Below are 42,868 nucleotides of genomic sequence, written 5' to 3' on the forward strand. Positions count from 1 at the left end.
CCACAGCCGACCTGACGAGATCTGAAAACCCCGCATCCACAACCCGGGTCAGATCCTCGTGGCAACCCCGGGTCAGGTCTCAGTGGCAATCAACAGCTATCGCTCTGGCAGCGCTGCCGGCACCTCCTCCGCCTCGCTCGTGTCGGCATGCACCGCGCTGCGGATGATCCGCGTCGTGACGCCCTGCAGGTGGGCGACGAGCGCCCGATCCAACTCCACGAACTCCGGCCAAAGCACCGTGTCGTTGAACCCGCGCGGCACCCGCAGCATCACCGTCGTGCGCTTCTGCCGCGGATAGCGGTAGGGCTTGAGGCCATAGCGCCGGCACAGCGCCACGAAGAGCTGCCGCGACCAAGCATCCGGCATGGAGAACTGCAACTCGATCGGTGGATCGCGCCGTGCCTGCTCCGCCAGCCGCGCCTTGACCCGCTCCAGCGCCGCGCCCGCCGCCTCGCGCTCGCCAGCGGTGCCCGCGCCGGCCATCAACGCCTCGATCTTGCGCAGCCGCGCCAGCAGATCGTCCTCAACCGCCATCTCCACCCCGCCCTCTCAACGAGCAGAGGCTAACTCGCCGATTGGCACCCGAAAAACCGCCCGCAAGCCGTTTCAGCCCATGCCGGCCGTGGGGTCAGAACGACGGATACGACGATTTCGCCCATCAACACTCCAATTAATCACGGGGCCGAAGTGCGAGATCGAGCATCCCGATCCCAAGCACCACCGGCATGAGCTCGTCGTCGTCATGCCCGCACGGAGGCGAAATCGTCATCGATGACGAGGGAGGCGACGACGAGATCGACGCCAAAATCGACGACACGGAGTTCGATTTCGGCCGCTGTGGGCCGACCGATGCCGATAGCCGGCATCCTCTTCGCGTAGGTGCTGCTGTCCGCGGCGCGCAAGTGGCTGGACCGCAGGAACAGGTTGTCGGCCGCCATGGTCAGGCGGCCATGACCATGTACCTCGTACACGTGGCTATTGTGCTCTGGCTATCTGTCGCGTTCATCCGGGTGTCCTGGCCAGCCGAGTTGGAAATCGCCCTGATCATCGTGCTCTCAGCCGCTTCCTATGCCTTCGATTGCGTCGTCCAAAGCAGCTCCGTGCTGACCTTCCTGTTCAACGGCACATGGGAAGTCCGCGGAGGAATGACTGCTTCAATCGCACCAAGGAATATCTCAGCCAAAGTGCTGGAGGTGACTAGGAGGATGGGCGGGTAGGCATGCCGGTGGCGCCTTGGTTGCCCGGATCAGCGGACCGAGCCCGTCGCTATCTGGTTGGTGAGTCCCGATAGGGAGGCGGGTTCACCCGGTTGCGCCGTTCCGCTCCTGGCCGTCCAGCACGTCGTCCCTAGATCGGTATCCGTCGGCGACCGGGTTGCTGGGCCTCCTTGAAGCGAACCAACTCGTCGAGGAACTTGGGACAGGCGCGCTGCCCAGCTTCGAAGCCCGCGTTTACCGGCGGCGGGCGTGGCCCGCCGTCCTCGGCATGAAGCGTCCCCACAATTCCGAGCAAACGCGGTTTCAGCCAAGCATTGAAGGCTTGTGTCACCGCAGTCTCGTCGTTGCCACTCGCCGCGTGGAATTCTGCCAGGTGCTGACTGATTCTGGGTCTCACGCGCTTCCAGAACTCACGCATCGACATGTGGATGTGGTTGTGGTCCTCGAGCGCGGACACGAGGGCGCCAATGTAGAGGCATGCGTTGTCCGCGAACTCCTCGGGAACCTCTAGGCGTGCGGTCTCGACCTCCAGCCGGACCTCAACGCGTGTGATCCGCCAGCAGGCACTGTTGTTGCCTGCCACGGAACGCGCATCCACGACGGGCTGGAAACGGGGCTTGATGATCTCCGGCGTGCCGTAGACATTTTCGAGGCGGACCTCACCATTCACCTCGCGTGTCCGCAACAGCACGCGCACTACCGGCAGCGGCGGTTCCGGGGCTTCGACAATGACGACTTCCGGCAGTGTAGGAAAGGTTGTAGGGCATGCCGCGCTCGCAGCAGATGGTATGGCTGCCATGGCACCAACCAAGATGAGCAGGAGGGCAGGCAGATGTCTTCGGCACATCGCCAACGGAACAACCGTCATTGGTGTTGAATGCATTGTCTCTCACGCTCCCCGTGCCTGCCCGGAGCGACTGCCCCGTGTAGACATGGCTGACCGTAATTCCCTCATCCCACAGCCGGTAATTCTTTCGGCTGCCGCAACAAAATGATGCAATCGCTTCAGGGCCTGCATCACCGGCAGCAAGATACCGTCCGAGTTGATCGGTGAGCGTTAAGCTGGCGCGAAAGACCAGAAGCTGACTGTCAGCTTCCGGCGAGGCACCGTTCCAAGCGGACCTCCATCTCAGGAGGGTGCCCCATCCCACCGGGGCATGGAGCCCCGGTGGGATGGGGGCGATCTCACCCTATCAACGCGTTGGCTGGAGCACCGGCGCCGACGAGGCCGGAGGGTTGGCCTCCAACTCGGTAATCAACTGCTTCATCTCGCCGATCTCCCGCACCTGGGCCTCGATGATGCTGTCGGCCAGCTTCCGGACGCGCGGATCCCGGATCCGCGCCCTCTCGCTGGTCATGATGGCGATGGAGTGGTGCGGAATCATCGCCTTCATATAGGCCACGTCGCCCACCGTCTGCTGGCTCCTGACCAGCCACAGCGACCCTGCGAACACCAGGACGCTGGCCACGAGAATGGCCATGTTGGCGGTCCGGTTCCGGTACATGCTGAGCATGAACAGCAGCATGATAACGGCCATGGTCGCCCCCATGACGAGTGCCATCCAAGTCCGGGTCTGGCTGTAGAAGACGTGCTCCAGGGCATAGGTATTCAGGTACATCAGCCCGAACATGATCACGGTCGATATTAGGATCATCAAGCCGAAGCGCGTGTAGCTCATGACGAACGCCTTTCTGGCCGCAGGCCGGGATGGTCCGGCCTCAGCGACGGGTCTCGATTGGCACGAGCGCGGCCGATACCCGAAGACACCGGCCGCGTCGGAGGGGCAAGCCTGAATAGTCAGCCCCTGCCTGGGTTCATGCGATCAGGCCGCCGCTCTCTGGGAAGACGTACCAGGAGCCGAAGTCGCCGATGCCCTCCACGAAGCCTGGCGCCTCGGCGAACATGAAGTCGCTCTGACGCAGGTCGTCCTTGGCGATGCCCTCGAGGAGGATGGACCCCGCGAAGGTGCCATCCTCGCCCATGCCCCAGCCGACCAGGGCGCCCTCGGCCGTGTCCTGGACCACGACATCCGCGGGCTGGATGCCCTCCATGAAGGCAATGTGGTCGAAGGCGCCCTGTGCCTCGCCGGTCGCTTCGAAGTCGAGGACCACGTCGTGGCCGCTGTCCATCGACACCATGAAGGCGTCGGCGCCGGTGCCGCCGACCAGGGTGTCGTCGCCCATGCCGCCGTTCAGCATGCCGTGCGCGGCGCCTTCGTCGAGGTAGTCGTTCCCGTCACCACCCATGAGCTCGTCGGATTCCGCCCCACCGAAGAGCCTGTCGTCGCCAGCCTCACCCATCAGGCGGTCCATGCCGTCGCCGCCCGCCATGGTGTCACGGCCATCGTCACCCTGGAGATGGTCGTTGCCAGCCAGGCCCGAGATGGTGTCGTCCCCAGCCAGCCCGAAGACCGTGTCCGATTCCGACGACCCCGTCAGGGTATCGGCACCAGTGGTGCCGCGGAGGACGGCGTTCCCCTCGATGTCGAAGCCCAGGGTGCGGTTGCCGAAGACGTGGTCGGCCAGAAGATCGAAGATGGCACCGGCCTGCGGCTCACCGGATACCTCGGGGCCCGCAACGCTGGGCGTCGGCGCCTCGTCGGCTGGGCCGTCAGGCACCCGCAGGCCGGGAGGTAGGTCGGCTGCGTCGCCGAACATGAAGTCGTCCTGCGCCAGGTCCGCCTTGAAGACGCCTTCCAGCAGGACAGAACCCCCGCCCCAACTGACCTGGACCCCATCTGCGGTGTCGGCAAAGGCAAGGTCTGTCCATTGGAGGCCGTCCATGACCGCCAGGTGGTCGAAGATGCCGGGACCGGCGGTGAAGTCCTTGATGACGTCGTGGCCGCTCATCCGGCCGATCATGAAAGCGTCCGGGCCGCCTCCGCCAACCAGGGTGTCGTCGCCCATGCCGCCGTCCACGGTGCTGTGCCCTTCACCCTCGTCCAGGTAGTCGTTCCCGGGCCCGCCGCGCACCGTGTCGGCGCCTGGGCCGCCGTAGAGGGTGTCATTGCCCTCGCCACCTTCGACCTCGTCGTCGCCCATGTTGCCGGAGACCACGTCGGCGCCCGCACCGCCGTGGAGGACATCGTCCATGCCGCCCCCGCCAATGCGGTCGTCCCCTTCAAGGCCCCAGGTGAACCCGGCGCCGTCGGTGCCGCCCAAGGTGTCGGCGCTCTCACCGCCGAAGGTGACATTGTGGACGTGGCCACCGGCCTCGAAATCGAAGTGAAGCCCGCCCAGCGCGCCGTGCAGGGTGTCAGCCAGCCGGTCTGTGAGGTTCGTGAGCAGGCTGCTGAGATGCTGATTCTGGCTCATGCCGAAACTCCTTCAGAACGTTTTGATCTGCTCAGAAAGCGTTTGCTTCCGGTGGAGGTGACAAGGACCAGATCCGCTGTCTGGTCCTTGTCTCGGCGTCAGGCGCTCATCTCGCGGCAGGACGCGGCGCACTTGCGGCACTGCTCGACGCAGTCCTCCATGCCACCCACGGCCTCGCAGCTTTTGGCGCACTCCTCGCAGATCTCGGCGCACTCGGCGCAGGTGTGCTTGTGGTGGGGCGTGCCGATCAGCATCATGTCGGCAGAAGTCTGGCAGATGGTGGCGCAGGCCATCATCAGCCTGAAGTGTTGCGGCTCCACATGCTTGCCGCCCACCTCCAGACAGTGGTTCATGGCCATGCCTAAGCAGGTGGAGTGACAGCGCAGGCATTCCTCGATGCAGGCCTGCATGGCGGGGGTCATCTGATGCATCTTGCTTCTCCGTTGGGCTGTCCGTGAGGCGAGGTTCGCCAGCCCGTACGCCGGGCCAACGGCCGATCCAGGTGGAGCGCTGACGCGGCCCCGTGCCCTCTCAGCAGCGGTTCCGGGCAATGCTCCGCTACCCGCGGGCCATAGGCTCCGCGGGTAGCCTGGGACGCCTTATCGGGGCGGTGGAGAAGGAAGGTCCGGCGTGATGCCCACAACCGACGCCGTCGGCATGGCGAAGAAGCCGCTGTCGCTGACCACCGGCACGGCCTGGGGCCTCATTGTCGGCAACAGCGCGGCGCCGCTTCCGCAATGCCCGAGGGTGCAGCATCCGGGCCGCATGCCGCCGTCACTGCAATTCGGACAGCACTTCTTCCCGGCCCCCCTGGCCTTCATGGCAGGGCTGGATGGCCGCACGTCCAGGGAAGCAGGCGCCGGATGACCCGCATGGGCGTAGGTCCTTGCGGGGACGGGGACAGAGGATGCCGCATGGGCACCGCCGTGGGCCCGCGCGGGTACGGCGAGCAGGGACACGCACAGGCCAAGAGCCAGAACAAGTACAGCTTGGATTGCGCTCGCCTTCAGGCGCATCGGTCCGTCCGCTCCGCTGGTATCCAGTAAGGCGTCAATCCGGGCATGGTTGCGCCTCGCACGCGAACCAACGCGGACATCTCGAAGCCCCGCAATCAGGGCGTCAAAGTGTCGGTTGCAGACGCAACCAGCGTGCCGCCAAGCGCCGCGCGCCGCGCCGTGCATGACCGACGGCGATCGCCCCTCGGCGTCGGCTGCCCTAGCCCAGACGGTGGTGAGACCAGCGCCGGACAGCTAGATCCGCCCGCGCTCCGCCTCCGGCTTGGTCCGGTCGCGCGCCTCTCCGTGCCCGGCGTGCCCATGGTGCATGAACAGGTGCATCAGGGGGCAAGCCAGGAGGAGCAGGTACGGCAGCACGCCGAAGACATGCGCGTAGTGTTCGCGGAGGACGTAGAACGCGGCCACGAGCGCAAGGCCGATGACGGCGATGCCGGTCCGGCTGCGCCACCAAGAGCATTTCACATCGTCGTGCATCTTGGATCTCCTTCCCACATCTGGATCTTGGCTTGTCTCGCCGCACCTCGGCCTTGATCTGGGACAAAAGTCCGGAGCGCACCTTCCGTGTTGGACGTTCGGCCGGGAGCAGCGGACCTGTGGTTCCCTCACGAGACGCTTCGCCGACATGGCCAGCGCTCCCCACCGGGATGCAGCTGACTACACTCCCTCGGGACGAGGGCTGGTCAGGTGCCGCCGCGACGAGGCGCCGCATCTCGACGCCGTCCCGGGCGCCGGTGGCACGGAACCCGTTCCGGCGCAGCAGGGAGAGCAGGAGCCTGCGGAGGTCCTCATCGTCCTCGACGACCAGGACGTGCCGCCCCTCGCCGGACATCGGGGGCAGGTCCGCGGGCGACGTGCCCCGGACTCCGCCGTGGCCGGAGCAGTCCGTCAACCCAAGTCCCCCTCAACCTTGCCCAGGCGAGCCGGTACACGCGCGGATGCCCAGGTTGGAAGAAGAGCCGGGTCTCGGACATGAATTCCCATCGGCACCATCAGCTTTCGAACTGCCCCCGCTGATTCCGTCAGATGCGCGTGGTCCGCAGGCGCAGTGCGTTCCCGATCACCGAGACCGAGCTCAGCGCCATGGCCAGGGCCGCGACGATGGGACTGAGCAGGAGGCCCAGCAGCGGATAGAGCACCCCCGCCGCCAGCGGCACCCCGGCCGCGTTGTAGACGAAGGCGAAGAACAGGTTCTGCCGGATGTTGCGCATCACCGCGCGCGACAGGATCCGCGCCCGTGCGATGCCGGCGAGGTCGCCCTTCACCAGCGTCACACCCGCGCTCTGCATGGCGACGTCCGTGCCAGTGCCCATGGCGATGCCGACATCGGCCTCCGCCAGCGCCGGGGCGTCGTTCACCCCGTCGCCCGCCATGGCGACAACCTTCCCCTGGGTGCGGAGCTCCCGGACGATGCGGTGCTTGTCCTCGGGCAGCACGTCGCCCTGGAACTCGTCGATGCCGAGCCTGCGGGCCACCGCCTCCGCCGTGGTGCGGTTGTCGCCCGTCAGCATGACGATGTGGATGCCCGCGGCGCGCAGGCTCTCCAGCGCGGCCGGCGTGCTCTGCTTCACGGGGTCGGCGACCGCGATGACGCCGCCCGGCCCGCCGTCCACCGCCAGGAACAGCGCCGTGCCGCCCTCGCGCCGGAGTTCGTCGGCTTTGGCGGCGAGGCCCCCCAGATCCACCCCAAGTTCCTGCATCAACCGCGCATTGCCCAACGCCACCCGGCGCCCACCAACCGTGCCGGTTACGCCCTTGCCGGTGACGGAGGCGAAGTCGGCCGGTTCCACAAAAGACATGCCGCGTTCCTTGGCCGCGGCCACAACGGCGGTCGCCAGCGGGTGCTCGCTGGACCGCTCCAGGCTGGCGGCGAGCGGCAGCACCTCGGCCTCGGTCAGACCGGGCGCCGGGAGCACGGCCACGACCTTGGGCTTGCCCTCGGTCAGGGTGCCGGTCTTGTCCACGACCAGGGTGTCCACCTTCTCCATGCGTTCGAGTGCCTCCGCGCTCTTGATGAGCACGCCCACACCGGCACCCTTGCCGACGCCGACCATGATGCTCATCGGCGTGGCCAGGCCGAGCGCGCAGGGGCAGGCGATGATGAGCACCGAGACGGCGGCGATCAGCCCATAGGAGAGCGCGGGGGACGGACCCCAGATGGCCCAGGCGATGAAGGCCAGCACCGCAATAACGATGACCGCCGGAACGAAGTAGCCGGACACGGTGTCGGCCATGCGCTGGATTGGCGCCCGGCTGCGCTGCGCCTCGGCGACCATGGCGACGATGCGCGACAGCATGGTGTCGGAGCCAACCTTGTCCGCCCGCATGACCAGCGCGCCAGTGCCGTTCACCGTGCCGCCGATGACCTTGGTGCCGGGCGCCTTCTCCACGGGCAGGGATTCGCCGGTCACCATGGACTCGTCCACGGCGCCGCTCCCCTCCAGCACCTCGCCGTCGACCGGCACGCTCTCGCCCGGCCGCACGCGCAGCCGGTCGCTCACCTGCACCTCGGCCAGCGGGATCTCCTCGTCCTCGCCGCTCTCCCTGAGGCGCCGTGCCGTCTTGGGCGCCATGTTCAGCAGGGCACGGATGGCGCCGCCGGTCTGCTCGCGGGCCCGGAGCTCCAGCACCTGCCCGAGCAGGACGAGCACGGTGATGACAGCGGCCGCCTCGAAGTAGACGGCGACGGTGCCGTCCATGCCGCGGAAGCCCTCGGGGAAGACGCCGGGCGCGAAGGTCGCGACCAAGCTGTAGAGGTAGGCCGCGCCGGTGCCGAGCGCAATCAGGCTGAACATGTTCAGGCTGCGGTTCACCACCGACTGCCAGCCGCGCACGAAGAACGGCCAACCCGCCCAGAGCACCACCGGCGTCCCGAGGAGGAACTGGAGCCACACGGAGATCCTGGGCGGCACCAGGCGGTGGAGGTCGAGGCCGGGGATGTGTGCGCCCATCTCCAGGACGAGGATGGGAAGGGTCAGCACAAGACCGATCCAGAATCGCCGCGTCATGTCGGCGAGTTCCTCGTTGGGAGCGGCTTCAGCGGTGACTTCCAGCGGCTCCAGCGCCATGCCGCAGATCGGGCAACTGCCGGGGCCTTGCTGGCGGATCTCCGGGTGCATCGGGCAGGTGTAGATGGCTGCCTTCTGCGCGGCGGTCGGCGCGGCCGCCTGCGCCGGCTTCAGGTACTTGTCCGGTGCCGCCTCGAACTTCGATTGGCAGCCTGCCGAGCAGAAGTGGAACGTGGTGCCATGATGCTGGGCGTGGTGCGGCGTCTTGGCCGGGTCGACCGTCATTCCGCAGACAGGGTCATGGACGGCAGCCTGATCGCCGTGGGCTGGCGCATGCCCACCCGGGTGTGTGCCGTGCCCATGATGATGGTCGTGATGGTGGTGGTGCTCGTCCATCGGCCATTCCTCCGCGACTGCTGTGCTCGTCGTGCTTGGTTGCTCCCAGAGGATGGAGTTTCCCATTGTGGGAAGGTCAAGACATGCAACAGAGATATCTCCGCCACCTTGACCTTCCCATGGGGGCAAGCCCCACCTTCGAGGTGATCGACCGCAACGGAGATTACGATGTACCGCTTCGAAGTTCCCGGCATGAACTGCGGTGGCTGCGCCAAGAAGGTGGAGCGCGCTGTCAAGGCGAAGGACGCTTCAGCCGCGTTCAGCGCTGACCTCGAGAACAAGCGCGTGACCGTCACCTCGTCTATGTCCCAGGCTGACATTGCCGCGGCTATCCAGGACGCCGGTTACCCCAACCACGTAGCGGCCTGAACCTCAAGGGCGACATGCCGCCCACTGCGGCATAGTGCGGCCGGAGCTGGGTGCTCCGACCGCGCTCATGCCGCCCAGGACACAACATGGCCTCGAGGTTACATGTGGTGCCGCACGTGCGGGTCACTCATCACAGCAGCCGTCTGCTGGCCATAGTGGTGGTCAGGTGCGATATAGGCGACACCGCCCGCCTCGCCGCCTGTGGGAACTGGCACGCCAGGGACCGGGTGTGCGGTCTCGGGATCCAGGTAGCGGATCCGCACGTTCTCGCCACGGCCAACAACGTCGACACGTCCCCCACCAGCGACGTTCTCGTCATGACCAGATGGATACTTCACGGCGAAGTTCTCACCTTGTGCAATGACTTCGATGGGGCCATTGGCGTAAGCCACTGCCGCGGAACCGCCAACTGCAGCAATGAGAGAAAGCGCAAAGATTGCGAATTTACTGCGCGGCGTCATAGCGAACTCCTCAATCAGGCTTGCCGTTCTTTCCGGCACCTGAAGAGGATAAGGCGCATTTATGTCTGCGATCTTGCGCCATTCTTTCATTTGATGACAGTGCGCTCTTGTGCCCACTCCTAGTTCTTGCATGACGCGCCAGAGATCACGGCTGACGCTTCCAACCGCCATCTGCGCGCTGCAAGTTGGCGGAGCACGCTTAAGTGCTCCGCCGTGTCCTGTCAGTGGTTCATCATCTGGCAGTGCTGCATCATCTGCTGCATTTGCGGCGACAGCGTGCCCTGCCGGGCCTGCGCCCGCATCTGCTGGCAGTGCGCCATCATCTGCTGCATGTTCATGCCGCCCATGTTGTGACCCTGCATGCCGCCCGCGCTTTGGCCCTGCATGCCTGACATGTCGTGGCCGGGCATGGAGCCCATGCTGCCTTGGGCAGCGGAGGTTCCGGGTGGCGTTGTGGGTGTTGGCGGCAAGGACATCTGCGACGAGGTTGGGGTCGCCGCCGGAGCCCCTCCGGGCTGCGACGCGCAGGCAGCGAGGCCGAGCAGCAATGTTGCAGCCAGCGCGGCCTTGCCAATCGCTTTCTTGGCAGTGTGGACCATGTGCCCTCCTTGAGGTGATAGGGGTTCGGCAGGCACCCCGACCCGCCGCGGCAGGTCAGAGTGACGACATTGCACGACGAGGTTGCGGTCACAGGCCGTGACCGGCGCGCCCTGCAAGACGTGGAGTGGCAACACGCCTTGAGGCGGCATGTTGCAGGCGGGGACGGTGGAGGGCGCGTTCACACGACTTCCAAGCCGCGGAAGCGCATCCACGGCCGCCAGGCGCCGTTCCGGCCGAAGGCGACGACGTCATAGGTCGAGGGCGGAGATCCCGGCATCTCCATGCCCGGCACGCCAACCGGCATCTCGGGCACGGACAGCCCGGCGACACCCTCGGGCTTTTCCTTGAGCAGCCGCCGGATGGCGGCTGCGGGGACATGGCCTTCCAGGGCGTAGCGGCCGACTTTCCCGGCGTGGCAGGAGATCAGGTCAGATGGCGTCCCGAGTGCCTGCCGGTGCGGACCGACGGCGTCCACCACCTTATCGTCCACCTCGAAACCCTCGGCCCGCAGGTGTTCGACCCAGCCGCCGCAGCAGCCGCAGGTTCGGTCCCGCCAGGCTTCCACCTTGGGCGGGCCGCCGCAGGCCGTGGGCAGCACGGCCAGGCCGAGCAGGCCAGTGGTGAAGTTCCGGCGCGTGCTCCAGGCGGGCATCGTCATTCTCCTAGGTTGGTCTGGGCAGACGGATGCTGGCCCGCAGGCCCCCGCCCGCAAGATTCTCGAGGGTCACCGACCCACCATGGCGGCCGACCGCCTGGCGCGCGATGGCCAAGCCGAGGCCCGAGCCGCCGGTCCCACGGTTGCGGGACTGCTCCAAGCGGTAGAAGGGCTGGAAGACGCTCTCCAACTGCTCCTCGGGCACCCCGGGCCCCACGTCGTCGACATGGACCACGAGTTCCCGTCCCAGATCGGTCAGTGCCACCCGGACCGAGGTGCCGTATTTCACGGCGTTGTCGATGATGTTGGCGAAGGCGCGCTTGAGCGCGATAGCCCGGCAGGGCAAACGCGCTTGGGACGGCCCCTCGTAGCTCGCCGTCTTGCCCATGTCCTCGGCGTCGCCGCAGAGCGTCTGGAGCATCGCCGCGATGTCGGCGGACCGGACCTCCTCCTGCTCCTCGTCGCCCCGCAGGTAGGCCAGCGTGGAGCCAATCATGGCATCCATCTCGTCAAGGTCGGCGTCGATCTGCCGTTGCGCCTCGGCGTCGTCCAGGAAGCCCGCGCGCAGGCGCAGCCGTGCCAATGGGGTCCGGAGGTCATGGCTGACGGCCGCCAGCGCCTGGGTCCGGTCGGCGATGAGGCGGTCGATGCGCGCCTGCATGCGGTTGAAGGCCTGGGCCGCCTGCTGGACCTCGCGCGGCCCCTCCTCGGGCACGGTGACCGTCTGCCCCGGCCTGCCGATGCGGTCGGCCGCGCTGGAGAGCTCCCGCAGCGGCCGCGCGATCAGGCGCACCACCAGCAGGCCCAGCACCAGGATGCCCAATGCCATCGCGGTGGTGGAGAGCAGCGTCGCATGCTCCGGCTGCGCTTGCAGCGGGTCGGCGTGGTACCAGAGGTGGCTGCCGTCCGGCAGGTTGATCGCGCCTTCAGCCTCCAGGTGGCCCGTATGGGCAAGATCCTGGGCCGCAACCGCACCCGCTGCGCCGCCGGGTTGCCAGCGCACTTGGAAGCCCGGCGACGATAAGGCCTGTGCCACGGCCTCGCGGGCGTCTTGCGGCACCATGCCGATGGCGCGGGCGGCGGCGGCAATCCGTTCAGCGGTGACCTTCTGCTGCGTGCTGCCCAGGAGGATGTCGCTGCCAGTCTGGTGCAGCCACAGGCTTCCGACGTGGAAGGCCATCAGGCCGACCAGCAGCACCAGGATGATGCGTCCGGCCAGGGTGCTGGGCAGCAGCCGCCTCATTGGCGCGTAACGGCCGGGACGAACATGTAACCAGCGCTACGGATCGTCTTAATGATGGAAGGGCTATCGGCGAGCGGTTCCAGCTTGCGCCGGAGGCGGCTGACCATCACGTCCACCGAACGGTCGACGCTGTCCGAGATTCGGTTGCGGGCGAGGTCCAACACCTGGTCCCGCGACAGGACACGCTGCGGGTGCTCGCAGAAGGCCAGCAGCAGGTCGTACTCGCCACTCGACAGGTCGACGGCCGAGCCGTCGGGGGCTGTGAGTTCCCGCCTTCGGGTGTCGAGCACCCAGTTGGCGAAGGTCATCCGGTCTCCCATCGTCACGCCGGTACGCCCTGTTCCGGCCTGGGCGCGCCGCAACACAGCCCGGATGCGAGCCAGCAGTTCTGGGCGACTAAAGGGCTTAGGGATGTAGTCGTCGGCACCAAGTTCGAGTCCCGCGACCCGGTCCGCCTCCTCTCCCCGGGCGGTCACCATAATGATGGGAACCTCTGTCTTCGCGCGTAGCGCCCGGCAGAGATCGAGCCCGGACTGTCCCGGTAGCATCACGTCAAGCAGCACGAGATCCACGGAGGATAGCGCTAGAGTGTCCCACATCTCAGCGCCATTGCGGGCACCGGTGACCCGGTAGCCGTTCTGTCGGAGGAACTTGGCGATAAGGGTGCGCATTTCGCCATCGTCTTCGACAACGAGGATGTGCGCATCGGGAAGAAGCGGATTGCCCCGCCCCTCCCGCTCGCCTGCAGGGCTAACCGGCTGCACCTGCCAAAGCACTCAATTTGGCCTTGGCCTTAGGCGCAAGGCCGGAAGCCGATGACACGCGCGGTGCAAATGCAGCTAGGTCGGCATCTCCCACCACGATAAGCGCCACCATTCCCAATCCCGCGTGGGGAGTGCACTGCACGGGGTAAACGCCGGGCCGGTCAAAGGTCACCGTTCCTTCGGCGTTGAAGGGCACTGTGACCGGCGGGGCCCCCGCAGGCCACAGTGACTGGATCGGGGTAACGTTGTGACCTTTATCGGTCGGCTCGAACCGGACAAAGCCACCGACGGGGATTCTGATGATGGCGGGGTCATAGGCGAAGGCCTCGCCCTGCCCAGGGCCACGGTTCAACTCTCGTACGGTCGCAGCGGGTTCTGCCGCAACAGCGGAAAGGCTGGTAGTAGCGAGCATCGCAGTCAAGAGGAAACGGATCATCCCAAACGCCTTTGTCAGAAGAACAACCGGACGCCGGTTACGAAGTTCCACGCTCCCACCTGCTCACCTTCTTCGCGAGCATAGCGGGCAGTATCTCCGATCTTGCGTTCGTAGTTGATCCCAATATAGGGCGCCACTTCGCGAGTGACCTCGTAGCGGAGGCGGAAACCGGCTTCCACGTCATTTATGCCGCTACCGACACCCAGTTCCGGGACCTTTTGAAGTGCGAAATTGGCCTCCACGTTCGGCTGGAGCACAAGCCGCTGCGTGATGTAGACATCGTAGGAAACTTCGGCCCGTGCGGACAGATCCCCCTCCTGGCTGACGAAGCCCTGAAGGCCGACCTCAAACAGCCCGGGCGCTAACCCTTGCAGCCCGATGACGCCATAGGCGCGGTTCGGAAGCGGCCGAATATCATAGCGGATACCAGCCTGTATGTCCCAGTAGTAGCCGAGCAGACGCGAGTAGAGCAGCTGAATCTCCGCCTGCTCGACGCGCCCGCTGCGGGTGGTCTCGCCTTCCGTCCTCAGCCACACGCGATCCGTGTCGCCGCCGTACCAGGCTTGGCCATCCCAGCGGCCGACATTGGGCCCGTCGAGCCCAAAGCCGTACTCTAAGGTCTCGAACAGCACCGCGCCGGTGTAGACCTCATGGCTGAAGGGCGGCTCGGTGCTGTGCTGCATCGCCTGCGCGCGCGCCGTGCCAGCCCCGAAAGCCAACATGATGGCCGTCCCCACAGCCAATCCGATCCGCTGGAAGTTCATCCCTGGCATGCGCTTCATCCTGCGGAGGCAGTTCGAGGGGAGTTGACGACGGAGATCTTGCGCATCATGCCGGTTTCCATGTGGTAGAGCATGTGGCAATGGAAGGCCCAGCCACCCGGTGCATCGACCTCCATGTCGATGTCCAGGATTGACCCCGGCTTGATATTCACCGTGTGCAGCAGCGGGTTCTCGGCTCCGTTGCCCACCTGCGGGATCATCCACATGCCGTGAATGTGCATAGGATGAGCCATCATCGTCTCATTGACGAAGCGGAAACGAACCCGCTCACCGAGGTACAGTTGGATGGGCTGCGCCTGGCTGAAGCTGTTGCCGTTGATGGACCAGAAGTACCGTTCCATGTTGCCGGTCAGCCGGATCTCGATGATGCGAGTTGGCTCGCGGACCGGATAGAGCGGCTTGGCGGCGCGCAGGTCGCGGTAGGACAGCACGCGGGCGCCTGGTGGCGCACCGACATCGTTCACCAGCGGGTCCGGCATCGCCATGCCGCCATGGCCCATAGCGCCATGGTCCATTCCGGCCATGCCCGAGTGGTCCATCCCGGGCATGGAGGAGTGGTCCATGCCAGCCATGCTTCCATGATTCATGCCGCCCATGGAGCCGCCCTGCATGCCTGCGGAGCCTCCGGCAGGCATCTGCATGGAGGAGTGGTCCATCCCCCCCATGCCGCCCATGTCCATGGGCGCAACATGGCCTGGGGCGTCCACCTCCGGCAGCGGCGTGCCGCGGTCCAATCCGCTCGGCCCGTAGTTCATGCCCATGTCGGCCATGGTGAGCACGGGGCGCGGGCGGTGCGGCGGCAGCGCCAGGGCAGGCAAGCCCTCCTGCGTGGCCAGGCTGAACTGCGCGAAGCCCTGGCGCCCCATGGTTTCGGCCAGCACCTGGTACTGGCGTCCGTCGCGGGGACGCACCAGCACGTCGAATGTCTCGGCCGGGGCGATCCGGAACTCGTCCACGGTGACGGGGCGGACGTTGTTGCCGTGCGCCTGCACCACGATCATCTCGAGCCCAGGGATGCGCACGTCGAAATGCGTCATGGCGCCGCTGTTAATGAAGCGCAGGCGCACCGTCTCACCCGGCCGGAACAGCGAGGTGAAGTTCTGCGCCGGGGTGTGGCCGTTGACGAGGTAGGTGTAGCCGCCGACATCCTCGATGTCGGTCGGGTCCATCCGCATGTCGCCCCACATGATGCGGTCGGAGACGATGGCCGAGCGGGCGGCGCCGTCCGGCGCGCGGCGGAGCTCGCCGATCAGACTGGCCAGGGTGCGCTTGTTGTAGTTGTAGTAACCGGGATCACGCTTGAGGTTGGCAATGACGTGGCTCGGCGTCTCGTCCGTCCAGTCCGACAACTGGATGATATAGTCGCGGTCGTAGCCGAAGGGCTCCGGCGTCGCGGGATCGATGACGATGGAGCCGTAGATCCCGGACTGCTCCTGCAGGCCCGAGTGGCTGTGGTACCAGTAGGTGCCGGCCTGGACGAGCGGGAAGCGGTACTGGTGCGTCCCGCCCGCGTTGATGCCCTGAAAGCCGTCGCTGATGCCCGGCACGCCATCCTGGCTGCTCGGCAGGATCAGGCCGTGCCAGTGGATCGAGGTGTGCTCGCGCAGCCGGTTGGCCACGTTGATCACCACCTCCTCGCCCTCGCGGAAGCGTAGGACGGGGCCGGGAATCTGCCCGTTGATGGCCATGGCGGGGCGGCGGCGCCCGGTGATGTTGGCCGTCACGTGGGACAGGGTCAGATTGAACTCGCGTGGCATGGCCCGGCCGACGGCGGGCTGCGCCAGGGCGCCGGGCGCGGCCGGGAACGCCAGCGCGGCGACTCCGAGGCCCAGTGCCTGCCGCCTGCTCAAGGTTCTGTTGTGCATCACTCTCTTCTCACTCCAGGCGGCTAGCCGGGGCCTTGTCGGAATCAGCGTGCGAAGTCCACCTTGCCCACCATGCCGGACTCGTAGTGGCCCGGGATGTTGCAGGCAAACTCGAGCGTGGCAGGACGTGTGAACTTGAAGATCATCTCGCCTGTCTTGCCGGGCTCAACCAGAAGGGCGTTCGGGTCGTCATGACGCATCGGCATGTTGCCATGCCCCATATTCCCGTGACCCATGTTCGAATGATCCATGTTCGGCATCTTCGAATGGTCCATGTTTGCCATGGGCGCCATGCTGGTCGCGGTCATCATCCCGCTCTCGAACATGGCCCGCATTTCACGCTGATGCTGCTGATGCATCGCGGCGGTGCCGATGTTGAACTCGTGCAGAAGCTCACCGGCGTTCCGGATGCGGAAGCGCACAGTTTCACCTGCCCGAACCTGAATGCGCTGCGGCTGGTATGAGTTGTCCCGCATAACGACATCAATGGTACGCTTGACGTCTTGGGCGCGGCCGCGGGTGCCGAAAGCTTGGTAGGCGGAGTCCGCCACAGCGGGGGACACGTTGATTGCGGCGACGCCCAGAGCCATCAATGTGGCAGTCGCCAGGCTGGTGCGGAAACCCATTCATCTCACCCCATGTGATACCTGACGGGCCAGCGGACCAAATCCGCCCCTGCGCAGGCCATGAAGATGAGCTAGCGCTCAATTAAGAACGCTAGATTGCTCAAGTATGACAAAATATTTCAGGATGGTGTGCCTTCCTACCACGCCACACTTGTCTCTGGTGCGCGGCCGAAACGGCGTTCCATCCTGGTCCGGCAGGGTGTAGCCGCACTGGCCCAGTCAACTCCTTGATGGATTTCCCCGTAGCGGCCGGGCTAGCCCCGTCCATGCAGGAATTCTAAAGGTGGGCGCGTGAACAGTTGCCGAACATCGGCGCCCCTCTGGATGCCCCTCCTCGATCCCGAGCCTCCCGCATGCCGCCGCGCACTGGCGGCACCCGATCGACCCTAAGCACGGCAGAGGCACTCCGGGCCGGGACACATCCCCTGGCGCATATCCGAGGAAACCGTCATTGGAAGCATCCAGAACTGTCGGTCAACGTCCCGAGCCTTGGTCAGGTTGTCACGGCGGCTGCCTTTCGAAGTGGCTCTGGCGCTCTTGCAAGCCGCGCTCGCGATCAGGCCAAGTGCTCTTGATGAAAGCAAGCGCTGCCCGGATCTCGGCGTCTGATAGGACACCTCGGAAGCCCGGCATGTCGCTCTCGTAGCCGCCTCCGACAACAGCCGAGATACCCTCCCGGGTGATCCGGAACAGCACCGCGTCCCCATGGTGCCAAGTGTGTCCCGAAACGTCGTGCGGCGGCGCAGGCAGTCTTCCATCGGGCCTGCGCGACCGCCAGTTCGGCTGGCCCTCGAGCTTCGTGCCGTGACATTGCGCACACTGGTCGGCGTAGACGCGGCGGCCCAGCGCGACCTGCACTGGATCGCCCGGATTGATCGTGTCTGGCGCCAAGCCGGACCGGCTATGCCACGCGAACCAGACAGCACCGCCTGCCGCAGAGAAAAGTGCAATGATGGTGGCGAGCACCAGTCTTCGCTGCGCCCACACGCCCTCGCGTTGCCCCATCACCGCTTTCTCTCCTTCGGTCGGCTCAGTGATGGCGCCGCGCCCAACATCGAGGGCGGGGCGGCGGAGGCAGGCGCCGCTCGTATCCTGGGCGATTTCTGAGGCGCCCCGGTCTTGGCGGCCGCGGCCCTCGGGAGGGGCCACCCCTTCACCGCGCCGTAGATCGCCGGGATCACGAGCAGCGTCAGAACGGTCGAGGAGACCATGCCGCCCACCATCGGGGCGGCGATGCGCTGCATGAGTTCTGAGCCCGTGCCGGTGCTCCAGAGGATAGGCAGCAACCCCGCCATGATGGCGGTCACTGTCATCATCTTGGGCCGCACCCGCTCGACCGCGCCTTCCATGATGGCGTGGTGCAGATCCTCCCGCGTCAGCGGCCGTCTTTCGACGTCGCATCGCTCCCGAACCTCGGCGAGGGCGTGGTCCAGGTAGATCAGCATGATGACGCCGGTCTCGGCCGCCACCCCGGCGAGCGCGATGAACCCGACCGCGACGGCGACGCTCATGTTGAAGCCCATCAGGAACATGAGCCAGACGCCCCCGACGAGCGCGAAGGGCACCGAGAGCATGACGATGAGCGTCTCGGTGAGGCGCCCGAAGTTCAGGTAGAGCAGCACGAAGATGATGAGCAGCGTGACCGGCACGACAATGGCCAGTTTCGCCTTGGCGCGCTGCATGTACTCGAACTGGCCGCTCCACTCGACGTGGTATCCCGGCGGCATCCGGACCCGCTCGGCCACGGCACGCTGCGCGTCGGCCACGTAGCCGCCGATGTCGCGGCCGTGCATGTCAACATAGACGTAGTTCAGCAGTTGGGCGTTCTCGGTCCGGATGGTCGGCGGACCGCGCCGTAGCTGGACGGTCGCCAACTGCCCCAGGGGGATGGCGGCGCCCTGCGTGTTCTGCACGAGGACCTGTGCCACGATTCCTTGAGGGTCGCTGCGGAGACCGCGCGGATACCGGACGTTGACCGTGTAACGTGCGCGGCCCTCCACGGTGGTGGTGACCGGCTCGCCTCCAAGGGCGGTCGCTATGGTTTCCTGGAGGTCACCGACCATCAGGCCCTGGCGCGCCAGGGCCGCCCGGTCGGGTTCGATCTCCAGGTAGTATCCGCCCTCGACCCGCTCGGCGAAGGCGCTGGTCGTCCCGGGCACCGTTCGGACGGCGGCCTCCACCTCGCGGGACAGCCGGTCGATGCCCGCCAGGTCCGGCCCGTAGACCTTGACGCCCACCGGGGTGCGGATGCCGGTCGAGAGCATGTCGGTGCGGGCCTTAATGGGCATGGTCCAGGCGTTGCTGACCCCGGGCATCCGGAGCGCCGCGTCCATCTCAGCAATCAGGGAATCCACGGTGACGCCAGGTCGCCACTCGCTCTCCGGCTTGAGGTTGATGATGGTCTCGAACATCTCGGTCGGTGCCGGATCCGTCGCGGTCGCCGCGCGGCCCGCCTTGCCGTAGACGCTCGCCACTTCAGGAAAGCTCCGGATGACCTGGTTCTGCGTCTGCAGGAGCTCGGCCGCCTTGGTGACGGACAGCCCGGGCAGGCTGACCGGCATGTACATCAGCGTCCCCTCGTTCAGGGTCGGCATGAACTCGCTGCCGAGGCGCGCCAGGGGCCAAGCGGTCGCGCCGATTGCGATGATCGCGACCAGGATCGTCAGCGTCTTGGCCCGGAGGACGCCTGCGATGAGGGGGCGGTAGAGCCAGATGAGCAGCCGGTTCACCGGGTTGCGGCGCTCCGGCATGATGCGGCCGCGGACGAACAGCACCATCAGCACCGGCACCAGGGTCACCGACAGCAGCGCGCCCGCCGCCATGGCGAAGGTCTTGGTGAAGGCGAGCGGCCTGAACATCCGTCCCTCCTGATCCTCCAGCGTGAAGACCGGCAGAAAGGAAACGGTGATGACGGCCAGGCTGAAGAACAGCGCGGGGCCGACCTCGACCGCGGCCTCCGTCAGCACCTGGACGCGAGACGCCCCCGGTTCCGCCTGCTCAAGGCGCTTGTGCGCGTTCTCGATCATCACGATGGCCGCGTCGACCATGGCGCCGAGCGCGATGGCGATGCCGCCGAGCGACATGATGTTCGAGCTCAGTCCGAGCAGGTGCAGCAGCGTCATGGCGATGAGCACGCCGACCGGCAGCATCAGGATGGCCACGAGCGCGCTGCGGACATGCAGAAGGAAAACCACGCAGACCACCGCGACGATGAGGCTCTCCTCCAAGAGCGTGTGCTTCAGGGTCTCGATGGCCCGTTCGATCAGCGCGGAGCGGTCGTAGACGGAGGAGACGGTCACCCCCTCAGGCAGGCTGCCCGCGATCTCGGCGATTCGGCGCTTGACGCTGTCGATGACGGAGAGCGCGTTCTGCCCCTCGCGCTGGAGCACAACGCCGCTGACCACCTCGCCCTCGCCGTTCAGCTCGGTGATGCCGCGGCGCTCCTCGGGGCCGAGCTCCACCCGGGCGACGTCGCGGAGCAGGACGGGGACCCCGTTCTGCATGGCGAGGACGATCTGCTCGATGTCGGGGATGCCCCGCAGGTAGCCGCGTCCGCGGACCAGGTACTCCGTCTCGGACATCTCGACCGAACGGCCGCCGACGTCACGGTTGCTGGCGCGGATGGCCTCGGTGACCCGCGAGAGCGGGATGCGGTACGCCTGCAGGCGCTGGGGGTCGACGACCACCTGGTACTGCTGGACGAAGCCGCCGACGCTGGCCACCTCGGCCACGCCGTCGGCCCGGGCGAGCTGATAGCGAAGGAACCAGTCCTGGATGGACCGCAGCTCGGCCAAGGTGCGCTGCGCCCCCGTGACAACATACTGGTAGACCCAGCCCACGCCGGTGGCGTCTGGTCCCAGGGACGGCGTCACGCCTTCCGGGAGGCGCCGTGCAGCTTGGCTGAGGTACTCGAGCACCCGGCTGCGGGCCCAGTAGAGGTCGGTGCCGTCCTCGAAAACCACGTAGACGAAGGACGAGCCGAAAAAGGAGAAGCCGCGGACCGCCTTCGACCGCGGGACGGTCAGGAGCGCCGTGGTCAAAGGATAGGTGACCTGGTCCTCGACCACCTGCGGCGCCTGGCCTGGGTAATCGGTATAGACGATGACCTGGACATCGGAGAGGTCCGGGACGGCGTCCAGCGGCGTGTTGCGCACCGCCCAGACGCCCGCGCCGACCAGGAACAGCGTGGCGAGCAGTACCAGGAAGGGGCTGGCCACCGACCAGCGGATGACGCGGGCGATCATCGCGGCGCCTCCTGACCGGAAGCGGGCGGGGCCGCGAAGGTCTGCAGCGCGGCCCTGAGATTGCTCTCGGCGTCGATCAGGAAGTTGGCGCCGACGACCACGCGCTCGCCCGCCCGGATGCCCTGGCGGATTTCCACCAGGCCGTTGGCCCGGCGGCCGGTCGACACGGTGCGGGGCTCATAGCGGCCGGGCTCGCGCTCCACGAGGACGGCCTGCCGCGTACCGCTGTCGAGCACGGCGGAATCGGGGACAGCCACGACGGGGGCGGATCCCAAAGGCGCCGCGATCTCGACGGTCGCGTACATGTCCGGCTTGAGCAGCTGGCCCGGGTTGGGGATCTCCACGCGCACCTTGGCCGTGCGCGTCGTCGCGTTCACCGTCGGGTAGACGAAGGTGACCTTCCCGGCGAAGCGCCGGTCTGAATATCCAGTCAGGCTGATGCTGGCTTCCTGCCCGGGGCCGACGAGCCCCAGATCCTGCTCGAACACGTCGGCCAGGAGCCACACGGTGGAAAGGTCGGCGATGCGGTAGAGCATCTCCCCGGGTGCAAAGCGCATGCCCTGGAGAGCAGCCTTTTCGAGAATCACGCCGTCCATCGGCGAGGCCAGTGTCAACACGCGGCTGACCGTGCCGGTGCGCTGCAGACGTGCGACCTCGTCCGGCGGCAGGTCGAAGTTGCGAAGGCGCGCCAGGGCAGCCGCGGCGACGCCCGCGTCCAACCGGCGGGCCACGACGTACTCCTGCTCGGCGAGTGCCAGATCGGGGCTGTAGAACTCGAAGAGGGATTGTCCCCGCCGCACCGGCTGCCCCGTCTCGTTCACGAGGAGCTTCTGGATCCAGCCCTCGAAGCGGGGAGCCACGACGGCAAGGCGCCGCTCGTCCACGGCGACCGTGCCAACCGCCCGGATGGAGCGGGTCATGGAGCGCTCGGCAGCCGTCTCCGTGCGGACGCCAAGCATCTGCACCCGTTCCGGGCTGACGGTGACGGTGCCCGCGGGCTGGTTGGCCTCGTCCTCGTAGACGGGGATGTAGTCCATCCCCATCGAGTCCTTCTTGGGCACCGGTGAGGTGTCGGGCAGGCCCATCGGGTTCCGGTAGTAGAGGATGCGCCCACGGCCCCCGGCCGACGAGGGTGCGGGCGCCGGAGCGGGACCGGGGGCACTGGCGTCCTCGTAGACGGGGACGAAGTCGCGCCCGTCGGCGCTTTTCCTTGGGGCGGCGGAGTACTCGGGCCTGCCGGACGGGGCCTGGTAGTAGAGCGGCGGCCGCGCCGGTGACGCCGCGGACGCCGCCGATGGCGTGGGTGTTTGGTCGCCTTCCTCGTAGACCGGCACGTAGTCGCGGCCCTGTGCATCCTTCTTTGGTGTCGGTGAGAAATCGGTGCCGGAGGGAGCCTGGTAATAGAGGGGTTGCCGCGCGGCGGGCGGCGGCTGCGCCACTGCGGCGCCAGTGACCAGTCCGCGGGGCTGGCCTCCGGCGAGCCAGAGAACGCCCAGAGCGGCGGCTGTCGCGAGCGCGGCTGAGGCTAGGAGGATGCGGCGCGCGCTCACAGGTCACCTCCGACAAGGCGCTCGATGGCCGCCATTTGGCGCTGCCCGTCGAACTCGGCGGACAGGAGTTGCAGGCGGTATCCGATGAGGTCGTGCTGCGCCCGCAGCACCGTCGCCAAGTCGACCCTGCCAAGACCGTATCCGGCAGTCCCGGCGCGCACGAGCGCCTCGGCCTGGGGCACGAGCTGGCGCCGGATCAGGTCCATGGTCCGGCGGCTTCCTTCGGCTCCGGCTACGGCGTCGGCCAGGTCGCCGCGGATCTGCTGCTCGCGGGCCTCCAACCGCGCGCGGGCGGCACTTGCCTGGGCTCCGGCCTCCCGCGCCTGGGCGTCGCGCAGCCCCCATTGGAGAGGCACCTTCATCCCGATCCATGCCTGGTAGCCGGTCGGCCCATAGCTCCCCCGGTCAATGGCAGCGGCGCCCACGGTGACGTCCGGATACCAGTTCCGCTCGGTCAGGGCCCGGTTGGTCTCGGCCGCGCTGATGGCGGCTGCGTCCGCGGCCAGGGTGGGGCTGGCGGCACGCGCGCGCTCCAGCAAGCGCGTGACGTCCAGCGCGCGGGCATCGGGGAGCGGCCGCAGCCGCTCAGGCGCGGCGAGCGTCGCATCTGCCGGGCGATTCAGAAGCGCGTTCAGCTGGCCCCGCGCGCTCCTAAGCGATGCCTCGAGGCGCAGGATCTCGGCCGCCACAAGTGTAGCCTCGATTTCAGCCCTGAAGACCTCCTGCTGCTCCCCGCGGCCCAGGGCATAGCGCTCCCGCGCGGCCTCCGCGACACCATGGATTGCCCGATGCTGGTCCGACGCCCGTCGGACGGCTTGATGGGACGTGTAGTAGCGGGCGAAGGCGACTTTCACCTTCTCGACCAGCTCAGCGTCGGCCGCCTGGACCTGGGCGGTCATCTGGTCGACCTCGGCCCGGGCAACCTGGCGGCGCAGATCGCGCCTGCCCCAGAGCGGGATCTCCTGCTCGAAGCTGTAGATCATCATGTTCTCACGAGGTCCCGAACTCCGGGGCATCTCGTCCGACATGACCCGGACGGTCGGATCGGGGAACGACCCGGCAATGTCCACGCGCGCCCGGGCGGCGGCGGTGTCGAGGGCACGCGCCGCAAGCTCGGGGCTGAGCTGGCGCGCGGCGCCGAGCACGCTCTCCAGGGTGGCCCCGGGGAGTGCTCCCCCCGGGGTCCGCTGCGCCGTCCTGGTCTGCGCCTGGCCGGACCCGGCCAGGAGCGCGAGTGTCAGGCCACCGGCAAGGGCCACGCCGGGCCATCGCCAGGTGCGGAGCGGGGGCGCGGAGGCCCCCCATGGCTGGCGCGGCATCTCATCGAGCCGCGTTGAAGGTGACCGTGGCGCGCACCGTCTCGGGTTCGCCCTGGACCTTGGCGGCCAGCGTCAGCGCCCAGCCCCCGGCCATGCCGGTGTCCACTTGGAATCGATAGGTGCCCGGCTGCTGGCCCGCCTGCGGCGCGACGTTGCCCGCCATGGTCGGCATGCCCGCAGGCGCCATGTCGGCCCGGGTCTGGAAGATGACCGCGTCCGGCACCGGCCTGCCGTCCGAGGTCCGCACGAGGCGGAGGGTCACGTCCGTCTTGCCGGGCCCTGCGGGGCGAGCCTCGGCCAGTTCGAAGCGGTAGTCGCTGGCAGCAGCGAGGGCACCGTGGCCCAGAGGGGAGGTCGCGACGACGGTGACGGCGCCGAGCACGCCAGCGCGCAGGAGCTTAGAAAGCATGATGGTGTCCTATCCGTGGGCCACCCAAGCGTTCGCAATGAGTGGCTGATGTCGTCTGAATGCCCGCCCGCTCCCGGTCGGCAGCGACGCCCCGAACCAGTTGGAGGCGGACGCACTGGGACCATCGGAGAACGGCGGATGAAACGGCGTCGGCCCAATGGGCGCGTACCGCTCAGCTCAGACGAAGTGGATGGGAGGTTCTACGGAGGGCTCGGGCGAGATGCCGCCGGTGGGGCCTATCGCTGACCAGTAGGTGACCGGGTTCCATTCCAGACGCCCGGCAACGCGTATGGAAAGAGCAGGAAGCGCAACCGTGAAGATGCAGCCGATGTCAGTCATGCAACCGGGCATCTGGTCCTTGCAGGGCGGTACGGAAGTGTCGTGGCATGGCATCGATGCACTGTCCTCGCTCCCCTGGTCGGCCATCATGGTCATGTCTAGCGAGGCCGCATTCGTGGGCAGCGGCAGGTTCTGCACCAGGCCCGCACCGACAAAGGCGCAGATCGTGATGGCAATGATGACGAGCCTGAGCAGGCAGCGAGACATCCCATTATCATAGCGGCGAACGGAGGTGAGTTGAAGAAGGTTTGCGGTCGGCCTCGCAGGCCAGCCGCCACACCTTATCAACCTGGGCCACAAAGTGTCTGGGGAGTGCGGCTGCTGGGCGAAGGCAATGCGGTACTGGGGCATGTGCGTTACCGACCAGACGCCCCTTCGAAGTCGCTGGCTGGACCTTGCACCAATTGAAGGAAGACGTCCTCCAGGTCCGGCTGCTTGGTGGTCACGCTGGCTATGCGCAGCCCTGCGGCGCGAATGGCGTCGAGCATCTCGTCAACATTGCCGCTCGCCTGCGCGAACCGGAACACCAGCCGCTGTGGAGCCGCCAGGATGGGGTTGAAGGGAAGAAGGTTGTCTGGGATGGCGCCGAGGGGCGCAGAGACATTGACCACAAGTTCCTGGTCCTCCACGCGCCGGAAGAGGGCGTCCGTGGTGTCATGCGCGACGATCTGGCCGTCAGCCAGGACAGCGATCTGGTCGCAAAGAGCCTCTGCCTCCTGGAGGTAGTGGGTCGTGAGCAGGACGGTGGTGCCGCGTTGGTTGAGCAGGCGGACGTAGTCCCAAAGCTGCTGGCGCAAGGCGACGTCGACGCCTGCGGTGGGCTCGTCCAGAACGAGGACGGGCGGGCTGTGGACCAGTGCCTTGCCCACCATCAGCCGCCGCCGCATGCCTCCGGATAGACTGCGAGCAGGTGCCGTGGCCTTGTCCGCCAGCCCCAAGACCTCGAGGAGCTCGTCCGTCCGTCGGGCGGCCTTGGGAATCCCGAACAGCCCTGCCTGGAGTTCCAGCGCGGCGCGGGCCGGGAAGTAGGGATCCAGGGTGAGTTCCTGGGGGACGACACCGATCGCAGCCCTTGCCGCCCGGGGCGCCTTGTCGATGTCGATGCCCCAGACGCGCGCTGTCCCGCCCGATTTCCGCACCAGTCCGGCCAGGATGTTGATGAGGGTCGACTTCCCTGCGCCGTTTGGCCCGAGCAGGCCGAAGATGCTGCCCCGTGGGATGGTCAGGTTCACCCCCTTGAGGGCGTGCTTGGCTGCCCGTCCGCCCGTACCCGGATAGACCTTCTCGAGGCCTTCCACCGCGATGGCCGCTGCGGGCTGGTCACGGTCGGTCATCGCGGAACTCGTTCTCGATGTCGGCCGGGTCACTGGCGCAGCCGCCAGCCCGACGCGAGCAGCCGGTGGCAGAGGACGCCGAGCAGGGCGTTGGCGACGAGCACCACGAGGATTCCAGCGAGCGGTGATGCTTCTGAGTGGCCGGTGATGCCGTGCCGGAAGCCATCGACGATGTAGAAGACGGGATCGGCGTAGGCGATGGAGCGGAATGGCTCAGACAGACTGCTGACCGCATAGAAGGTGCCGGACAGCAGCGTCAGCGGCGCGATGATGAAGTTCGTGACGGCAGCCTGGTGGTCCATCTTCTGGGCCCATAGGCCACCCAAGACGCCCAACAGTGCGAACAGGAGGGAGCCGCCGACGGCATAGAACAGGCAGAGGGCGAGGTTCGCGAGCGGCAGCGGCACGAAGAGCGCGGCGGCCAGGGCAGTCAGCGCGCCCACCAGGATGCCTCGTGTGACGCCCCCGAGTGCCATGCCAGTCAGGAACTCCCCCGGCCCGAGCGGCGCCAGCAGGAGGTCGACGATGTTTCCCTGGACCTTGGCGACAAGGAGAGACGACGAGGTGTTGGCATACGCGTTCTGCAACATCGCCATCATGACGAGACCCGGAGTGACGAAGACCAAGTAGGGCACGCCGCCCGGCGCCGGTGCATGGCGGCCGAGCGCGACGCCGAAGACCGCCAGGAAGAGCAGCGTGCTCACGACCGGGCCGCCCACGGTCTGGGCTGCGACAGCAAGGAATCTCTGCACCTCGCGCCGGTAGAGGGTGGTCACCCCTATCCAGTTCACCCCTTCGCCAAGCCGTGTAGCCGACAAACTGCTCTCCATCACTGCGTCTGACCTAGCAGCCTGCATCCTACTTCCGTGGGAAGGTCAAGGCGCATGCCGGGCGTCGGCGCGCTGCCGCCGGAGCGCGTACGGCACGAGCGCCAGCACCATCAGGATGCTCAGCACCGCTACCCCGCAAAGGACGGCCAGCGTCACCTGAGTGCCGAAGCTGTCCAGCAGCCATGCGCCAAGGAAAGGCGATGCAGCCTGCGCGATGAGGGTCGGCATCGCGATGCGGCCCATCAGCACGGCGTAGCCCTCCTTGCCGAACAGGGCCAAGGGCACCGTCCCGCGGGCAATGGAGCGGATGCCGCTGCCCATGCCGTACATGACGATGCCCGCCGCCACGACGCCCGGCGCGCCCACCAGCATGCCGAGTCCGACGGCCACCAGCACGGCAGACGCGAGCAGGCTCCAGATCGGGTGAGCCTTCTTGCCGAAGAGCATCTCCAGCACGCGGGCGCCGACCTGAGCGGGCCCAATCAGCGTGCCCAGGGCGACGGCGGCGGCCAGGGCCAACCCTTGCGACTGGAGCAGCGTCAGCAGGTGAACTGAGAGCACGGTCATGATGACGGCCGCCAGAGTGAAGCCCACCGCCAGCACGATGAAGGCGTAGCGTTGGTTCGCCTGCACGTGCCCGGTTGCCGCAGCAGCCTTGGGCGCCGGAGGGGGCTTGGCGGCTTCACGCGGCACCCCGAACAGGTAGAGCGGCAGCACCACCGCGAGGTGGATGGCGGCGTAGGTCAGGCAGGCGCCGCGCCAGCCCAGGTGATCCACCAGCAAGGCGCTGAGCGGCCAGCAGACCGTGCTGGCGAAGCCGCCGAACAGGGTGACGTGGGTGATGGCCGAGCGAGCCTGCTCGCCATAGAGCCGCCCCAGCGTCGAGAAGGCCGGGTCGTAGAGCCCGGCGCCCATGTCTAACCCGAGGACGACCCAGGCCGGCACGAAGACCGGCAGGCTTGGTGCCAACCCGAGCAGCAGCAGGCCAGCGGAGAGCAGGACGGCGCTAGCGGCCAGCACGGGTCGGCCACCGCGCCGGTCAATCAGGTGACCGATACGTGGCGAGGCCAAGCCGGTAGCAGCGAGGCACTGCCTCCGAGATATGGACCGTTTTGTGCAGGAGGACCGCGAGGAGGTCAGTGATGTCCAGATGCCCATGGCCGATCGTGGGATTAGGTGAATCCTCAGCACGCAACCAAACCGTCGCGCGTTTAACCCAACTGAACGGCAGCGGCTTGTGCTGCTCCTCATGGCGCACCGCGACAAGGTTGCTAAAGAATCCTGACAGCGATTCCAGGAAGGTTGCGGTCCCGCGGGCGCTATATTTCAGCCGCCATCAGGGGGACGCCGCGGCTTCGGCCGAAGTGAACGGGAATCATCATAGCTCAGGTGGCCGCGGTCGAGCTGCGCCACCTTCGGCCGGGATTACGGCGAAAGCTGGCAGGCCCTGCGGAAGGTGCGGCTCGTCAGATCGATTGACCTGGGCATGCCATCTCCAAGGGACAGGCTGTTGGAAACGTCTCCCCACGCTGCGGCGCCGCCTCACCTGCCGTTCTTCCTCCCCGGACCTGATGGGGCGGACCCGGTGCTGATCGGCACGGGCATCTTCCTGGCCATCGCGATGCTGGCCTTCGGCCTGCTCTTCCTGCGGCTGCATACTCTGCCGGAGCGCATGGCCCACCGCGGGCACAAGCTGCAGTTCGAGATCGTGGCCGTGTTGGGCCTGCTCGCGCTGTTCACGCAGATGCACATCTTCTGGGTGGTGGGCCTGCTCCTCGCCCTGATTGACCTGCCCGACTTCACCGGGCCGCTGCGCCGCATCGCCGGTTCGGCGGAAATGGTGGCCGGCCTGAAGCCGGGCGGGGGCGACACCATCGGCGAGGAGGACGCCGCCGCCGGCCAACCGTTAGGACACGACGCGGTGAAGGAGCAGGCGGAACGCCATGCCACGGACATCGCACCGCCACAGCGCGCAGCCGAGATTGCGCGCGCGCGTCATGAGGCCTGAGCCATGCTGGAACTGCTCGTGTGCTCGCTGCTGACGATCTTCCCGGACTATCTCTATCGCCCCTATGCTCAGGGAAAGGTGAGCGTCGCGCCAGCAGCACATTGCGGCGTTGGATAGCCTTGTGATGCAAACGCGGTATGGGCAAGACGCTGCCACTGCAGATGATCGATGCTGAGGACGCTCCTACGATTAATCGTAGGAGTGTGCGCGAGACGCCGATCGAGGTGATCATCCGCGGTGAGCGGCGGCGGATTTGGACGCCTGAGCAGAAACGTGGCGTAGTTGTGGAGAGCCTGGAGCCGGGCGTCTTCCCGATCGCGGTTGCCCGGCGGCATGGAATCGGCGGCGGCGGCCTGCTCTGCACCTGGCGTCGGCAGATGGCTTGGTCAGGGTCAGGGTCGGGCGCGATGCCGGGGCGCTGCGAACCGCAGATGCGGTCGAGTTCCTGCACTTCGCAAGCATCCTAGACCAGATGTCCGTCTGAGGCGGGGTGGCCCGCCTCAGACGGACATCTGGTCTAGGCGGGTAGGATGGCGCCCGTGCTCCATTGTTGCCGCGGCGACTTCGCCAGGTTTCGGAGGGAAGGGACTTCGGTGTTGCGTTCGGGTACCCGGCAGCCTCTGGTCGATAACTGCGTGTCCGCTCCTGCGGCGCCAGTGAGCGGAAGCGGACATTGGGAGGGCGCTGTAGGTTCGAAAGCTGCATGTCGGTTCCCGGACGGCGGGCCGGAAGTAAGCACGGGCCGGAAGTAAGCAGCGGAGCCATCGATGTTGCATTAGCGACAGGCACTGCAACACCCGACGCATGCAGCCACGCTTGCGCCCGGCGCTCGGGAGCGCCGGGGTATCGGCGAACTCACCTCGCTGCCAGTGCGCTGGATGGCAACGGAACCCACACGATCTTGGTGTTCTCCCCCTGCTGTTCGATTACTGGAGTCATGCCCGCTGGCGGCATCTGCGCCTTGGAGCGGTCGAAGTGCGTGATGGTGAGGGTCTCGCCCGCCCCGCCCGAAAGCGCGACGGCACCGCCGCCGACGATGTTGTTCCTCGGACCCGGCCCGTAGTCGATCGTCGTGTTCTCGCCGTTCGCGACAACGTGGGGGTACGAGGGCGACCCATCCAGGCCCGCGCAGCCCGCCATGAGAAAGGGAAGGGTCACCGCCAACATCAGTCGAGACTTCGGCATCATCGGTTCCTGCGTAAACAGCGCCTGTTGCGCTGGAGCTGGCGATGTACGGGTCCAATCGTGCGGCAGCCTGACCGAATTGCATCGATTTCTTACGAGGCACGCGACCGGGTTCAGACGGCCACCGGCGGCGCAGGCTGATCCGACAGCATGCGCTCCCGCCGTCCGTGGCGCCTCGAGGCGGCAGGAACAGTAGGCGGGGGATGCGGACCGCCGTCAGGCCGCCCGGGCGCTCGGCAGGGTGAGTTTCACGACAGTGCCGATGCCCTGGATGCTCTGCATCTCAAGGCGCCCCCCATGGGCCTCCGCGATGGCTTTGGCGGTTGGCAGGCCCAGGCCACTCCCTTCGCCCGCCGCCCGCGCCTCGTCCCCCCGGAAGAACGGCTCGAAGACCCGCTCCAGATCGCCCGGCGCCACGCCCGGGCCGCTATCCCCGACGGCCACAATGGCCTCATTGCCGCGCCGGAGCACCTCCACCCAAGGGGAGCGCCCGTACTTGACGGCATTGCCGAGCACGTTGCGGATTGCTCGTTTCAGGGCCGTCGGCTGCGCGAGGACAGTGGAGTCCTCATAGGCGCGTTCCTCGAGGAGGGCGCCCTCCTCGGCGCATTCGTCGACCACCACCTGGACCAGCGAGACCAGCGAGATCCTGGTGGCGGCTTCCCCGCCGCCGTCCCCGCCACGCAGGTAGGCCAGGACGTCCGTCACCATCTCGGCCATCTCGCGGACGTCCTGGAGCATTCGGCCCCTGGCGTGGTCGTCGACGATGTCCTCCGCCCGGAGGCGCATGCGGGCGAGCGGGGACAGCAGGTCGTGCGAGAGGGCTCCGAGGGCGAGCGACCTCTGCTGCAGCAACTCCCTGGTGCGGGACGTCGCGGCCTCCAACGCTTCGGCGACGTCCCGGACCTCGGTGGGTGAGGCCAAGCCGTCGAGTTTGAGGACGCCGTTGGCGGGCAGGTTCCGCGCCCGCGTGGCCAGGAGGGCCAGGGGCTTCGCGATCAGGCGCGAGGCGAAGGCCGCGAGCGCCAGGAGCGTCCCCGCCGTCAGCATGATGGCGATGCGGAAGGCCACGTCGTCGGCGCTGAGCAGCGAGACGGCTCGGAGCTTGGCGTTCACCCATGTACTGTCCGGCAGCTGGACGCTGATCGCGACATCCTGGACATTGCCGGAGGTGCCGGACGCATCCAGCCTAACCCGGACGGCCAGCCACTCGGGCGGGCCGGACACGATGGCCCTGAGATCGTCGTCAAGGTCGCTCCCATCGGGTACGGCCGTGCGTGCGGACCATTCCACTTCCATGTCCGGAGTGGAATTGCGCCTGGCGGCGCCTGTCCGCTCGTCGGGAGGCAGGGAGGCGATCTGCCGGACGGTCGAGTAGATGCGGGAGACCGCCACTTCCGCCGCCCCGCGCTCCGCGGCGTCGCGCAGGATGTAGCTGTGGAGGGCGAGGCTGACGCCGAGCAGCACGATCAGGGCCAGGGCCCCGGGAGCGAGGATCTGCAGGGCGAAGGAGTTCAGCCACCTGGAGCGCCTCGGCGCCGTCACCGCCAGGCCACCGGCGCCGCGAGCATGTACCCGGCCCCCCGGAGCGTCTTGATGACCTCCTCGCCTCGCGGGCCGCGGCCGCCCAGCTTGGAGCGGAGCCTGCTGATCTGGGCGTCGACCGACCGTTCGAGCCCGCCCAGCGCCCTTCCGCGCGCGATGTCCAGGAGCTGCTCGCGCGAGAGTATGCGCTGGGGGCGCTCCACGAAGGCCAGGAGCAGGTCGTACTCGCCGCTGGTGAGCTCGATCCTGCTCTGGTCCGGGGCGGTCAGCTCGCGCTGCCGGGTGTCCAGCAGCCATCCGCGAAACTCCGCCCGGTCCCGCCTCGTCTCCTGCTCCTCCGGGGTCATCCGCTGGCGCCTGCGCAGGACGGCACGGATCCTCGCCACCAGCTCGCGGGAGTCCGGCGGCTTCACGATGTAGTCGTCCGCGCCCAGCTCCAGCCCGATGACCCGGTCATGTGCCTCGCCGAGAGCGGTCAGCAGGATGATGGGGATGGAACTCCTCGCCCTGATCTCGCGGCAGATCTCGAAGCCGGAGATGCCGGGAAGCATCACGTCCAGCAGGAGGAGGTCGACCTGGCTGCCGCCCATGATCTCCCGCATCTCGACCGCATTCCTCGCCCTGTTTGCGCGGAACCCGCTCCGCCGCAGCATCTGGAGCAGCAGCGCCCTGAGGTCGCCATTGTCCTCGACAAGAAGGATGCTGAAGCCTTCGCCGGAGAGTACAGGCGGATCCTCAGTGCTCGTTATGATATAACCGGCTTCCTGGCTCTTCATTCTTCTGGCGCTTGATTCGGAATTACTTATGGATGGTTCCGGGAGCCATCACCTGCGCTGCCGCCGGAAGCAAGTTACTGTCTGTTGCCGTGGATCACAAAGAAGGAGCTGCCCGTATGCCGATGGCACACAGGCAGCTCCCACAAAGGTCTCGGAGTGTGATCAGGAACCCAACGAACGGGTGATCACCTCGGTGGCCTGCCAGCTGGTCACGTCGGGACTCATGGTGGCGTTCAAGTGGTTCACGACGGACTTGACAGGCGTTCCGCTGGCCCGGTCGATCCAGAGGGTTTCCGTAAAGGTGTAGCTTGTCCCCACGACGGAGTAGACCCGGCGCACCTTGATGGCGTCGAAGGACCCGGCGTGCACGTCGGCGTGCTCCTGGCCCAGGATCTGCCACTTCTCATTGACGGTGGTGCTGTTGCCGTAGCGGTCGCTGCCGAAGTAGCCGATGTTCACCACACGGCTTGGGCCACCATCCTTCCAGTCCGCGAAGGTCGAGAGGAGTTGCTTGCCCCCGGCGTTGAAGAAGGCCGACTGCGTGCTCCAGTAGCCCAGGAAGCGCGGCTGGCGCGCTTGGTCGAGGCAGATAAGGGGAGAGGCAGGGTCGGCGCCCCGATAAGCAATCGTCGGTAGGTTGGTCCGTTCGACCTTGCTGCCCGCCGCCGGGCAGCGGAGGCTGGCTTCCTGGGCCGACAGGCCGGTGGAGGCCACCATCAACGCCCCTGCCACGAATGCAAACTTCAGCATAATCGGGTCCTTTCCATGTGGCGGGCAGGATGGATGCCCTTGCCCCGGTGGAAGGCTATCGGCGGATTTTCATCCTCCCTTGATGGTGCCGCATCGTTTTGTGACGGCGCCAGATGGCGGATAGCTCGGGCGGCGGCGCGTGATAGATGGCGCATCTCCCGAGGAGGAGATTCCGGCCCGAATGCTTCCATATCGCCGCCCCCCACCAAGGGCTCGTGCCCCAACGGCGCCCGCTTGGCATTTGCGGGCCTGGGCTCCTGGGCATTGGGCGGGTGGGGCATGCCCGTTTGCGTGACAGGCCGGATGATATCGACTAATTCGGCTCCTGGCATGTGGACCCAGAGCACTTCGTCAGTCGTGTCGGTGCTACGCGCGGGGATCATCGCGATCTTCTGCGCGCTGGCGATCCTGCTCGTCGTCATCCCCGCCCACGCGGCGGGCGACAGGGCAGCCGGACCAGTGGCTGCCAGCGAAGCCGTGTTTTCAGATGCCGTGGACGACGAGCCCGCGGCGCGGCCGGACACGATGCCGGGCCATGGCAGGGGCCAGTTTTGCGGCCATCTCGCGCTGCTCCGCCTGTTCACAATCCCTGTCTGCCCTTCGTCGGACGAGACCTCCTCCAGGCCTTGTCTCGCCCCTACACATGCATGGGCACCTGGGCCTTCGGAGCTCCTGACTAAACCGCCCCGCGTCTGAAGCCCGCCTGTCCCTGTCGGCCATGCCTGGCCTCCTAACGGAGTGCCTGGGTGGACTGCTTACGGCTCGCTTTTCAGGTGCTTCAATGACAATCAAGGTCTTCTGCTTGGCGGCGGTCCTCGCCGTCGTCCCGGCTATCGCCCGCGCGCAGGATGCGCGCACGGCCGCCGTCCCGCTCATCATCACTTCACCCCAGCAGGCGGTTGAAGCCGCGCTCACTGTGTCCCCGGCCCTGAGGGGTGCCGGGGCCGCCCGGCTGGCGGTCCAGGCGGATGCCCTGCAGGCGCGGCTGCGCCCGAACCCGGAGCTGAACAGCTCCTTTGAGAACTTCGGCGGCTTTGGCGGCCGCAACGAGACCAGGGGCTTCACCAGCCTGGAGACTACGGTCGGCCTGTCGCAGCGCATAGAATTGGGCGGCAAGCGCGGCGCTCGGATGGACTACGCGGCTCGGAACACGGCCGTGGCCGAGCTCGACTTCAATGGGGTGCGGCTGGAGATTGCACGCGAGGTCGTCACCGCCCTGGCGGCAGCGGAGGCCGCGAACCGGCTGGCCGAGGTCGAGCGGGGGCGTGCACGCCTTGCTGCCGAGACGCTCCGGGCCTCCCGCGGCCGGGTCGAAGCGGGACGCGATCCGCTCCTGCAGGCCGAGCGGGCCGAGGTGGTGCGGGCCACTGCCGACATCGCCGCCGAGCGAGCGCAGCGCGAGGTTGAGATCGCCCTAGCCGACTTGGCCGTCCTGATCGGCGTGCCGCGGGTCGAGCTGGCGCCGCGCCAGCCGTGGTTCGAGGACATCGGGCCCGCGCCGGTCCGTTCCGCTCCGGCCGATCCCCTAGCCCGCTTGGCGGCCAATCCGGAGCTGGCCCGCTTGGAGGCCACCATTGCCCAGCAGCGTTCCAACCTGAACCTCCAGCGCTCCAACGCGGTGCCCGACGTTACCGTGAATGCCGACGTGCGCCGGTTCGGTGACACGGGAGAGACCGCCTTCGTCGCGGGCGCCTCCATCCCGCTACCATTCTTCGACCGGAACCAGGGCGGCATCGCCCGGGCCCACGCCGAGCTAGCCCGTGCGGAGGCCGAGGCTGAGCGGGGCCGTAGCGCCCTCGTCGCCCAGTTGGTCGGAGCAGAGGAGCGCCTAGCGCTCGCCTGGCGCACCGTGCAGAGCCTCCGCCGCACCGCCTTGCCATCCGCCGAGCAAGCCGCCCGCTTCGCGTCGGCCGGGTTCGGCGAAGGCCGGTTCGGCTTCCTGGATGTCCTGGACGCGCAGCGGTCGCTCTCCGACACCCGCGCCCAGCTGGTCGAGGCCTACCGGGACTTCCACACGATCCGTGCGGCTGTGCAGCGCTTGCGAGGCGAAACGCCCGCCGTGCCCCAGCCTGTAAATATCCAGACCAGGAGTGCTCGTTGATGCTCCGCATGACCCTGATGGCCGGGGCCGCCCTTGGTGGGCTCGCGGTCGCCACCGTCTTCCCGTCCATTCCCGAAGCCACCCGCAACCTTGTCGGCCTGCCCGTGCCGCCCGCCGTCGGCGCTTCACCGGCGCCCTCCGAAGCCGCGAAGGGCGACGGCCACGGCCACGCCGAGGGCGGCGATCACGCCGCGGGCGAAGAAGGCCACATCGAGATGACCGCCGAGCAGGTCGAGGCAGCCGGGATCCGCGTCGCCGCGGTTCAACCCGGCGTGCTGGTGAGCCGGGCGGCCGTACCCGGCGTCCTGTCCGCCAGCCAGGACCGGCAGGCCAGGGTCACAGCCCGCCTGGGCGGGATCGTGTCCGAGGTGCGCAGGACGCTGGGCGAGGAGGTCGCCAAGGGTGACGTGCTGGCGGTGCTGGAAAGCCGTGAGGTCGCCGACGCCAAGGGCGAGTACTTGGCGGCCACCCGAGTGGCGGCGCTGGCCGAGACAACCCTGGCGCGCGAGGCCCGCCTCTGGCGGCAGCGCATCTCGGCGGAGCAGGAGTTCCTCCAGGCCCGCACCGCGGCCGAGGACGCGCGCATCAAGGTCGACCTCGGCCGCGCCCGGCTCGCGGCCTTCGGCCTTTCGGAGGCCGAGGTCACGGCACTGGCACGCCAGCCCGCGACCACCTTGCGGCGCCTGGAACTCCGCGCGCCCATCGCGGGCCGGGTGACGGCCCGCAACGCCGTCCTCGGCGCCGCCGTCGCCGCCGACGCTGAGGTCTTCTCGGTCGCCGACCTGTCCACCCTCTGGGTCGAGATGACCATCCCGCCGCGGGATGTCCCGATGGTCCGACAGGGCCAGAGCGTGCTCATCACCGGCGAGGGGGACATGCACGCCGAAGGAAAAATCATCTTCCTCAGTCCGGTCCTGGATCCCGAAACGCGCTCGGCGCGGGCGGTGGCCGAGATCCCCAACGCCGGCGGCGCCTGGCGGGCCGGTGGGTTTGTCACAGCGCACCTCTCGACGGCCGAGCAGCCGGTGGACGTGCTCGTGCCCCGGGACGCGGTGCAGGAGGTCGAGGGCAACAAGGTCGTCTTCGTGCGGAACGAGGAGGGCTTCGAGCTGCGCGAGGTGGCACTCGGGCGCGAGGACGCGAACGGCTACGAGGTCGTCTTCGGACTGGACGCCGGGACGGAGATCGCGGTGGGCAACGCCTTCTCGCTCCGGGCCGAACTCAGCAAGTCCGAAGCCGGTCATGCGCACTGAGAAGCATTACCTGACATGATCGGACCCATCCTCGACTTCTCCGTCCGCAACCGGTGGACGGTGGTGCTGCTGGCCGTCATCGCAGCCTCTATCGGCGCGTGGTCCCTCGCGCGCCTGCCCATCGACGCCACGCCAGACATCACCAACAACCAGGCGCAGATCAACACCGTCGCGCCCTCGCTCTCGCCCTACGAGATCGAGAAGCAGGTCACCTTCCCGATCGAGACCGCGCTGGCGGGCATCCCGGGGTTGGAGAGCACGCGCTCGATCTCCCGCAACGGCTTCAGCCAGGTCACGGCGGTGTTCGCCGAGAGCACCGACATCTACTTCGCCCGCCAGCAGGTGCTGGAGCGCCTGATCGAGGCGGGAGAGGCCATGCCTGAGGGCGTGGAACCCCGCCTCGGGCCGGTCTCCACCGGCCTCGGCGAGGTGACGATGTGGACGGTGCGCTTCGCTGATCGCACGCCGGGCGACGTCAAGCCGAACGGCACGCCAGGCTGGCAGGCGGACGGCAGCTATCTGACACCGGAGCGCGAGCGCCTGGCCACCGAGGCGGACCGGGCGACCTACCTGCGGACCGTGCAGGACTGGATCATCCGGCCCCAGATCCGCAACGTGCCCGGCATCGCGGGCGTGGACGCTATCGGCGGCTACACCAAGCAGTACGTGGTCCAGCCCGACCCCGGCCGCCTCATCGCCCTCGGCCTGAGCTTCAGCGACCTCGCGACCGCGATCGAGCGCAACAACGTCTCGACGGGCGCAGGCTACGTGGAGCGCGGTGGCGAGGGCCTGGTGGTCCGCTCTGGCGGGCGTGTCACCACCGTGTCGGAACTCGAGCAGGTGGTCGTCACTACCCGCGAGGGCACCCCGATCCTCCTGCGGGACGTCGCGCGGGTCACCATCGGCCAAGCCCCGCGGACGGGCAGCGCCAGCGGCAACGGCCAGGAGATGGTGGTCGGCACCGCCCTCATGCTCATCGGCGAGAACAGTCGCACGGTGGCCGCCGCCGTCCACGCCAAGGTCGACGAGCTAAAGCGGACCCTGCCGATCGGCATCGAAGCCACCGTCGTGCTGGACCGCGGCATCCTAGTGGACGCCACGATCAAGACCGTCGCCAAGAACCTCAGCGAGGGCGCGCTCCTCGTCGTCGTCATCCTGTTCCTGATGCTGGGGAACATCCGGGCGGCCATCATCACGGCGATGGTCATCCCCATCACCATGCTACTGACCTCCTTCGGCATGGTGCGGGGCGGCATCTCGGCCAACCTGATGTCCCTCGGTGCCTTGGATTTCGGCCTGATCGTCGATGGCGCCGTCATCATCACCGAGAACAGCCTGCGCCACCTCTCCGAGCGCCAGCACGAGAAGGGGCGCCTGCTCACCCTGAGTGAGCGCCTGGCGACGGTCGCGGACAGCGCCAAGGAGATGATCCGGCCGTCGCTCTACGGCCAGGGCATCATCATCCTCGTCTATGCCCCGCTGCTCACCTTCACGGGTGTCGAGGGCAAGATGTTCATCCCGATGGCGCTGACCGTCATCATCGCCCTGGCCTTCGCCTTCGTCCTCTCCCTGACCCTGGTCCCAGCGCTCATCGCCATCGCCATCACCGGACGGGTGCAGGAGAAGGACGTCTGGATCGTGCGGGGCCTCAAGCGCCTCTACGCGCCCGTGCTCGGGCGCGCGCTGCGGGCGCCGCTGCCGGTGATCGCCGTGGGCGCGCTGCTGTTCGTGGGGTCCCTCGGCCTGTTCTCGCGGCTGGGGCAGGAGTTCATCCCGCAGCTGGACGAGGGCAACCTCGCCATGCAGGCGCTGCGCATCCCGAGCACCTCGCTGCAGCAGTCCCAGGCCATGCAGTCCGTGCTGGAGCGCCGCATCTCGCGCGTGCCCGAGGTGCAGATCATCTACTCCAAGACCGGCACCGCCGAGGTGGCGTCCGACCCGATGCCGCCCAACGCGTCGGACACCTTCATTATCCTCAAGCCTCGTGAGCAGTGGCCCGACCCGTCGCTGCCCAAGGCGGAGCTGGTCCGCCGCATCGAGCAGTCGGTCGCGGGCATCCCGGGCAACGCGCTCGAGTTCACCCAGCCCATCCAGATGCGCTTCAACGAGCTGCTGGCGGGCGTGCGCGGCGACCTCGCCGTGAAGGTCTTCGGCGACGAGTACGGCCCCATGCTGCAGGTGGCCGGGCAGATCTCGCAGATCCTCAACGGCACCAAGGGCGCCGCCGACGTGAAGGTGGAACAGGCGACTGGCCTGCCCTTCCTGGAGGTCACGGTGAACCGCGCGGAGGTCGCCCGCAGGGGCCTGAGCGTCGCCGACGTCCAAGCCGTGCTGGCGGCGGCGGTCGGCGGCCGGGAGTCGGGCATGGTCTACGAGGGCGACCGGCGCTTCGCCATCGTCGTCCGCCTGCAGGAAAGCCTGCGCAACAACCTCGAGGCGCTGCGGAACCTACCGGTGCCGCTGCCGCCGGTGGCGGGCAGGCCCGCCGCCTCGGTGCCGCTGCAGCAGCTGGCGAGCCTCAACGTGGTCGAGGGGCCGAACCAGATCAGCCGCGAGCAGGGGCGGCGGCGCGTCGTCATCCAGGCCAACGCCCGCGGGCGCGACATCGGCTCCATCGTGGCCGAGGCGCAGGCGAAGGTGGCCGAGCAGGTCCAGCTGCCGCCCGGCTACACCATCACCTGGGGCGGCCAGTTCGAGAACCTCGCCAAGGCCCGCGACCGGTTGAGCGTGGTGGTGCCCGCCTGCTTCCTGCTCATCATCGTCCTGCTCTTCGCGGCGCTGGGCTCGGTCCGGGACGCCCTGCTGGTCTTCAGCGGGGTGCCCCTGGCACTGTCGGGCGGCCTGCTCGCGCTCTGGCTGCGGGACATGCCGTTCTCCGTCCCGGCGGCTGTGGGCTTCATCGCCCTTTCCGGCGTGGCGGTGCTGAACGGCCTGGTCATGGCGACCTCCATCAAGGGCCTCATGCAGCAGGGGCACCTGTCGCTGCGGGACGCGGTGTACCAGGGCGCCATGACGCGCCTGCGGCCCGTGGCCATGACGGCGCTGGTAGCCTCTCTCGGCTTTGTCCCCATGGCTCTGGCCACCGGGGCGGGCGCCGAGGTCCAGAAGCCGCTGGCCACCGTGGTCATCGGCGGCCTGATCAGCGCGACCCTGCTGACCCTGCTGGTGCTGCCCGCCCTCTACGTGCGCTTCGGCCGTGTCCAGAAGCCTGTGGCGGAGGACGCCGTCCCCGCCGGGGCGCGGCACGCCGCGGCCGAGTGAATCCGGCGGGAAGGGCGTCCGGCTCCTCCCGACGACAACAGTCCACCGACCAAAAGGAACCGAAACATGCGCACCATCCTTCTCGCGGCCCTGGCGGCTGTCTCGATCTCGACTGGCGCGCTGGCGCAGTCCCATGGCCACAGTGACCAAGGCGCCCACGGCGGCCGTATGCAGGACGTCGTCGGCGTGCATGCCGAATTGCTGGTCTCGGACCGGACGCTGACGGTCCACCTCTACGACGAGGCCGGGAAGCCGGTGCCGTCGGCTGGCTACACGGTGTCTGCGCTCGTCGGCTCCGGCCAGGCTCGCCAAGTCGTCCAGCTGGCGCCGGGCACCGACAACACCCTGGCCGGAACGGCCCCGACCGCTCCGGCACGCGGCGCCTCCGTGACCCTGCAGGTCAAGAACCCGGCCGGGCGCAGCGGCCAGGCGCGTTACTGAGCGTCGGGTGCCGCCCCGCCCGCCCGGCGGGGCGGCGGCTGCCCGCCTTCACGGGCACGTGCCCAGGCCGAAGAGGACCGGGGAACTTTAAGACTTGAACCTCCAGTAGGTGGAGGTGCGAACAACCGGCGGGACGGACCCGCGACGGGTCCTTGCGGGAGGCTTGCATGGGACAGGGTCATGACCACGGCGTGGGCAACGCCAGCTCGGCCGCCTTGGCCAAGGCTTTGGGGCTGACGGCTGCCTTCCTCCTCGCCGAGGTCGCGGGCGCCTACGTCTTCAACAGCCTCGCCCTCCTTTCCGACGCGGCGCACATGCTGACCGACGCGCTAGCCCTCGCGGTGGCCCTTGTCGCGATCCGGGTCGGCCGCCGCCCGGCGGACCGGCGGCGCACCTGGGGCTACCACCGCTTCGAGATCCTGGCGGCCGCTTTCAACGCCTCCCTGCTTTTCCTTGTCGCTCTGTACATCCTCTACGAGGCGTACCAGCGTTTCCGCGAGCCCGCGGAGGTCGGCAGCCTCGGCATGCTCGCGGTCGCCGCCTTCGGGCTGCTGGTGAACTGGATCGCCATGCGCCTGCTGGCCGGGGGCAGCGAGATCAGCCTCAACGTCAAGGGCGCCTACCTGGAGGTCTGGAGCGACTTCCTCGGCTCCGTCGCGGTCATCGTCGGCGCTCTGGTCATCTGGGCCACCGGCTGGACCTGGGTGGACCCGGTGCTCGGCGTCGGCATCGCCTTCTGGGTTCTGCCGCGCACCTGGACCCTGCTGTCGGAGGCCGTCGACGTCCTGCTCGAGAGCGTGCCGCGCGGCATCGACATCGATGCGGTCGAGGAGGCCATGCGGGCCACGGCAGGCGTCCGCGACATCCATGACCTCCATATCTGGGCGCTGACCAGCGGTAAGGTGGCGCTGTCGACGCACGTCGTGGTCGAGGCCGCGCTGTCGCGGGAGGACCGGCTGGAAGACGTGCTCGGCGCCATGCTGACGGAGAAGTTCGGCATCACGCACGTGACCGTCCAGGCCGAACTGGCGGGCGCCCATGGCGGGGTGACGGAGGACAGGTGGGGAGAACCGGAGGGCGGGCACGCCCGGGGGTAAGCCGTGGACAGGGAGGAGCCTAGGCGGCCCCTCCCGCGCTGACCTGAAGACGGTCAGTCGACCTGCTCGACCAACCTCCGGGAAAACGAGTAGGTGATGACGGAACTCGGCGGCGTCTCGAGCCAGGCAGGCTCCCTGTGCGAGATCTCGACGATGGTGTTTGCGTCGGTCCTCTCGAAGTGGCGCCGAACACTGTCGAGCACCGCCAACTCACTGCTGGAGAGATGGGCGTCGAGGTCCACGTCAGTGCGCTTGATCACCTCCGCGATGTACGAGCCCCGCATCTCCTCGAACGAGGAAACAACCCCGGCGTCCTCGACCGCCGAGAAGATCCGCGCGAAGCCGTCCGGCACCGGGCCGTACGGGAGCCGCACGTACCGCAGCCCAGAGATACTTGCGCCGAACTCGGCGCAATGGCGGAAGTCGGCGTAGAACAGCAGCTTGTTGAGTTTGGTCTTGACCGTACCGCGACCCGCCAGGCGGGCGACGCACGCGGCAGCCTTCCACAGTTCCGCCGGACGGCCCATTTCCCGGTCCAGCAGATGCCCGATCCGGGACATCAGTGCGCGGCTGACGGCCTCCGTTTGCTGTCTTGCCGTGCGGGACGCCCGGAGCTCCTGGTGGCGCCTGTTCTCGGCGAAGGTGGCCTCGGCGACTTCCGCGAGCAACGGATCCATCGGTCGGAGGGATGTGTTCCGCTCAAGCCAGGGCAGCACCTCCACGAGGTGCCACAAGGCCGGGTCGCCCGAGTTGACAGGCGCTGGGAACACCTCGCCCGCCTGGGCCTCACCCGCAGGGTAGCGCCGCATGTTCTGGCGGGAGCACCCCATCAACTCCGCCAACTCGGTGAGGTTCACGAGGTCTGGCCCGACGGTGACAACGTCCGCCCCCGGCACCGCCGCGAGAGCGTCGGCCGTCGCCGAAGAGATCGCCTCGAGCGCAGACGACGCTTCCCGGCCGAAATCAAGATGAAGGTAACCTCTGCGGCCGAGCGAGACCGTCGCATCGTCGCACCCGCCGGACGCCAGGCTTTCCAGGTGCCGTTCGCCATCTTCATCCGGTGAGGAGAGCCGGAGCAGAACCGTGAAATTGTACTCGTTCATCGTCATTCCGCTTCCTCAGAAGAGGTTTCCGCCACTTCGGATGGGTGGCAGCAGCCTTCCACCAGCCGGAGGACCTTCCGGGCGTGGCTTCCCGCATTCTGCGGCGTGCAAAAGATGGATATTTGGCAGAACGTACCGTTTCTGCAGGACGCGTCGTTGCGAGGGCAACGCAAGATACCGAAGATCGGGTTGCCTCGATGGACCAGGCTCCACCCCCGTGCCTCCGCAGCACTGATGCAATCTTCGACCTCGGGCTTCGAATGCCGAGGACGTCGCGCTTCACCTGACATCAGTTACGCTTCCACTCCCTATTTGTCAAGTGACAAGTGGCCGCGCATCCGGCCAGGATCCTGCGGTGCCATGGCCCCGTGACCACGTCCGCAACGGTCAAGCACGCGGCACAGCGCCCCCGCAAGAGCCGGAATCCGTTGGACCACGTAGGCTAGAATGACCCTTGAACCTCCAGTGGCTGGAGGTTGTTGATTGCCACTGAGACCTGACCCGGTTTGGGGTAAAGTTGCCACTGAGAGTTGACCCATGTTCGGACGCTAGCCTCGGCCTTTTGGGCGGGGG

The 42,868-nt window shown here is 67.6% G+C and carries 40 protein-coding genes; 10 read left to right on the forward strand and 30 right to left on the reverse strand.

Going from position 1 to position 42,868, the window contains the following annotated elements:
• Positions 1-96: 96 nt before the first annotated feature.
• Positions 97-534, reverse strand: a complete 438-nt coding sequence (locus ACFOY6_RS14850; RefSeq protein WP_379639887.1) for a hypothetical protein — start codon at positions 532-534, stop codon at positions 97-99.
• Between the two features lie 191 nt (positions 535-725).
• On the opposite strand from ACFOY6_RS14850, the gene ACFOY6_RS14855 reads away from it, so the two are divergent.
• Positions 726-1,217 (forward strand): hypothetical protein, encoded by a 492-nt coding sequence (locus ACFOY6_RS14855; protein ID WP_379651549.1) that lies wholly within the window; start codon positions 726-728, stop codon positions 1,215-1,217.
• Positions 1,218-1,347: 130 nt separating this feature from the next.
• On the opposite strand, the gene ACFOY6_RS14860 is transcribed toward ACFOY6_RS14855, so the two are convergent.
• The 4 genes from ACFOY6_RS14860 to ACFOY6_RS14875 all read right to left on the reverse strand — a co-directional run bounded on the left by ACFOY6_RS14860 (position 1,348) and on the right by ACFOY6_RS14875 (position 4,963).
• The gene (locus ACFOY6_RS14860; RefSeq protein WP_379651551.1) at positions 1,348-2,085 is read right to left on the reverse strand and encodes a hypothetical protein; all 738 of its coding nucleotides are present in this window, start codon (positions 2,083-2,085) and stop codon (positions 1,348-1,350) included.
• Positions 2,086-2,410: 325 nt separating this feature from the next.
• Positions 2,411-2,896: a DUF305 domain-containing protein gene (locus ACFOY6_RS14865; RefSeq protein WP_379639873.1), complete on the reverse strand. Its 486-nt coding sequence runs from the start codon at positions 2,894-2,896 to the stop codon at positions 2,411-2,413.
• Between the two features lie 136 nt (positions 2,897-3,032).
• Positions 3,033-4,532 (reverse strand): calcium-binding protein, encoded by a 1,500-nt coding sequence (locus ACFOY6_RS14870; RefSeq protein WP_379651553.1) that lies wholly within the window; start codon positions 4,530-4,532, stop codon positions 3,033-3,035.
• A gap of 98 nt (positions 4,533-4,630) precedes the next feature.
• A complete protein-coding gene (locus ACFOY6_RS14875) occupies positions 4,631-4,963 on the reverse strand; it encodes a four-helix bundle copper-binding protein (protein ID WP_379651555.1) in 333 nt (110 codons plus the stop codon).
• A gap of 202 nt (positions 4,964-5,165) precedes the next feature.
• Between ACFOY6_RS14875 and ACFOY6_RS14880 the strand changes: the two genes are divergently transcribed.
• Positions 5,166-5,399: a hypothetical protein gene (locus tag ACFOY6_RS14880; protein ID WP_379651557.1), complete on the forward strand. Its 234-nt coding sequence runs from the start codon at positions 5,166-5,168 to the stop codon at positions 5,397-5,399.
• Between the two features lie 383 nt (positions 5,400-5,782).
• Here ACFOY6_RS14880 and ACFOY6_RS14885 read toward each other — a convergent pair whose 3' ends face one another.
• Entirely contained in the window at positions 5,783-6,022 is a 240-nt protein-coding gene (locus ACFOY6_RS14885) for a DUF2933 domain-containing protein (RefSeq protein ID WP_379639862.1), read from the reverse strand.
• A 545-nt stretch (positions 6,023-6,567) separates the two neighbouring features.
• Positions 6,568-8,949 (reverse strand): heavy metal translocating P-type ATPase, encoded by a 2,382-nt coding sequence (locus ACFOY6_RS14890; RefSeq protein ID WP_379651558.1) that lies wholly within the window; start codon positions 8,947-8,949, stop codon positions 6,568-6,570.
• Between the two features lie 168 nt (positions 8,950-9,117).
• Between ACFOY6_RS14890 and ACFOY6_RS14895 the strand changes: the two genes are divergently transcribed.
• Positions 9,118-9,318 carry a heavy-metal-associated domain-containing protein gene (locus ACFOY6_RS14895; protein ID WP_379639858.1) on the forward strand — a complete coding sequence of 67 codons (201 nt, stop codon included), beginning with the start codon at positions 9,118-9,120 and terminating at the stop codon, positions 9,316-9,318.
• 98 nt (positions 9,319-9,416) lie between these two features.
• On the opposite strand, the gene ACFOY6_RS14900 is transcribed toward ACFOY6_RS14895, so the two are convergent.
• The 18 genes from ACFOY6_RS14900 to ACFOY6_RS14985 form a co-directional block, all read right to left on the reverse strand.
• On the reverse strand, positions 9,417-9,950 hold the full coding sequence (locus ACFOY6_RS14900) for a hypothetical protein (RefSeq protein WP_379639852.1): 534 nt from the start codon (positions 9,948-9,950) through the stop codon (positions 9,417-9,419).
• A gap of 50 nt (positions 9,951-10,000) precedes the next feature.
• Positions 10,001-10,378 (reverse strand): hypothetical protein, encoded by a 378-nt coding sequence (locus tag ACFOY6_RS14905; RefSeq protein WP_379639847.1) that lies wholly within the window; start codon positions 10,376-10,378, stop codon positions 10,001-10,003.
• 179 nt (positions 10,379-10,557) lie between these two features.
• A complete protein-coding gene (locus ACFOY6_RS14910; protein WP_379651559.1) occupies positions 10,558-11,031 on the reverse strand; it encodes a DUF411 domain-containing protein in 474 nt (157 codons plus the stop codon).
• A gap of 10 nt (positions 11,032-11,041) precedes the next feature.
• The gene (locus ACFOY6_RS14915) at positions 11,042-12,277 is read right to left on the reverse strand and encodes an ATP-binding protein (protein WP_379651560.1); all 1,236 of its coding nucleotides are present in this window, start codon (positions 12,275-12,277) and stop codon (positions 11,042-11,044) included.
• Positions 12,274-13,041, reverse strand: a complete 768-nt coding sequence (locus ACFOY6_RS14920) for a response regulator (protein WP_379640178.1) — start codon at positions 13,039-13,041, stop codon at positions 12,274-12,276. Before ACFOY6_RS14920 ends, ACFOY6_RS14915 begins: the two co-directional genes overlap by 4 nt.
• Positions 13,028-13,477: a plastocyanin/azurin family copper-binding protein gene (locus tag ACFOY6_RS14925; protein ID WP_379639836.1), complete on the reverse strand. Its 450-nt coding sequence runs from the start codon at positions 13,475-13,477 to the stop codon at positions 13,028-13,030. Before ACFOY6_RS14925 ends, ACFOY6_RS14920 begins: the two co-directional genes overlap by 14 nt.
• A gap of 14 nt (positions 13,478-13,491) precedes the next feature.
• On the reverse strand, positions 13,492-14,250 hold the full coding sequence (locus ACFOY6_RS14930; protein WP_379639832.1) for a copper resistance protein B: 759 nt from the start codon (positions 14,248-14,250) through the stop codon (positions 13,492-13,494).
• Positions 14,251-14,255: 5 nt separating this feature from the next.
• Positions 14,256-16,124, reverse strand: coding sequence for a copper resistance system multicopper oxidase (locus tag ACFOY6_RS14935; RefSeq protein WP_379651561.1), 1,869 nt, complete (start codon positions 16,122-16,124; stop codon positions 14,256-14,258).
• A 44-nt stretch (positions 16,125-16,168) separates the two neighbouring features.
• On the reverse strand, positions 16,169-16,750 hold the full coding sequence (locus tag ACFOY6_RS14940; protein ID WP_379639817.1) for a cupredoxin domain-containing protein: 582 nt from the start codon (positions 16,748-16,750) through the stop codon (positions 16,169-16,171).
• Positions 16,751-17,251: 501 nt separating this feature from the next.
• Complete coding sequence (locus ACFOY6_RS14945; protein ID WP_379640175.1) at positions 17,252-17,755, reverse strand: c-type cytochrome; 504 nt, start codon at positions 17,753-17,755, stop codon at positions 17,252-17,254.
• Positions 17,755-20,994, reverse strand: coding sequence for an efflux RND transporter permease subunit (locus ACFOY6_RS14950; protein WP_379651562.1), 3,240 nt, complete (start codon positions 20,992-20,994; stop codon positions 17,755-17,757). Before ACFOY6_RS14950 ends, ACFOY6_RS14945 begins: the two co-directional genes overlap by 1 nt.
• On the reverse strand, positions 20,991-22,544 hold the full coding sequence (locus ACFOY6_RS14955; protein ID WP_379639813.1) for an efflux RND transporter periplasmic adaptor subunit: 1,554 nt from the start codon (positions 22,542-22,544) through the stop codon (positions 20,991-20,993). The genes ACFOY6_RS14950 and ACFOY6_RS14955 overlap by 4 nt, the downstream gene beginning before the upstream one ends.
• The gene (locus ACFOY6_RS14960; RefSeq protein WP_379651563.1) at positions 22,541-23,689 is read right to left on the reverse strand and encodes a TolC family protein; all 1,149 of its coding nucleotides are present in this window, start codon (positions 23,687-23,689) and stop codon (positions 22,541-22,543) included. Before ACFOY6_RS14960 ends, ACFOY6_RS14955 begins: the two co-directional genes overlap by 4 nt.
• 175 nt (positions 23,690-23,864) lie before the next feature.
• The gene (locus tag ACFOY6_RS14965; RefSeq protein WP_379639795.1) at positions 23,865-24,272 is read right to left on the reverse strand and encodes a FixH family protein; all 408 of its coding nucleotides are present in this window, start codon (positions 24,270-24,272) and stop codon (positions 23,865-23,867) included.
• A 177-nt stretch (positions 24,273-24,449) separates the two neighbouring features.
• Positions 24,450-24,818: a hypothetical protein gene (locus ACFOY6_RS14970; protein WP_379639791.1), complete on the reverse strand. Its 369-nt coding sequence runs from the start codon at positions 24,816-24,818 to the stop codon at positions 24,450-24,452.
• Between the two features lie 149 nt (positions 24,819-24,967).
• The gene (locus ACFOY6_RS14975; protein ID WP_379639787.1) at positions 24,968-25,945 is read right to left on the reverse strand and encodes an ABC transporter ATP-binding protein; all 978 of its coding nucleotides are present in this window, start codon (positions 25,943-25,945) and stop codon (positions 24,968-24,970) included.
• A 29-nt stretch (positions 25,946-25,974) separates the two neighbouring features.
• A complete protein-coding gene (locus ACFOY6_RS14980; protein WP_379639781.1) occupies positions 25,975-26,721 on the reverse strand; it encodes an ABC transporter permease in 747 nt (248 codons plus the stop codon).
• 99 nt (positions 26,722-26,820) lie between these two features.
• Positions 26,821-28,026, reverse strand: coding sequence for an MFS transporter (locus tag ACFOY6_RS14985; RefSeq protein WP_379651564.1), 1,206 nt, complete (start codon positions 28,024-28,026; stop codon positions 26,821-26,823).
• A gap of 334 nt (positions 28,027-28,360) precedes the next feature.
• Between ACFOY6_RS14985 and ACFOY6_RS14990 the strand changes: the two genes are divergently transcribed.
• Together ACFOY6_RS14990 and ACFOY6_RS14995 are read left to right on the forward strand one after the other, a co-directional pair.
• Positions 28,361-28,783 carry a hypothetical protein gene (locus tag ACFOY6_RS14990; protein ID WP_379639772.1) on the forward strand — a complete coding sequence of 141 codons (423 nt, stop codon included), beginning with the start codon at positions 28,361-28,363 and terminating at the stop codon, positions 28,781-28,783.
• Between the two features lie 161 nt (positions 28,784-28,944).
• Entirely contained in the window at positions 28,945-29,250 is a 306-nt protein-coding gene (locus tag ACFOY6_RS14995) for a transposase (protein WP_379651573.1), read from the forward strand.
• A 388-nt stretch (positions 29,251-29,638) separates the two neighbouring features.
• Here the strand turns inward: ACFOY6_RS14995 and ACFOY6_RS15000 are convergent, their stop codons facing one another.
• From ACFOY6_RS15000 to ACFOY6_RS15015, 4 genes are all read right to left on the reverse strand, one after another.
• The gene (locus tag ACFOY6_RS15000) at positions 29,639-29,968 is read right to left on the reverse strand and encodes a hypothetical protein (RefSeq protein ID WP_379651565.1); all 330 of its coding nucleotides are present in this window, start codon (positions 29,966-29,968) and stop codon (positions 29,639-29,641) included.
• A 216-nt stretch (positions 29,969-30,184) separates the two neighbouring features.
• A complete protein-coding gene (locus tag ACFOY6_RS15005) occupies positions 30,185-31,513 on the reverse strand; it encodes a sensor histidine kinase (RefSeq protein WP_379651566.1) in 1,329 nt (442 codons plus the stop codon).
• Positions 31,510-32,289: a response regulator transcription factor gene (locus ACFOY6_RS15010; protein WP_379651567.1), complete on the reverse strand. Its 780-nt coding sequence runs from the start codon at positions 32,287-32,289 to the stop codon at positions 31,510-31,512. Before ACFOY6_RS15010 ends, ACFOY6_RS15005 begins: the two co-directional genes overlap by 4 nt.
• 162 nt (positions 32,290-32,451) lie before the next feature.
• Positions 32,452-33,039: a hypothetical protein gene (locus tag ACFOY6_RS15015; RefSeq protein WP_379639754.1), complete on the reverse strand. Its 588-nt coding sequence runs from the start codon at positions 33,037-33,039 to the stop codon at positions 32,452-32,454.
• A gap of 781 nt (positions 33,040-33,820) precedes the next feature.
• Here ACFOY6_RS15015 and ACFOY6_RS15020 point away from each other — a divergent pair.
• From ACFOY6_RS15020 to ACFOY6_RS15040, 5 genes are all read left to right on the forward strand, one after another.
• On the forward strand, positions 33,821-35,140 hold the full coding sequence (locus ACFOY6_RS15020; RefSeq protein WP_379651568.1) for a TolC family protein: 1,320 nt from the start codon (positions 33,821-33,823) through the stop codon (positions 35,138-35,140).
• A complete protein-coding gene (locus ACFOY6_RS15025; protein ID WP_379651569.1) occupies positions 35,140-36,393 on the forward strand; it encodes an efflux RND transporter periplasmic adaptor subunit in 1,254 nt (417 codons plus the stop codon). The genes ACFOY6_RS15020 and ACFOY6_RS15025 overlap by 1 nt, the downstream gene beginning before the upstream one ends.
• Before the next feature lie 15 nt (positions 36,394-36,408).
• Complete coding sequence (locus tag ACFOY6_RS15030) at positions 36,409-39,654, forward strand: efflux RND transporter permease subunit (protein ID WP_379651570.1); 3,246 nt, start codon at positions 36,409-36,411, stop codon at positions 39,652-39,654.
• A gap of 66 nt (positions 39,655-39,720) precedes the next feature.
• Positions 39,721-40,095, forward strand: coding sequence for a hypothetical protein (locus ACFOY6_RS15035; RefSeq protein WP_379651571.1), 375 nt, complete (start codon positions 39,721-39,723; stop codon positions 40,093-40,095).
• Between the two features lie 191 nt (positions 40,096-40,286).
• Positions 40,287-41,192, forward strand: coding sequence for a cation diffusion facilitator family transporter (locus ACFOY6_RS15040; protein WP_379639733.1), 906 nt, complete (start codon positions 40,287-40,289; stop codon positions 41,190-41,192).
• A 53-nt stretch (positions 41,193-41,245) separates the two neighbouring features.
• On the opposite strand, the gene ACFOY6_RS15045 is transcribed toward ACFOY6_RS15040, so the two are convergent.
• Complete coding sequence (locus tag ACFOY6_RS15045) at positions 41,246-42,301, reverse strand: type II toxin-antitoxin system antitoxin SocA domain-containing protein (protein ID WP_379651572.1); 1,056 nt, start codon at positions 42,299-42,301, stop codon at positions 41,246-41,248.
• Positions 42,302-42,868: the final 567 nt, after the last annotated feature.

Source organism: Teichococcus aestuarii (assembly GCF_042651065.1).
In the GTDB taxonomy this organism is placed as follows: Bacteria; Pseudomonadota; Alphaproteobacteria; order Acetobacterales; family Acetobacteraceae; genus Pseudoroseomonas; species Pseudoroseomonas aestuarii.

Excerpts from the sequence above, each read along its gene's own strand:
- ACFOY6_RS15030 (WP_379651570.1), top strand. The coding sequence starts at position 36,409 with ATGATCGGACCCATCCTCGACTTCTCCGTCCGCAACCGGTGGACGGTG.
- ACFOY6_RS14935 (WP_379651561.1), bottom strand. The coding sequence starts at position 16,124 with ATGCACAACAGAACCTTGAGCAGGCGGCAGGCACTGGGCCTCGGAGTC.
- ACFOY6_RS14915 (WP_379651560.1), bottom strand. The coding sequence starts at position 12,277 with ATGAGGCGGCTGCTGCCCAGCACCCTGGCCGGACGCATCATCCTGGTG.
- ACFOY6_RS14885 (WP_379639862.1), bottom strand. The coding sequence starts at position 6,022 with ATGCACGACGATGTGAAATGCTCTTGGTGGCGCAGCCGGACCGGCATC.
- ACFOY6_RS14965 (WP_379639795.1), bottom strand. The coding sequence starts at position 24,272 with ATGCTTTCTAAGCTCCTGCGCGCTGGCGTGCTCGGCGCCGTCACCGTC.
- ACFOY6_RS15010 (WP_379651567.1), bottom strand. The coding sequence starts at position 32,289 with ATGAAGAGCCAGGAAGCCGGTTATATCATAACGAGCACTGAGGATCCG.
- ACFOY6_RS14860 (WP_379651551.1), bottom strand. The coding sequence starts at position 2,085 with ATGACGGTTGTTCCGTTGGCGATGTGCCGAAGACATCTGCCTGCCCTC.
- ACFOY6_RS14875 (WP_379651555.1), bottom strand. The coding sequence starts at position 4,963 with ATGCATCAGATGACCCCCGCCATGCAGGCCTGCATCGAGGAATGCCTG.
- ACFOY6_RS14900 (WP_379639852.1), bottom strand. The coding sequence starts at position 9,950 with ATGGCGGTTGGAAGCGTCAGCCGTGATCTCTGGCGCGTCATGCAAGAA.
- ACFOY6_RS15000 (WP_379651565.1), bottom strand. The coding sequence starts at position 29,968 with ATGCCGAAGTCTCGACTGATGTTGGCGGTGACCCTTCCCTTTCTCATG.
- ACFOY6_RS15045 (WP_379651572.1), bottom strand. The coding sequence starts at position 42,301 with ATGACGATGAACGAGTACAATTTCACGGTTCTGCTCCGGCTCTCCTCA.
- ACFOY6_RS14895 (WP_379639858.1), top strand. The coding sequence starts at position 9,118 with ATGTACCGCTTCGAAGTTCCCGGCATGAACTGCGGTGGCTGCGCCAAG.
- ACFOY6_RS15015 (WP_379639754.1), bottom strand. The coding sequence starts at position 33,039 with ATGCTGAAGTTTGCATTCGTGGCAGGGGCGTTGATGGTGGCCTCCACC.
- ACFOY6_RS14975 (WP_379639787.1), bottom strand. The coding sequence starts at position 25,945 with ATGACCGACCGTGACCAGCCCGCAGCGGCCATCGCGGTGGAAGGCCTC.
- ACFOY6_RS14970 (WP_379639791.1), bottom strand. The coding sequence starts at position 24,818 with ATGTCTCGCTGCCTGCTCAGGCTCGTCATCATTGCCATCACGATCTGC.
- ACFOY6_RS15025 (WP_379651569.1), top strand. The coding sequence starts at position 35,140 with ATGCTCCGCATGACCCTGATGGCCGGGGCCGCCCTTGGTGGGCTCGCG.
- ACFOY6_RS14910 (WP_379651559.1), bottom strand. The coding sequence starts at position 11,031 with ATGCCCGCCTGGAGCACGCGCCGGAACTTCACCACTGGCCTGCTCGGC.
- ACFOY6_RS14995 (WP_379651573.1), top strand. The coding sequence starts at position 28,945 with ATGATCGATGCTGAGGACGCTCCTACGATTAATCGTAGGAGTGTGCGC.
- ACFOY6_RS14890 (WP_379651558.1), bottom strand. The coding sequence starts at position 8,949 with ATGGACGAGCACCACCACCATCACGACCATCATCATGGGCACGGCACA.
- ACFOY6_RS15020 (WP_379651568.1), top strand. The coding sequence starts at position 33,821 with ATGACAATCAAGGTCTTCTGCTTGGCGGCGGTCCTCGCCGTCGTCCCG.
- ACFOY6_RS14950 (WP_379651562.1), bottom strand. The coding sequence starts at position 20,994 with ATGATCGCCCGCGTCATCCGCTGGTCGGTGGCCAGCCCCTTCCTGGTA.
- ACFOY6_RS14940 (WP_379639817.1), bottom strand. The coding sequence starts at position 16,750 with ATGGGTTTCCGCACCAGCCTGGCGACTGCCACATTGATGGCTCTGGGC.
- ACFOY6_RS14865 (WP_379639873.1), bottom strand. The coding sequence starts at position 2,896 with ATGAGCTACACGCGCTTCGGCTTGATGATCCTAATATCGACCGTGATC.
- ACFOY6_RS14880 (WP_379651557.1), top strand. The coding sequence starts at position 5,166 with ATGCCCACAACCGACGCCGTCGGCATGGCGAAGAAGCCGCTGTCGCTG.
- ACFOY6_RS14985 (WP_379651564.1), bottom strand. The coding sequence starts at position 28,026 with ATGAGGAGCAGCACAAGCCGCTGCCGTTCAGTTGGGTTAAACGCGCGA.
- ACFOY6_RS14925 (WP_379639836.1), bottom strand. The coding sequence starts at position 13,477 with ATGATCCGTTTCCTCTTGACTGCGATGCTCGCTACTACCAGCCTTTCC.
- ACFOY6_RS15035 (WP_379651571.1), top strand. The coding sequence starts at position 39,721 with ATGCGCACCATCCTTCTCGCGGCCCTGGCGGCTGTCTCGATCTCGACT.
- ACFOY6_RS14930 (WP_379639832.1), bottom strand. The coding sequence starts at position 14,250 with ATGCCAGGGATGAACTTCCAGCGGATCGGATTGGCTGTGGGGACGGCC.
- ACFOY6_RS14855 (WP_379651549.1), top strand. The coding sequence starts at position 726 with ATGAGCTCGTCGTCGTCATGCCCGCACGGAGGCGAAATCGTCATCGAT.
- ACFOY6_RS14945 (WP_379640175.1), bottom strand. The coding sequence starts at position 17,755 with ATGGGGCAACGCGAGGGCGTGTGGGCGCAGCGAAGACTGGTGCTCGCC.
- ACFOY6_RS14850 (WP_379639887.1), bottom strand. The coding sequence starts at position 534 with ATGGCGGTTGAGGACGATCTGCTGGCGCGGCTGCGCAAGATCGAGGCG.
- ACFOY6_RS14870 (WP_379651553.1), bottom strand. The coding sequence starts at position 4,532 with ATGAGCCAGAATCAGCATCTCAGCAGCCTGCTCACGAACCTCACAGAC.
- ACFOY6_RS14905 (WP_379639847.1), bottom strand. The coding sequence starts at position 10,378 with ATGGTCCACACTGCCAAGAAAGCGATTGGCAAGGCCGCGCTGGCTGCA.